The following is a 55304-nucleotide window of genomic DNA, read 5'->3' as shown; positions in this document are numbered from 1 at the left end:
GCCGCGGGCCAGCCGCCGGCGCAGCGCGGCACGCTGGGCGCGCTGTACGTGGGCACCATCGGCCACCAGACGATGCCCAACACCGACACGCTGTTCTGGTTCGACGGCACCGACAAGTGGTACCCCACCGGCCTGCATGCCGCGGTGCCCGCGCCGGTGCTGGCCATTGCCTGCCGCCCGGAATTTCCGATGGAGGTGTGGGCGGGCACCACGGTGGGCGTGTGGCAGGGCGTGCGCACCGACCATGGCGCCGATGCGCCGACCTGGGCCTGGACGCAGCGTGTCAACGGCCTGCCCGAAGCCGCGGTCGAAGACCTGGCGTTTCACAGCTTCAACGGCGTGACGCTGCTGCGTGCGGCCATCGCGGCCCGCGGCGTGTGGGAACTGCGGCTCGATCAGCCCACGGTGGCCGACCGGACCTACCTGCGCATCCACCAGGACGACCTGCGCTACGCCGCGCCTGCGCTGGAGACCCCGCAGCCGCCCACCGGCCCCAGGCGCGTGCTGAAGAAGCGCGACCTCGTCACCGACCGCTCCTGGCACGGCAGCCCGGACATACGCCCGCGCAAGGCGCCGGCAGCACTCGCTGCGCCATCCACCCTGCCGTGGCGGCGCACGCCCTTCCGCGGCACCAAGGAGCAGTTGCGGCGCTTCCAGGCGGCGATGCGCTCCAGCACCGGCGACCCGCGCATCGTGGCCAACGGCATCTGGGACGTGTACTTCAGCGAGGTGCTGCGCGACCATGGTGCGCCAACGCTGGCCGTGCCGGCCAAGGGGCCGCCGAATCCGATGCCGGCATTGAACGTGGCGCGCATCAACGCCGCCTTCTGGGACCAGCACATGCAGGCCCCGCATTCCACGCGCGAGCCCTGGGGCACCGGCACGCCCACCGAGGCCGACCTGTACGAGCTGACGCCGGAGATTCCGGAGGGCGACGCGGGCCGCACCTCGTTCGGCCTGCGGCGCGGCCCGCTGAAGGTCGACATCGTGGTGCACCACCGCGGCACGCCGAGAAACGGCGCCGACGTGCGCGTGACCCTGCTGCAGTGGCTCGACCCCAAGCCCAGCAACCGCGCCAGGATCAACAAGACCAGCACCTGGTTCACCGACCCGGTGCCATGGACCGCCGCCGTGAACGAGGTGCTGAACTCCGCCGCCGGTACCACCGCGCAGCCGCTGGGTCCGGGCTGGAGCTTCGTGGGCACCACCGATGCCACGCGCCGCCAGTCGCCCACCGGCACGCTCGACAACACGCGCGCGAGCGTCGTCACCTTCGACCTGGACACCAGCACCCTGGAGCACAACCGCGTGATCCTGCTGGTGGCGGTGGTTCGCGCCGGCGGCAACATCGCGCTCGCACCGCTCACGCTGCAGGAGATGGCGCTGACGCGGCACGAGGTGGCGGTGCGCTCCATGCACGTCACCCAGTTCTGATCTGAAGCCGTTGCAACAGGAAAAGGCAGGCCGCCATGCCCACGACCAGGAAGATCTGCTCCCCGTACCCGCCTCCGCATGCTGCGCATCCGCCCGCGGCCTCCACGCGCTCGAGCGACCAGGCCGCCACCGACGAGCGGGTGGACAACATCCGCATCCTGCCGCTGGCGCGCGGCGGCGGCGGCCCGGTGCGTGCCGCGGTCGAGCGCATGAAGCTGTGGGACAACGGCCGCACGCTGCGCGTGAAGTTCATCGACGGCCTGCCCGAGGTGCAGGCCAAGGTGCAGGCCATTGCCAGGGAATGGGAGGCCATCGCCAACCTGAAGCTGAAGTTCGTGACCACCGGCGCGGCCGAGATCCGCATCAGCTTCGCGGAAAAGGGCTTCTCGTGGTCGACGGTGGGCACCGATGCGCTCACCGTGGCGGCCACCGAGGCCACCATGAACTACGGCTGGCTGGAGCCTTCGACGTCGCTGCGCGAATACCAGCGCGTGGTGCGCCACGAATTCGGCCATGCGCTGGGCATGATCCACGAGCACCAGAACCCGGCCGCGCAGGGCCAGATCCCGTGGGACAAGGAGAAGGTCTATGCCCACTATGCGCAGCAGGGCTGGACGCGCGAAGACGTGGACTTCAACATCTTCCAGGTCTACACGGAAGACAGCACCAACCACACCGCCTTCGATCCGGCGTCGATCATGGAATACGCCATTCCGGATTCGCTCACGGTGGGCTCGTACGCCGTGGGCTGGAACACCGACTTCTCGCCGGCCGACATCGAGTTCATGCGCAAGCAGTACCCCATGGCATCGGCGGGCACCGTGGAGCTCGCGGTGGGCGGCCCGCGCACCAGCGCCGACCTGGCGACCGCGGGCGAGGTGGACACCTACCACTTCGACGTGCCGGCCGCGGCCACGCACATCATGACCACCGAAGGCCCGAGCGACACCGTGCTGACGCTGCACGGCCCCAACGACTCGGGCGCCGTGCTGGCCTGGGACGACGACCGCGGGCAGGGGCTGAACGCGCGCATCGTGCGCAAGCTGCAGCCGGGGTCGTACTGGCTCAGCGTGCGGCACAAGAATGCGCAGGCGACAGGGACTTACACGGTGGGGGTGAAGAAGTCGAGGTAGGCCATTTCGAGGCAGCGTCGGCGTGATCGTCGACGCCACGTTTCGGGCAGCAAATGTGTTGCAATTGCGGGCTCCGGTTTGTCCGCGCGCGCCTGTGCGCAGGCAAACCCGCACAAGACCCGAGAAACCCATCATTCGATGCCCGCGCCCGCCAAACTCACCCTTTCACGTCTCGAAAGCCTGCGACTCACCGCTGGCGATGACTTGCGCGGCAACTTGGATGCCAGCGAGTACAAGGAGGTCAACGAGCCGGAAGCAGCCGATGCCTGACAAGCTGCCCTTCCACCTCGACGACCTGCTGCGCCAGCGCACGGTGGAGGGTGAGCGCATCGAATACAAGGCCGGCTGGAATCCTGACCCGATCATTCGAACCTTGTGCGCCTTCGCCAACGACTTCGAGAACCTGGGTGGCGGCTATGTAGTGATCGGGCAAGACTGCGACGACAACGGCCGGCCCATTTTTCCTCCGGCAGGTCTGGCCGAGAACCAGCTCGACAAGATTCAGCGCGAGCTGCTGGCGGCTTGTCAGTCGATTCAGCCGCCGTATTTTCCGGCCCTGAGCATCCATGAGGTCGAAGGCCGGAAGGTCATCGTGCTGCAGGCACCCGGCGGCATGCATCGCCCCTACAAGGCGCCCGCGTCGGTCACCGCCAAGCACAAGACCTGGCACTACTACATCCGTCGCTACACCAGCACGGTGGAGGCCAAGGGCGAGGCGGAGCTGGAGCTGCTGAGCCTGACGGCACAGGTTCCTTGGGACGACCGTTACAACCAGCATGCACGGGTGAGCGACTTGTCCACGCCGTTGATGCTGGACTACCTGCGCGAGGTGGGTAGTGGGCTGGCGGAAGATGGCGCGGCGATGTCGATTGAAGAGCTGGGTCGGCAAATGAACCTGGTGGGCGGTCCGCAGGAGTCGCCCTGGCCCAAGAATGTGGGATTGCTGTTCTTCAACGAGGCGCCGGAACGCTTCTTTCCCTACACCCAGATCGACGTGGTGTGGTTTCCCGAAGGGGCGGGCGGCGACCGCTTCGACGAGAAGATTTTCAAGGGGCCGCTTGCGCGAATGACGCGCGATGCCCTGAGCTTCATTCAGCGCAACTACCTGATCGAGACTGTGGCCAAGCACCCGGATCGGGCCGAGGCTACGCGGGTGTGGAACTACCCCTATGCGGCAGTGGAAGAGGCGCTGGTCAACGCCGTCTACCACCGTTCGTATGAAGAGCGCGAGCCCATCGAGGTGCGCATCAGCCGGGATGAGCTGGCAATACTGAGTTTTCCGGGGCCCGATCGTTCGATTCGGATGGCCGACTTTGCAGCCGGCCGGGCGGTGAGCCGGCGTTACCGAAACCGCCGCATTGGCGAGTTCCTCAAGGAGCTGGACTTGACCGAAGGCCGCTCCACGGGTGTGCCGAAGATCCTCAAGGCCATGGCCGCCAATGGCTCGCCCCCGCCGCTATTCGAGACTGATGACGATCGCGCCGCCTACGTGATCCGGCTGCCGGCACATCCGCTGGCGCAAGTGCCGGATCTCCCCGCCGATGAAGTCACCGGGGAAGTCACCGGGGAAGTCGCCGGGGAAGTCACCGGGGAAGTCACTGGGGAAGTCGGACGTCTGCTGGAAGCCATGGTGGGCGAGATGTCCCGCCAGGAAATGCAAGAGGCACTGCGGCTCAAGCATGAGGACCACTTCCGCGCCGCCTACCTTCGGCCTGCCCTCGATGGCGGAGTCATCGAAATGACCTTGCCCGACAAGCCCCGCAGCAGCAAGCAGCGCTACCGCTTGACCGCTGCGGGCCGGCGGTGGCTGCAAGATCAACGCGCCAAGGGGGAGGTGGCATGAGCGAATACAGCGAAGCCGAAGGTGGGGGTTAAGAAGTCGAGGTAGGCCGCGGTCACATCGGCGCCAGGGTGTACCCCATGTTGCCCCACTCGACCTTGTAGGTATTGCATGCGCCGGCCGTGAAGTAGTGGGTATAGAAGGCCGATTCGTACGTCGTGGTCTTGTAGGCGCCGCCGGCGTCGACGCTTTGCGTCCGGTCGGTCACCCGGACCATGTAGTAGCCGCCGTTGGAGTTCGTCTGCGCAGGGCGGGGCAGCGTGAAGGTCACGCTCGGATTCGAGCAGTCGTTGCTCGCTGTACCGGCCCGGATCAGCGGCACCGATTTCCCGTCGATGGTGACGCCCTGGATCCCCGCGAGTCCGGTGGGCACGACCACCGTCAGCTTGGTGGGCGGGACGTTCTCCAGCGGCCCGCACTCGCCGGACCAGCTGCCCTTTTCGTACTCGGTCGGCAGCGAGCCGTTGATCCGGTAATCGAAGACGAGCTTGCCGTTCGAGAGCGAGAAATAGGTGTTGGGAAGGCCGTGTTCGGCGTCCCACTTCACCACGTTGTCGCTGGAAATGATGCCCTTGTAGAAGCCAGCGGCCGTCGAGCCCTTCTTCTCGCACATGTAGACCCGGTTGGCCGGCTCGTTCTTGATGCCGCCGATCGCGATCTCGGTGCGGTCACCGCTCGGCCCGGGCAACCTGACCCACACGGTGTCTTCAAGCGCCGTGCTTTCGCCCGAGGTGCCGCCACTGCTGCTGCCGGAACTGCTCTGGCTGCCGCCCGTCGCCGAACCTGCAGGCGATGCGAAACCCGAGTCATCACCACCCCCGCCGCCGCCCCCGCATGCGGCCAGGGACAACATCAGTGCGGCGGCAAGGCTCCATTTGTGCTTCGTGAATTGAATCATGGGATTTGTTACTGATTGAAAGCACGCGAGTAAATCCAAAAGCGCCGGATTGCGCAGCCCCTCATTCAGGGGGTGTGGGGCGGGCGCATTTCGCCTGGCATCATGCGTTTCACGCTACGCACCCGCATTGTGAGCAATGCAACGCTCTCCTACAGTCCACCCCAAGCCGCCGCACCCGGCGAGGACTGTTCAACCCCACACCCCCCGAGAGAGCCCGTTCACCATGAGCCAACTACCCGAGATCGTTCGCGACATCGAACGCGTGTCCGCCGACGTGGTCGCCAAGGCGCGTACCTACCAGGCCGCGATCCTGGCCGACGTCGCCGGTCGGCGCGGCACCATGCACGGCCGCATTGCGCCGGTCCACCACGGCATGGCCGTGGCCGGCCCGGCCTTCACGGTCGAGGTGCGCCCCGGCGACAACCTGATGATCCATGCCGCCATTGCGCTGGCCCGCCCCGGCGATGTGCTGGTGATCGACGGCAAGGGCGACCTGAACGCGGCGCTCATGGGCACGCTGATGCTCAGCGCCTGCAAGAAGCAGGGCCTGGCCGGTGTGGTCATCGACGGCGCGGTGCGCGACCGGCTCGAGCTGCTGGAGCTGGGCTTTCCGGTCTTCAGCGCCGGCTTCAACCCGGCCGGCCCGACCAAGTTCGTGCCCGGCCGCATCAACCACCCGGTGTCTGCCGGCGGCGCGATGGTGAACCCGGGCGACCTGGTGGTGGGCGATGCGGACGGCGTGGTCGTCATCGAGCGCGCCAAGGCGTCTGCCATGCTGGCGCTGGCCGACAAGAAGGTGGCCGACGAGGCCGCGCGGCTGGACGCCATCTCGCGCGGCGACACCGCATCGAAGTGGCTGCCTGCGGCACTGCGCGCGGCCGGCCTCTTGAAGGAAGGCGAGTCGCTGTGAGCGCCATCCTCGTCACCGGCGCCGACCTGGCGCCGCAGGCCCTGGCGCTGCTCGAGGGCTTCGAGATGGTCTACGCCGGCAAGACGCCCACGCAGGACGAACTCCTCGCCCTGTGCCGTACCCATGACCCGGTGGCCATCATCGTGCGCTACGGCAAGGTGGACGCGGCCATGATCGACGCGGCCCCCTCGCTGAAGGTGATCTCCAAGCACGGCAGCGGCACCGACACCATCGACAAGGCGGCCGCCCAGGCGCGCGGCATCGAGGTGGTGGCCGCCGCCGGCGCCAATGCCGCCGCGGTCGCCGAGCAGGCGCTGGCACTGATGCTGGCCTGCGCCAAGTCGGTGGTGACGCTGGATGCGCGCATGCGGGCCGGCCACTGGGACAAGGCCACGCACAAGAGCCTGGAGCTGCATGGCCGCACCGTGGGCCTGGTGGGCCTGGGCGCCATCGGCCAGCGCTTTGCCCGCATGGCCGACGCCATGGGCATGCAGGTGCTGGGCTTCGACCCCTTCGCCAAGGACCTGCCGCGCTGGATCCAGCCGGCAGCGCTGGAAGACATCTGGCGCGCGTCGGACGTCATCTCGCTGCACTGCCCGCTGACCGCGGAGAACCGCAACCTGCTCGATGCAGGGACGCTGGCGCGCTGCAAGAAGGGTGTGATCGTCGTGAACACCGCGCGCGGTGGCCTGATCGACGAAGGGGCCTTGCTCGCGGCCATCCAATCGGGGCAGGTGCGCAGCGCCGGCCTGGACAGCTTCGCGGTGGAGCCCATGAGCGCCGGCCACCCGTTCCAGAGCGAGCCGCGCATCGTGCTGAGCCCGCACATCGGCGGCGTGACCGGCGATGCCTACGTGAACATGGGCGTGGCCGCTGCCAGAAACCTGCTGGCGGTGCTGCAGCGCCGGGCCGCCGACACCAGCGCGCAGCAAGCGCGCTGAGCCCGACAGAAGAACGTTCGAGAGACCCCTGGAGACAAACCCAAATGCCTATTGCGAAGATCACACGGCGCCTGGCCCTGGCCGCCTGCGCATTCACCGTGGCCGCCGCCGCGCATGCCGCCGCCTTTCCGGAGCGGCCCATCACCATCGTCGTGCCCTACGCGCCCGGCGGCGCCGCGGATGCGGTGGCGCGCATGGTCGCTTCGCGCATGGGCACCAGGCTGGGCACCAGCGTCATCGTGGACAACAAGGCGGGCGCCAGCGGCACCATCGGCGCGGCCTACGTGGCCAAGGCCGCGCCCGACGGCTACACCGTGCTGTACGACGCCACGCCGTATTCCATCAACCCGCACCTCTTTCCCAAGCTGCCCTATGCGGCCGATGCGCTGCAGCCGCTGTCGCTGGTGCTGCTCGCGCCCAATGCGCTGATCGTGAAGGCCGACTCGCCCTTCAAGACAATCAACGACCTGGTGGCCAAGGCCAAGGCGCAGCCGGGCAAGATCAACTTCGCCTCGGGTGGCAGCGGCACCGTGCAGCGCCTGGCCGCCGAGCTGCTGCGCCAGCGCCTGCAGCTGGACATGGTGCACGTGCCCTACAAGAGCGGTGGCCCGGCCATCTCCGACGTCATGGGCGGCCAGGTCGACTTCATGTTCGGCACCGTGGCGGCCACCTATCCGTTGATCAGCTCGGGCAAGCTGCGTGCGCTGGCCGTGTCGTCGCCGCAGCGCTCGCCGCGGCTGCCCGACGTGCCCACCGTGGCCGAAACCGTGGCGCCCGGCTACGAGGCATTCGAATGGAACGGCATGCTGCTGCCCGCGAAGACGCCCAAGGACATTGCCGACAAGCTGCAGCGCGCTGTGGTCGATGCGCTCAAGGAAGACGAGGTGCAGCAGCGCCTGAAGGACCTGGGCGCGCAGCCGGTGGGCTCCACGCCGGCCGAATTCGCCGCCTTCCTGAAGAAGGAAGAAGCCAAGTGGGGCGAGGTGGTGCGCAAGGGCGACATCAAGGCCGACTGATTCCCGCTGGTGCAGCCGGCCCTTCGCGAATAAGCTGCGCCGACCCATCCGCCCGATCACCATGTTCCTCCTGCAGCCACCCCGGGTGCGCGAACTCGAACTCTTCAGTGCCATGCCCGATGCGCTGCGCCGCCCCGAGCGCAGCGCCTGGGCCGATGCCAACCGCGGCGGCGCGGTGACCGACTCCTTCCTGGAAGGGCCGGTGTTCGACGATGCGGGCAACCTCTACGTCAGCGACATCCCGTGGGGCCGCATCTTCCGCATCGATGCGCAAGGGGCCTGGACGCTGGTCGCCGAATACGACGGCGAGCCCAACGGCATGAAGTTCATGGATGCGGGCACGCTGCTCATCACCGACTACAAGAACGGCCTGATTCAGCTGGACGTCGCCACCGGCCGCGTGGCGCCGTTTCTCGCACGGCGCAACAGCGAGCGCTTCAAGGGCGTGAACGACCTGGTGTTCGATGCGGCCGGCAACCTCTACTTCACCGACCAGGGACAGACCGGGCTGCACGACCCCACCGGGCGGCTCTACCGCCTGGCCCCGGGCGGCAGGCTGGACCTGCTGCTGGACAACATCCCCAGCCCCAACGGCGTGGCGCTCTCGCCCGACGGCAAGCTGCTGTACCTGGCGGTGACGCGCGGCAACTGCGTGTGGCGGGTGCCGCTGCTCGCCGACGGCAGCGTGGCGAAGGTGAGCCAGTTCTTCACGTCCTACGGACCCAGCGGGCCGGACGGCCTGGCGGTTGATGCGCAAGGCCGCCTGCTGGTGGCCAACCCGGGCCTGGGTTATGTGTGGGTGCTCAATTCGCGCGCCGAGCCGGTGGAGGTGCTGCGCGGGCCCGCAGGCGCATCCACCACCAACCTGGCCTTCGGCGGGCCGCAGCGCAGCACGCTCTACGTGACCGACTCCACCCACGGCCACGTGCTGCGCCTGCAGATGGACGCGCCCGGATTGCCGCTCGCGCGCCGCTGAGCACGCGGCCCTTTGGTCAGGGGTGCCAACGCGAGACGACCGCCGGCGTGGCGGCGGTGCGTCCACCGGCCAGCGCATACGACAGCTGGTTGGCCGCCTGCACCACGGTCTTCGCCAGCTTCTCCAGCTTGGCCTTGGTGAGCCTGGAGCTGGGGCCCGAGATGCACATCGAACCGAGCAGGCTCCAGTTGGTGCGGAACACCGGTGCCGCCACGCTGGAGACCTCGGCCTCGCGCTCGCCCATCGAGATGTGAAAGCCCCGTGAGCGGATGCCTTCGTAGAGTTCGCCCTTGGCGCCGCTGAAGGCCAGGATCACGCGGCCCGGTGCGCCGCGGTCCAGCGGCAGCCGCTCGCCGATGCGCACGTTGTGCCGCACCGAATGCGGCCCCTCCACCCGCGCCACGCAGGAGCGGATGTCGCCCTCGCGAACATAGAAGGACGCGCTCTCGCCGCTCTGCCTGACGAGTTCGTGCAGCGCCGGCTCCACCACGTTGTTGACGTCGAAGCCCGCCTGGTAGCGCGCGCCCAGCCAGCCGGCCGCGGGGCCCAGGCGCCATTGGCCGTCTTCCATCTGCACCATGTAGTTCGACAAAGCCAGCGTGCGGGCCAGGCGCAGCACCGTGGTCTTGTGCATGCCAGCGCGGCGGCTGAGCTCGGCCAGCGAAAGCGACGACTCGCCGACCTCGAAGGCCTCCATCAGCGAGAGCGCGCGCGTGACGGCGATCACGCCGCCGCTGCTGCCGCCCGCGTCGACGGAAGCGTCTTCTTTGTTGCTTCTGCTGTTGTTGCGCATCTTGCACCCCTTTTCACGGTACGCAACGCCATTGTACGCATTGCAACTGCTCTCTACAGTCCTGTTCCATGGGCACGAAAAGGTGCGCCAGACATCCAATCCAGGAGACATACCGAAATGCAGCTTTCCCGTCGCGCCATGCTGGCCTTGGCCAGCGCCTCCCTGCTCAGCGTCGCCACCGCCCATGCGCAGGGCTGGCCCGCCAAGCCCATCCGCCTGATCGTTCCCTTTCCCGCTGGCGGGGGCACGGACATGATCACGCGCGAAGTCGCCAACAAGCTCGCCGGCTCGGGCTACACCTTCGTCGTGGAGAACAAGCCGGGCTCGGGCGGCAACCTCGGCGTCGACGCGGTGGCCAAGGCGCCGGCCGACGGCTACACGCTGGTCATGGGCCAGACCAGCAACGTGGCCATCAATGCCACGCTGTATGCCAAGCTGCCCTACGACCCGGTGAAGGACCTCACGCCGGTGGCGCTGGTGGCCACCTCGCCGCTGGTGATCGTCACCGGCGCGGGCTCGCCCTACAAGACGCTGGCCGACGTGGTGAAGGCGGCCAAGGAGAAGCCGGGCAGCATCAACTACGCGACTTCGGGCAACGGAACGGTCTCGCACCTGGCGGCCGAGTCCTTCCAGCGCGCCGCCGGCATCACGCTCACCCACATTCCCTACAAGGGCGCCGCGCAGGGCGCGACGGATGTCGTGAGCGGCCAGGTGCAGCTGTACCTGTCGACGGTTCCCACGCTTTTGGGCCACATCAAGTCCGGCAAGATGCGCCCGATCGCGGTCACCTCGCTGCAGCGGGTGGACGACCTCAAGGACGTGCCGACCGTTTCCGAATCCGGCTACAAGAATTTCGAGTCCATCACCTGGTTCGGCATCTTCGGGCCTGCGAACCTGCCCAAGGACATCGTGGCCAGGCTCAATGCCGACTTCAACAAGGCGCTGAAGGATCCCGAACTCGACAAGAAGCTGGGCGACCAGGGCGCGGACGTTGCCACCGCCACGCCCGAGCAGTTCGGCAAGCTCGTGCGCGACGACATTCCGCGCTGGGGCAAGCTGGTGCGCGATTCGGGCGCGAAAGTCGACTGATCGTGATGGGCGAGTGCGCCCGCGCACAGCAGGCCCGCCGCGCGATTTCGAAATAGTTTGCTTCGGCGCGCGCCTGCATTCGGGCCATCTGCAGGCTGTTCGCGACAGGAAGACAGTTGCGCGGCAGAAGAAATCGGTTTCTCGGTTTTGGGCATAACGCACATAACAAATCGGTCTTTGTGCCGGCACGGCTGAGCGACTAGAGTCCGCGAAATTTTTTTTGCCCACGTGCCAGCCAGGGCGCGTGCGGCGTTCCGGCTCCCGCCCCGCTTCGATGTCCAGCCTTCCCGCCTCTTCCCCTTCCTCCACCTTCCCCTCGATCAGCATTCCCGACCTCGCCCGGCAAGACGCGCTGCGCGCACTGCACGAAGACACCGGCAGCGGTGACCTCACCGCGGCGCTGGTGCCGGCCGATGCCAGGGCCCGTGCCCGGGTGCTGCTGCGAGAAGACGCCACGCTGTGCGGCACACCCTGGGTGGAGGCTGTCATCGGCCGGCTCGACCCGAAGGCGAGCATCCGCTGGCTGCGCGGCGAAGGCGAGCGCTGCAAGGCGGGCGACGTGGTGCTGGAGCTGCAGGGCCAGGCCCAGGCCCTGCTCACGGGCGAGCGCACCGCGCTCAACTTCTTGCAACTGCTCAGCGCGGTGGCCACGCGCACGGCCGCGTATGTGGAGGCCGTGAAAGGCACGCGCGCGCACATCGTCGACACGCGCAAGACGCTGCCGGGCCTGCGCCTGGCACAGAAGTACGCGGTGCGCACCGGCGGCGGCACCAACCACCGCATCGGCCTGTACGACGCCATCCTGATCAAGGAGAACCACATCGCGGCAGCCGGCGGCATTGCGCAGGCCCTGGCGGCCGCCAGCCGCGCCGGCGGCGAGGCCCGCTTCGTCGAGATCGAGGTCGAGACGCTGGCGCAACTGGAAGAAGCGCTGGCCCACGGCGCCCGCATGGTGCTGCTGGACAACATGGACCTGCCCACGCTGCGCGAGGCGGTGCGCATCAACGATGCGGCCGGCGACGGGCGTGCGGTGCTCGAGATCTCGGGCGGCGTCACGCTCGACTCGGTGCGCCAGCTGGCCGAAACCGGCGTGGACCGCATCTCGATCGGTGCGCTCACCAAGGACGTGAAGGCCATCGACTTCTCGATGCGCTTCGATGATGACCGCGCCCAAGGGGGAGCCTGAGCCATGAGCGAGCTGGTCAGCATCGACTTCGAGCAGCCCGTGTCCCGCGTGCCTGGCGGCGGCGCTGTGGCCGCATGCAGCACGCGCCAGGCCTGGGCGCGCGTGCCGCCAGAACCGTCGCGCGCCGAACGCGGCGTGCTCAAGGACCGCGTCCGCCAGCTGCTGCGCGAGCAGCAGGCCGTGCTGGTGGCTCACTACTACGTGCATCCCGACCTGCAGGACCTGGCCGAGGAGACCGGCGGCCTGGTGGCCGATTCGCTGGAGATGGCGCGCTTCGGCCGCGACCATGCCGCGCGCACGCTGGTGGTGGCGGGCGTGCGCTTCATGGGCGAGACGGCCAAGATCCTTTCGCCCGGCAAGCGTGTGCTCATGCCCGACCTGGACGCGACCTGCTCGCTCGACCTGGGCTGCCCCGCGGAAGAATTCAGCGCCTTCTGCGACCAGCATCCGGACCGCACCGTGCTCGTCTACGCCAACACCAGCGCGGCCGTGAAGGCCCGCGCCGACTGGATGGTGACCTCGGGCTGCGCGCTCGACGTGGTGCGCGCGCTCACCGCCCAGGGCAAGAAGATCCTGTGGGCGCCCGACCGCCACCTGGGCGACTACATCCGCCGCGAGACGGGCGCCGACCTGCTGAGCTGGCAAGGCGCGTGCATCGTGCACGACGAGTTCAAGGGCCTGGAGCTGGAACTGCTCAAGCAGCAGAACCCTGAGGCCAAGGTGCTGGTGCATCCGGAGTCGCCCGCCGACGTGATCGCGCTGGCCGATGCGGTGGGCTCCACCGCCGGCATCCTGGCCGCGGCCCAACGCATGGAGGCGCGCGAGTTCATCGTGGCCACCGACACCGGGCTCTTGCACAAGCTGCGCCTGCAGAACCCCGGCAAGACCTTCATCGAGGCGCCCACCGCGGGCAACAGCGCCACCTGCAAGAGCTGCGCGCATTGCCCCTGGATGGCGATGAACGACTTGGCGGGCGTGGTGCGCGTGCTGGAAACAGGCGAGAACGAGGTGCATGTCGACCCGGCCACGGGCGAGCGTGCACGCGTGCCGATCGCCCGCATGCTCGACTTCACCGCGGCGCTGAGGAACGGCCGCCCGCCCGTGGGCATCACCCCCGGCATCGGCGTGGCGTGATGATGGCAGCGCTCGCCTTCGATGTGCTGGTGGTGGGCAGCGGCCTCGCGGGCCTGACCGCGGCGCTGCACCTGGCGCCCACGCACCGCGTCGCGGTGCTCACCAAGAGGGCCGTGTCCGACGGCGCGAGCCAGTGGGCGCAGGGCGGCATCGCGGCGGTGCTCGATGCGGGGGACAGCATCGATGCCCACATCGACGACACGCTGGTGGCCGGCGCCGGCCTGTGCGACCTGCCGGCCACGCGCCTCGTGGTCGAAGGCGCGCCGGCCTGCATCGCGTGGCTGCGCGAACTCGGCGTGCCGTTCTCGCTGGAAGACGGCGAGCTGCATCTGACCCGCGAGGGCGGCCACAGCCAGCGCCGCATCGTGCATGCGGCAGATGCCACTGGCGCGGCGGTGCAGCGCACGCTCATCGACGCGGCGCGGCGCACGCCCAACATCCGCTTCTTCGAACATCACGCGCTGGTCGATCTCATTCCCGGCAGCGGTGTTGCCAATGGCAAGCCGGCCTGCGCAGGGGTGTATGCGCTGGACGAGCAAAGCGGCGAGGTGCTCGCCTTCACCGCGCCGGCGACCGTGCTCGCCACCGGCGGCGCGGGCCGGGTCTACCTGCACACGACGAACCCGGCCACCGCCACCGGCGACGGCATCGCGGCCGCGTGGCGGGCAGGCTGCCGGGTGTCGAACATGGAGTTCATCCAGTTCCACCCGACCTCGCTGGCGCACCCGGACGCCCAGTCCTTCCTCATCAGCGAAGCGGTGCGCGGCGAAGGCGGGCTGCTCAGGCTGCCCGCATCCGCCGGCGGCCAGCGCTTCATGCCCGCGCACGATGCGCGCGCCGAGCTTGCGCCGCGCGACGTGGTGGCGCGCGCCATCGATGCGGAGATGAAGAAGCACGGCCTGGCCTGCGTGCACCTGGACATCTCGCACCAGGGCGCGGAGTTCCTGCACCACCATTTCCCCAACATCCTCGCGCGCTGCGCGCAGCACGGCATCGACATCACGCGCGAGCCGATTCCGGTGGTGCCGGCTGCGCACTACACCTGCGGCGGCGTGGTCACGAACCTGGATGGGCGCACCGATGTGGCGGGCCTCTATGCCATCGGCGAGACCGCCTGCACCGGGCTGCACGGGGCCAACCGGCTGGCGAGCAACTCGCTGCTCGAATGCATGGTGTTCGCGCGCGCGGCGGCGCGGCAGATCGCGGTTGCGCCCAGCCGCCAGGGCGCGCCCGGCGCTGTACGTCCATGGCGCGCCAGCTCGGCGCAGGCGGCCGACGTGCGCGAGATCGAGCAGCGCGTCGACGACCTGCGGCGCCTCATGTGGCGCCACGTGGGCATCGTGCGATCGGGCGGCGAGCTGGACCGCGCGGCGCAGCGCATCGCCCAGCTGCGGCGCGACACCGAGGCGCTGTACGCACAGGCCAGGGTCACGCGCGAGCTCATCGAGCTGCGCAACCTGCTGCAGACCGCCGATCTCATCGTGCAGTCGGCGCGCTCGCGCCATGAAAGCCGGGGCCTGCATTACCGGCTCGACCACCCCGAACCGGCAGCCTACACCGCGCCGACCCTTCTGGCGCCCGTCGGCCACTGAGTCTCCCGATTCCCAACTTCGAGGACCTTCCCCATGTTCCGTACCCTGCTGAAGTCCAAGATCCATCGCGCGTCGGTGACCGACTGCGAGCTGCACTACGAAGGCTCGTGCGCCATCGACGAGAACCTGCTCGACGCCGCGGGCCTGGCCGACAACGAACAGATTCACATCTGGAACGTGACCAACGGCGAGCGCTTCGTGACCTATGCGATCCGCGCGCAGCGGGGCTCGGGAATCATCTCGGTCAACGGCTCGGCCGCCCGCCGCGCCTGCGTGGGCGACCTGCTCATCATCGCGGCCTTCGGCCTGGTGGCGGAAGAGCGCGTGGCCGCGCACCAGCCCAAGCTGGTGTTCGTGGACGCGGCCAACCGCATCAAGGACGTGCATTCGCAGGTGCCGGTCCAGACGGCCCAGACGCAGGCGCTGCTGCAGCCGGCCTGAACCGAAGGCACTGCCATGCCCACCCCCGCTGCCGACACCGCCGCGCCCTACGGCGCCGCTGCCGCGCCCGCGCCGCGCAAGGCCGTGAACCTCGCGCGCATTGCCGACATGCACGCGCGCGGCGAGAAGATCACCATGCTGACCGCCTACGACGCGACCTTCGCCGCCGTGGCCGACGCGGCCGGCGTGGACTGCCTGCTGGTGGGCGATTCGGTGGGCATGGTCTGCCAGGGCCTGGACAGCACCGTGGGCGTTTCGCTGGACGTGATGCGCCACTACACCGAAAGCGTGGCTCGCGGCCTGCGGCGCGTGCAGGGCGCCGCATGGCTCATTGCGGACCTGCCCTTCGGCAGCTACCAGGAGTCGCGCGAACAGGCGCTGCGCAGCGCCACGGCGCTGATGCAGGCCGGCGCGCAGATGGTCAAGCTCGAAGGCGGCGGCTGGACCGTCGACACAGTGCGCTTCATCACCGAGCGCGGCATTCCGGTGTGCGCGCACCTGGGGCTCACGCCGCAGACGGTGCACGCGCTCGGCGGCTACCGGGTGCAGGGGCGCGACGAGGCGAGCGCGGCACGCCTGTGCCAGGACGCCCGCGCGCTGCAGGATGCCGGCGCGGCGATGCTGGTGCTGGAGATGGTGCCGGCCCGGCTGGCGCGGGCGGTCACGGCCGAGCTGGCGCGCTGCGCCACCATCGGCATCGGCGCGGGCAGCGGCACCGCCGGCCAGGTGCTGGTGCTGCACGACATGCTGGGCATCCACCTGGGCAAGCCGGCGAAGTTCGTGCGCAACTTCATGGCCGGCGCCGATGGGATCGAAGCCGGCCTGCGCTCCTTCGTCCATGCGGTGAAGGACGGCAGCTTTCCCGAAGACGGCGTGCACGCCTGGTAGCAGAAGAAGCAAGAAAGCAAGCAAGAGAGGCCCACATGCAAATTGCAAGAACGATTCCTGAACTGCGCGAACTGCTCGGCGGCGCGCACCGCGCCGCCTTCGTGCCGACCATGGGCAACCTCCACGCGGGCCACCTGTCGCTGGTCGAGAAGGCCCGCACGCTGGGCGACGTGAGCGTGGCCAGCATCTTCGTCAACCGGCTGCAGTTCCTGCCGCACGAGGATTTCGACACCTACCCGCGCACCTGGGACAGCGACTGCGAGAAGCTGCAGTCGGTGGGCTGCGACGTGCTCTTCGCGCCCGACGAGAAGGCGCTGTACCCGCAGCCGCAGACCTGCAAGGTGCATCCGAATCCGCTGATCGCCGACACGCTCGAGGGCGAGTTCCGCCCCGGCTTCTTCATCGGCGTGTGCACCGTGGTGATGAAGCTCTTTGCCTGCGTGCAGCCGCGCTTTGCCGTCTTCGGCAAGAAGGACTACCAGCAGCTCATGGTGATCCGCCACATGGTGGAGCAGTTCGCGCTGCCGATCGAGGTGGTCGGCGCGGAAACGGAGCGCGCGGAAGATGGTCTTGCGCTGTCCTCGCGCAACGGCTACCTGGACAAGCAGGAGCGGATCCAGGCCAGCCAGCTCTCGGCTACGCTGCGCTCGGTGGCGCAGGCCGTGAAGGATGGCGAACGCGACTTCGCCGCCATCGAGGCGCGCGCCACCACCGCGCTGGCCGCACGCGGCTGGAAGCCGGACTATGTGGCGCTGCGCCGCCGAAGCGACCTGCAACGGCCCGCGAGCGGCGATGCGCTGGTGGTGCTGGCGGCGGCGCGCCTGGGCAATACGCGGCTGATCGACAACCTCGAGATCGGCGAGTAGCCGCGACCGTCTTCTAGCCTTCGGCAGGCCGCTTCCTGCGCGGCGCAGGGCGCCGCGGCAGCCCCGGCAACCGCTGCGCCGCCACCTCGGCCTTGACCGCGGCGAAATGCGCACGCAAGACCTGGAACGCCTGCTCCACCGCCGGTATCTGCGTGCGGCCCGCATGCCGCACGATGCCCAGCGTCAGCTCCAGGTCCAGCGCCGGCTGCACGTCCAGGCGCTGCAGGGTGCCGGCGCGCAGCGCGGAGATCATCGCCACATCGGTGGACGGCGCGATCGCATCGCTGGAGCCCAGCAGGGTCAGGACGGTGGCGACGTCGTTGGTGCTGGCGCTGAAATGCTCCTGCAGGGGCAGCGACAGCCCGTACAGCGCCGCCATGCGCCGCAGCAGCGACTCGTCCGCGTAGCCGGACATGATCAGGGGGTAGCGCTGGAGCTCGTCCATGACCAGCCCGGCGCGGCCGGCCAGCGGATGCCCGGCCCGGGCGAACCAGCCGAAAGTGCAGCGGTACAGCGGCTCCGCGCTCAGCTTGCCGTCCGCTTCGGCGGTGCGCACATCGCCCACGAAGAAGTCCAGCTGCTCGCGCTGGAGCGCGGCCAGCAGCACGTCGCTGCTTTGCACGAGCGTCTCCAGCCGCAGGCCGGGCGCGGCCGCCAGCAGCTGCAGCACCATCGGCCCCAGCAAGGTGTAGGCGATCGACGAGCCCATGCCGAAGGCCATGGATCCCAGGTCGCCGGAGCGCATGAGGGCCAGCGAACGCGCGCCCTCGCGTTCGTCGAACACGATGCGCCGTGCCCGCTGGACGTAGGCCAGCGCATAGGGCGTGGGGCGCAGGCGCCGCTCCTGCCGGTCGAACAAGGGAACGCGCAATTCATCTTCCAGCGCCCGCAGGCTGCGCGAGAGGGCCGGCTGGCTGAGGTGCACCTGCTCGGCAGCGGCGGCGATCGAGCCCAGGTCCATCACGGCGAGGAAGTGGCGCAGCTGGCGCGTGTTCATGGCGGTGTCTCCTTTGCTTGCGGAACGTGCAAGTGAACCGGAAAGAAGTTGCAATTTACGCAATCGTCCCCGATTCCTAGACTCACGGCAAACCCCCGATCCGCCCCCGTTTCCGATCATGTCCCAGACCCCGTTTTCCGCACGCGCCGGCCGCCCGCTGGTGGCCATCGCCTCCGACCGAATCGAGCGCCACGGCCATCCGGCGCATGCCCTGCTGCATGGCTACGTGCGCGCGGTTTCCGAACTGGCCGATGCGGTTCCGCTGGCGCTGCCGGCCGCTCCCGGCGCGGTCGACGCGGCCAGCCTGGTGCATGGCATCGACGGCATCGTGCTCACCGGAAGCCCGTCGAACGTGGCGCCCGAGCACTATGGGGCCGGTGCGCTGCCTGAGGGCGTGCTGCTGGACCGCGACCGCGACGCCACCGTGCTGCCGCTGCTGCCGCAACTGGTGTCGGCCGGCGTGCCGGTGCTGGCCGTGTGCCGCGGCTTCCAGGAGATGAACGTGGCCTGGGGCGGCACGCTCGATGCGGCGGTGCACAGCCGCAGCGGCCGACTGGACCACCGCGAAGGCGACCACGGCCGGCCCATCGAGCGCTGGTACGACGACAGCCACGACATCCACATTGCGCCGGGCGGCGTGCTGGCGGGCCTGGTTCCGCTGATGCGCCTGCCGGTCAATTCGCTGCATCACCAGGGCATCGATCGCCTGGGAGAAGGGCTGCGCCTGGAGGCCAGCGCGCCGGACGGCCTGGTCGAAGCCTTTTCGGTCCAGGGGGCGCCGTCCTTCGCGCTGGGCGTGCAGTGGCATCCGGAGATGCGCATCGACGACTGCCCGCTGGCGCAAGCCATCTTCAAGGCCTTCGGCGAGGCTTGCCGCGCGCGCCGCCGGTGGCGCACGGGCGGTGTGCAGCAGCCCGCGCCGGCCCATGCGCTCGCCGCCTGACAACGCGCCTTCTCCTGCCATGAACGACAACGCCATCCTCGAGCTGTTCAGCCCCAGCTATGCCACCGCACGCCGCAAATTCATGGATGCGGCGGCCGATCGCGGGCTGCGCATCGACAGCCGCGTGCTCGACCTGCCGGGCGCCGCCGGCGAGACCCTGGCCATCGACGTCGTGCTCGACGGTCCGGCCTTTGCGAGCAAGCTGCTGGTGGTGCTCAGCGGTGTGCACGGGGTCGAGGGCTTCTGCGGCTCGGCGATCCAGACCGGCATGCTGCGCCTGGGCGCGCGCGCGCATCCGGACACGGCCGTGCTGCATGTGCATGCGATCAATCCGCACGGCTTCTCACACCTGCGCCGGGTGACGCAGGAAAACGTGGACCTCAATCGCAACTTCGTGGATTTCAGCCAGCCCCTGCCGGTCAATGCCGGCTACGGCGAGATCCACGAGTGGCTGCTGCCGCCCAGCTGGCCGCCCGGCCGCGACGCCGAGTCGGCCCTGGCTGCCTACCGCGACAAGCACGGCGAGCGCGGACTGCAGCGCGCCATCGGCCTCGGGCAGCACGCGCATCCGGACGGCATGTTCTTCGGCGGCCGCGGGCCCACCTGGAGCAACCGCACCTTCCGCGCGATCCTGCAGCACTATGGCCAGCGGGCGCGCGAGATCGCTTCCATCGACATCCACACGGGCCTGGGCCCCTACGGCGTGGGCGAGCGCATCTTCGCCAGCTTCGACGGCGGCGTGCTGCCGCGCGCGCGCCAGTGGTGGGGCGAACTCACCGACGTGCATGCCGGCAGCTCGACCAGCATCCCCATGACCGGCCCGATCCAGACCGCGCTGTTCGAGGAGTGCCCGCAGGCCAGCCACATCGGCATCTGCCTGGAGTACGGCACCTGGCCGAACGAGCGCGTCATGCCCGCGCTGCGCGCCGACCACTGGATGCACCGGCACGGCGCCGACGACGGCGTGCAGGCCGTGCAGATCCGCCAGGCGCTCAAGGATGCCTTCTACCCCGACGCCGACGACTGGAAACGCGCCGTCTGGCAGCAGGGCCGCCAGGCCTGCGAGCAGGCCGTCGACGGACTGCAGGCGCCGCGGGCTTCGCAAAGCTGACTCTCCCATTCACACTACACCGACAGGCACGAGACATGAACGCCACCACCCTCGGCTGCGCCGCAGCGCAGACGGCCGACCGCTTATCCCAACCTGGCGCCCCTGCTGCCGCCGCTGCGCCGTCATCGCGCATCAGCCGCAAGGCGGTGGCCGCCGCTGTCGCCGGCAATGCGCTGGAGTTCTACGACTTCGTCATCTACGCCTATTTCGCGGTCTACATCGGCAAGACCTTCTTCCCGGTGGGCGGCGAGTTCGGCAGCCTGCTCGCGGCAGTGGCGACCTTCGGCGTGGGCTTCTTCACCCGTCCGCTGGGCGGGGTGCTGATCGGCGCCTTTGCCGACAAGGCGGGCCGCAAACCCGCCATGATCCTGACCGTGGCGCTGATCACCGTCGGCACGCTGGGCCTGGCGGCCATGCCCGGCTACGCCAGCATCGGCATCGCGGCGCCGATCATCGTGGTGTTCTGCCGGCTGCTGCAGGGCCTGGCCCTGGGCGGCGAAGTGGGGCCGGCCACCGCGCTGCTGATCGAGGCCGCGCCCAAGGGGCGCCGCGGCTTTTACTCCAGCTGGCAGATTGCCAGCCAGGGGCTGGCGGTGGCGGTGGGCGGCTGCCTGGGCGTGGCCCTGTCGCTGGCGCTTTCGCCGGAGCAGCTGGCCGCCTGGGGCTGGCGCGTTCCGTTCCTGTTGAGCCTGCTGCTGGTGCCCATTGCCATCTACATCCGCCGCAGCCTGCCCGAGACGCACGAGAGCGCTGTCGAACGCAGCGGCACGTCCATCGTCGCTTCGGTGTTCCGCGAGCATCGCAAGATCCTGCTGCTGGGCGTGCTGGCCACCGCCTCGACCGCCGTCGCTTCCCAGGTGGGCAACTACATGGTGACCTATGCGGTGCAGGTGCTGAAGCTGCCGGCCGCGGTGGCGCAGGGCAGTGTGCTCATGGGCGGGCTGATGACCTTCGCCTTTGCGCTGGTGGGCGGTGCGCTGTGCGACCGCTACGGCCGCCGCCTGGTCAACGCGCTGCCGCGTCTGGCGCTGCTGGTGCTGATCGTTCCGCTCTTCATGTGGCTGGCCGGTACGCCCAGCATCGGCACCCTGCTCATCGTGACGGCCATCCTGGCCGCGCTCACCGCCATGTTCGGCACCGCCGGCCTGGTGCAGGTGCCCGAGCTGCTGCCCATTGCGGTTCGCAGCACCGGGCTCTCGCTGGTCTATGCCATCGGCACCTCGATCTTCGGCGGCACCACGCAGTTCGTCGTCACCTGGCTGCTGGCCGTCACGAAGAACCCGATGGCGCCGGCCTGGTACGTGGTCGCCATGAGCGCCATCAGTATCTGGGCCATGTGGCTGCTGCCGGAGTCGCGCGACGTCGACGTGCAGCGCTAGTTCCTTCCCGGCTTCCCCCGGCGTATGCTTGCCGGCGCTTGCGGCGCCGCCGCCCGGGGAGCTTATGGCTGTTGTTGATGCGATAGGAGAGCAGGCGGGCGCGGCGCCCCGCGCCACGACCCGGTGCATCCGCAGTCCCGCCTGGGACCTGGTCTGGATCCTGAACCCGCTGTGGCTGGTGCCGCTGGTGCTGCTGCTGGCCCAGGGCCATGAGGATGTGCGCGGCAGCCCCGTCGATGGGCTGTTCTTCGTGCTGACCGTGCCGCTGTGGTTCGGCCACCGTGTGTCCTCGGCCTGGCTGGCCTATGCGACGCCGGCCTACAGGCCGCTGCTCGCCAGCCAGAAACTGCGCTTCGTCGTTGCTCCCCTAGTCATCACCGCCGCCTGTTTTGCCGCGATGCTGCTGCCCGAAAGCGTGCTGCCGATGCCGCTGGAAGAGCGCGTCGTGTGGCTGGTGGTGCTGGACTTCGTGCTGGTGAGCCACCATTTCGCGGCGCAGCACTTCGGGCTGCTGAGCCTGTACCGCGCGCGGGCCGGACGCGCCTCGGCGCCGAACGTGCGGCGGCTCGACCGGTGGTTCTCGCTGGTCGTGGGCGGCGGCCTGGTGGTGCTGGCCCAGGCGCTGACGGGGTCCATCGCCTTCCAGGAGCGCTGGATCGACCCGTGGCTGGGCGCGGCCGGGTCGGACCTGCTGGCGCGCATGCCGCACGACGGCGGCATCGCCCTGGTCGTGGCGCTGGCCGGGCTCGTGCTCGGCGTGGAGCTGCGCTCGGGCGCCCCCTCGCTGCCGCGCATGGCCTATGTGCTGGGCCTCGCGGCGATGGTGCTGGTGGCCTTTCTGGCACAGGCACCGTTCCTGTTCATCGTGCTGTGGAGCGTGCAGCACTGGAGCGCCGCCATGGGCCTGGCGTCGCTCGCGGCCTCCGGTGGAGACCAGACGGCGACCGGACGCTGGCAGCGCTTGCTGGCGCCGATCAATCGCCGAAGCTGGGCCGTGCTGCTCGTCCTCGCGCTCATTTCGGTCCTGCTGCTGCCCGTGCTGGAAGTGGAGGCCGTGCCCGACGACTACGTCTATGCCGACCGCATCTTCGGCGAGGCCGCCTGGTGGCTGCGCTCGTCGCCCTTCGTGCCGGCGCTGCTGGCCCTGGGCTTTGCGAGCGGCTTCATCCACTATCTGCTGGACCGCGCCGCCTTTCGCTTTTCTTCGCCCGAAGTGCGGCAGGCTGCGCGCGGCTTGCTGAAGTCCCCCGGCTAGCGTGCTGCCTTGGGCTATTCGACCCCGAGCAGGTCGTAGATCCGGCGCACATAGCCGCCGAACGCCGGGCTGGTCTTGACGTGCAGCCGCCGGGGACCGGGCAGCTCGATCGGGAAGAAGTCCGCCATGCGGGCCGGCCCCGCGGTCAGCACGGCGCAGTGCGAGCCGAGAAACACCGCCTCCTGGATCGAATGCGTGACCACGATGAAGGTCTTGCCCGTTTCTTCCCAGATCCGCAGCATCTCCAGGTTCATCTTCTCGCGGGTCAGGGCGTCCAGCGCCCCGAAGGGTTCGTCCATCAGCACCAGCTTCGGGTCGTGGATCAGGGCGCGGGCGATGGCCGCGCGCTGCTGCATGCCGCCCGAGAGTTCGTAGGGCAGGCTGTCCGCGAAGCCGGCCAGGCCGACCATCTCGAGCAGCTCGTGCGCGCGCGCCACGGCCGCCTTGCGCGGCAGGCCCAGGATGTCCGCCGGCAGCAGCACGTTGTCGAGGATGGTGCGCCACTTCAGCAGCACCGGCTGCTGGAACACCATGCCCACGTCCCGCCCGGGCTGGAAATCCTCGCCGCCGCCCACCTGCAGCAGACCGCCATCGTGCCCTTGCAGGTCCGCCAGGATCTTGAGCAGGGTGGACTTGCCGCAGCCCGACGGGCCCACCAGCGACACCATGTCGCCCGCGTGGATGTCCATCGACACGTCCGACACGGCCAGAAATTCCTCGTTCTTCTTGCGGTAGACCTTGCGCAGCTTGCGCATGCGAATGAGCGGCTGGTCGGCATCCGCATCATCGGCCAGCGTCCTGCGTTGTGCGGCGGCGTTCATGCCAGCCACCTTTGCAGATTGGCCTTGACGAAGCCGTCGTCGCTCAGGTCGCCGTGCAGGCGGTAGACGCGGTCGATCTCGCCGGCCTGGCCCTTGCCGAGTCCTTCTGCCGGGTCCAGGCACCAGATGCCTTCCAGCAGGCCCTGGCGGCGCAGCACCTCATGGCAGCCCGCGATGCAGCCGTGGAAGTTGTTCGCCACGTCGAAGAAGGCCGCATTGCAGTCGGTCACGCGCGAATCCAGGGCCAGCAGGTCCGCGCCCGGCACGCCGCCGTTGCGAGCCAGCTCTTCCTTGATGCGGGCCAGCTGGGCCACGGCGCTGGCCGTCCACACCGACCAGTGGCCCAGCAGCCCGCCGCGAAAGCGCACCTGCACGGGCGCGCCGTCGCGCATCGCGGAAAAGGGCAGCGCCAGGTCCAGCACGATGTGGTCATCGTTGCCCGTGTAGAGAAACACGCGGTCCTCCGCTCGGGCCTCGACGACGCCGCGCACCACGTCCACCGTGCGGTAGCGGTTGAACGGCGCCACCTTGATGGCCAGCACGTTGGGAATGAGAGCGAAGCGGCGCCAGAAGTCGCTGGAGAGCACCGGCCCGCCCACCACGGTCTGCAGGTAGAAGCCCACCAGGGGAATCTCGCGGCTCACGGCTTCGCAATGGGCGATTAACTCGTCCTCGGATGACGAGGCCACCGCTGCCAGGCTCAGCAGTCCGGCGTGGTAGCCGAGCGAGACGGCGGTCCGGGCCTCGGCCAGCGCCTGGCGGGTGGGGCCGCACAGGCCGGCGATCATGGCCATGGGGCGCTCGGTCCATGCGCGCTGGTCCTCGATGGCCGCGCGCAGCACGGTCTCGTACAGGCCGCGCTCGCGGATCGCGAACTGGGTGGTGTGCACGCCCACCGCCAGGCCGCCGGCGCCGGCATCGACGTAGTAGCGCGTCAGGGCGCGCTGGCGCCTCCTGTCGAACTGCCGCCCGGCGTCGAGGGCCAGGGGATGGGCCGGAATGACCGCGCCCTCGGCCAGCAGGCTGAGCACCGAGGCGGGAATGTCGGATCGTTGCAAGGGCATGGCGTCTTTCGATAAGGAGTAGGAGGGGGGCTAGCCGTATTCCGGCCCGGCGATGGCGTGGATGAAGGCGTTCTGGCCCGTTTGCACGTCGTCGCCCAAGGCCATGCGCGTGAAGGTGCGCACGCGCGAGAAGCCGCAGGCCTGCAGGTGCCGATGCATCAGCGGCCGCTCGTCCGGCACGTCGATGAAGAGCGCATGCGCGGTGCTGCCCGCGACGTCGGTGAGCAGTGCGGCCGCATGGGCTTCGTCCTGCGCGAGCATCGGCCCGATCTGCTGCGCCAGGCGGCCCGCCCGAACGAAGCAGAAAGCCTGTGCATGCCGCACGATGCGGCTGCCGGCGCGCGCGGCGATCTGCGAGAGCATGCGCTCGCGCAGCAGGCCCAGCGTCATCGCGTCCAGCGCCGCCAGTGCTTCCAGCGGCGCGGGGGTGTTGGCCAGGCCGCGCGCCGCGGCTTCCATGGCAGGCCGCTGCCAGCGCGAAAGGCGCCATAGCGGCGCAAAGCCAAACTGCGCGTAGAGCTTCTCGCCGGCGGGCGTGGCGTCGAGCATGGCGACGCGGCCGGCTGCCTGCACCGTGCGCAGGCAGGCCTCGAACACCTGGCGGCCCAGGCCCTGGCCGCGCAGCTGCGGGGCCACGAGGATCATGCTGATCCAGGCCGTGCCGGGGTCGAGTGGAAGAACCGCGCCGCTGGCGGCGATGCGCCCTTGCGGGTCGCGCAGGACAAGGACCGTGCCCTGGCGGACAAACAGTTCCCAGTCGTCGCGCGTCTGGTTCCATCCGCTGGCGGCGACCAGTGCATCGAGCATGCGGGCGCTGTCGGCATGCAGGCCCGGCAGCACCTCGATCTGGAACTCGCCGAGTTCAGTACTTCCCATCGCGCGACTCGAACTTGGTCGGCTTGCCGTACAGGCGCTGCTCGCGCGAGATCCAGTCCGCCACCCAGCCGATGAGCTGCGACAGCGGCACCTTCGGGTAGCCGAACAGGCGCTCGGCTTCCCCGGTGTTCATGAGCCAGGCGGTGGGCGCCTCTTCGCCGGTGATGCGCACCGGCTTGCGGAAGCGGCGGGCGAACTCCTCGGCCAGCCAGCGGATCGAGGTGGTCTCGGGGCCGCTCACGTTCAGCGGCGAGGTCGGCACGGTGGCCGCGGCCAGGCAGCGCAGCGCCTGCGCATTGGCATCGCCCTGCCAGATCACGTTGACGTGGCCCATGGTCACGTCGACCGCTTCGCCGCGCCAGACCTTGCTGGCGACGTCGGCCAGCACGCCGTAGCGCAGGTCGATGGCGTAGCTCAGGCGGAACAGGCGGCCCGGCGTGCCGTGCTCGCGCGAGAAGTACTCGAACATGCGCTCGCGGCCGACGCAGGAGTTGGCGTACTCGCCGGGCGGATCGGGCGGGGTGTCCTCGGCGGCGCCCTGGCCGTTCACCGGCACGAAGGGGTACACGCAGGCGGTGGAGAAGGCCACGATGCGCGAGGACTTGAAGGTCTGCGCGACCAGCGCCGGCACGTGCGCGTTCATGGCCCAGGTCAGGGGGAAATCGCTGCTGCCACCGAACTTGCGGCCGGCCATGAAGATCACGTTGGGGCACTGCGGCAGGCGTGCCAGCGCGGCCGCGTCGAGCAGGTCGCAGGCGATGGTCTCGATGCCGTGCGCCTGAAGCATCTCGCGCGTGCCGGCTTCGCTGAAGCGCGCCACCGCGATCACGCGGCGGCCCGGCGCCATGGCGTTGCGCGCCAGGCGGGCCAGGGTCGGCCCCATCTTGCCGCCCACGCCGAGAATGAGCAGGTCGCCCTCGACACGGGCGAGGTCGTCGATGAGGTCCTGCGAGGGCGTGGCGAGGAAGTCTTCCAGTGCCTCTTCGGTCTCGAAGGCCGTGGGAAAACTGCGCGGGTCGAGCACGCGCGATGCGGTGAATGTGGTCATTGGATTCTTGCGTCCTGGGTGATGAAGTGCCGCTCCAGCCACAGGACCAGCAGGTAGAGCAGCACGCCGAGACCGGTGATGAGCAGCACGGCCATGAAGACGGCGGGGGTGTCCAGCGAGGCCTGCACCTGGATCATCAGGTAGCCCAGGCCCTTGTCGGATGCGATGAACTCGCCCACCACCGCGCCGGCCACCGCCAGGATGGTGGCGACCTTCATGCCGGAGAAGACGTAGGGCAGGGAGCCGGGCAGCTGGATGTAGCGGAACAGCTGCCAGCGCGAGCCCTTGAGCGCCCGCACCAGGTTCAGCAGGTCGGCTTCGGTTTCATTGAGGCCGCGGATGGTGGTGAGCAGGATCGGGAAGAAGCACAGGCTGAAGGTGATCAGGATGTTGGGCCCGATGCCGTAGCTGAACCACACGATGATCAGCGGCCCGAGCGCCACCTTCGGAATCATGTTGAGGGTGACCAGCAGCGGAAACACGAGCAGCATCAGCCGGCGGCTGGTGATGAAGAGCAGGGCGCACAAGATGCCCAGTACCAGCCCGAGCGCATAGCCGCCGAACACCTCGACGGCGGTGACGCCGGTGTTGCTCAGCCAGTGGTAGCTGGGGTTGCCCAGCGTGGCCAGCACTTTCGACGGCGCCGGCAGGATGAAAGGCTGGATCGAGAACACGCGCACCGCGGCTTCCCACAGGAAGATGCATGCCACGTGGACCGCAATGATCGCGCCCCAGCGGTGCCACGAGGGCTGGTCGCCCGAGGCGGCGGACCGCGTGCTGGGCGCCGGCAGGGTGGTGTCGGAGGCCGTCATATGAAGTTCTTCCTTGCCCGGCCATGCGGCCGCTCACGGAAATCATAGGAGTCGCTCCGGTGCGTGTCAACCAAACAGTTGATTAATTGCGCGGACCCGGGCCGGCCGGCTCGGCGCGAGCCTGCGGCTCAAGGCCTCAAGGCGTTCAGCGCGAACTCGATGACGTGCCGCCGGCGCTGCGCCAGCGCGGCGCGCGACCCCAGCCGCTTGCCGAAGATCGCCGAGAGTGTGAAGTTGTTCGAGAAGAAGAAGTACGAGATGCCGGCGATCGAGATGTAGAGGTTGATCGCGTCGAAGTCGGGGCGGAAGACGCCGGATTTCACGCCGCGCTCCAGCGTGGCCTCGAGCATGTCGATGAAGGGCGAGTGCATCTTCTGAAGCCGCTCCGACTCGAGGATGTGCTGGCCCTGGTTGCGGTTCTCGTCGGCCAGCAGGGCGATGAACTCGGGATGCTCTGCGAGGTAGTCGAAGGAGAAGCCCACGAGCTGGGCCATGGCCTCTTCCGGGGCGAGTTCTCCCAGCGACAGGCGCTGCTCCTTCTCGCGGATCTCGGCATACACCGACTCCAGCGCCACCAGGTAGAGCCCCTGCTTGCTCTCGAAGTAGTGATAGACCAGCTGCTTGTTCACCCCCGCGGTGCTGGCGATCTCATCGACGCGCGCGCCAGCGAATCCGTTGCGCGAGAACTCGGCCACCGCGGCAGCGATGAGCGCTTCGCGGGTCGCCGCGGCGTCGCGCCGGGCGGGCCCGGCCGTGTCCTTGGCGCTCCTGGCGCTCTTCGCGCTGTGGGGCGCGGGCTTCGATGCGGGGCTTTGCGAACGTGACTTGGAAGCAATGGAGGCCATGCGTTATCTCGTTTTCCGGCAATTGCTAATCAACCAAACAGTTGGTAATATAAATTCTACCGTTGACCCAACCATTCTGGAGTGAACTTCATGCGAGCGCGACTTTCCTTCGTCCTTGGCGCTGTCGGCGCCACCTTGCTCGCGGCAGCGGGTGTGGCCCGGGCCGCCGAGCCGATGAACCTGATGCTCAACTGGACGCCCACCGCCGACCACTCCCCCATCTACTTCGCCAAGGCCAAGGGCTGGTACGCGGAAGCGGGCATCGACCTGACGATCGAGGCGGGCAAGGGTTCGACGGTGTCGGCGCAGCGCGTGGGCTCGGGCGGCGCCAACCTGGGCATCGCCGACCTGCCCACGGCCATCCAGGCGGTGGGCAAGGGCGCCGACCTGAAGGCCATCATGGTCATCTACGCCAACAGCCCGCAGGGCTTCTACTGGCTCAAGTCTTCCGGCATTGCGGGGCCCAAGGACTTTGCCGGCCGCAAGATCGGCAACCCGCCCGGCGATGCCGCCCGCCTGATGTGGCCGGCCTTCGCCAAGAAGGTCGGGCTCGATCCGGTGTCGGTGAACTTCGTGAACCTGAGCCCGCAGGCCAAGGTCGGTGCGCTCAAGACCAAGTCGGTCGACATCATCAGCGACTTCTACAACGAGCACGACCTGAAGGTTCGCGAGTTCGGGCAAGACCTGGGCTTTGTCGCATGGCGCGACATCGGGGTCAACGTGTATGGCAACTCGCTCATGGTCAACGGCGCCTATCTCGCGGCCAACGGAGATCGGGTGAAGAAGTTCGCCGCCGTGACGCAGCGCGCCTACGGCGCCTGCGTCAAGGACTTCCAGCCATGCCTCGATGCGCTCATGGCCAGCGTGAGCGGCCTGAACGCAGACAACCAGAAGGACCAGTGGGGTCGCATCAAGCAGCTGATGCGCGACGAGACCACGACCAAGGTCGCGCTGGGCGGCTTCGACGGCGCGCGGGTGGCTTCCGACTACGAGCTGGTGAAGTCGCTCATCGGCATCGACAAGTCGTTCGATCCGGCGGTGCTGTTCACCAACGACTACCTCGACAAGTCGATCCGCATGCCCGCGCAGTAGCGCGCGCCACCTACTCCGACAGCGCGTTCAGCACATACGTCGCCTCCACCAGCGACGATGGCCGTGCCCCCTGGGGGAAGGACTGGCGGAACACCTCGATGATCTCGCCGCTTCGGTAGACCTGCGACAGGCCGCGGTTGACGGCCAGGCGCAGGTCGGCGTCGCGGCGCATCATCAGCGCATAGGGCTCGATGGACAGGTAGTCGTCGCTGAGCTTGAGGGCCACGTCGGAAGGCCGGCCGAGCACCTCGCCCACCAGGATCAGCCGGTCGGTGGCGTAGGCGTCGACCTTGCCCGAGCGCACGGCGGCGACGCCTTCGGTGTGCGTCTGGATCGGCACGAACACTGGTTTGATGTTGCGTGCCGCCATGCCCTTGAGCACGGTGTCGGTGGTGGTGCCGGCAATCACGCCCACGCGCTTGCCATTGAGGTCGGCCGCGCGGTTGATCGAGGCCGAGGCCAGGGTGGCGAAGGAGGCGCCTTCCACCCAGATGGCGTTGCTGAAGTCCACCTGCTGCTCGCGCCCGAGCGTGCGCGTGGTGGTGCCGCATTCGACGTCCACGCTGCCGTCCGTCACGGCCTGCACGCGCGAGCTGGCGGTCACCGGCACCCACTGCACGTCCAGCTTGGCGAGCTGGAGCTGCGACTGGATCGAGGCCGCCACCTTCTGGCACAGGCTCACCGAGTAGCCCGCGGGCTTGCCGTCGGGGCCCTTGAAGGAAAAGGGCTGGGCATCTTCACGGTAGCCGAGCTTGAGCGTCTGGGTCTGGGCGACCCGTGCCAGCGCACTGCCGGGCGACGCGGCCGGCCCGGTGGCGCAAGCGCCCAGCAGACCCACGACAGGAACGAGCGCGCACAGCGCCAGGAAGCGAGCTTTCATCAATCCCTCCAGCCCCAACGTCAGGGCGGGCGGATTGTGCTCGGGCGGGGTAGGCCCCGGCAAGCTTCATCTGGGGCATGGACGCGCTCCTGTGGTCCGCGTGCGACGGCAGCCTCAGGCCGCCTGGTGGCTCAGCCGCAGCGCATCCATGAAGGTCGTCGTCAGCCGCGCCGGCGTGGACGACCTGCGCGAAATCGCGACGAACTGCACTTCATAGGTACAGGGCGGGCTCTCCACTTTCCGGATCAGCCCGCTGGCGACGAAGCTGGCCGCATAGTGGTCCGGCAGGAAGCCCAGGTAGCAGCCCGACAGGATCAGCGTGGCCACCGCCTCCTGGTCGCTGACGGTGGCAGTGCGGCGCAGGCGGAAGCGGTGCGTGGCCTCCATGTTGGGCGAGTGGAAGGCCAGGCCGGCGTAGTCGTAGTCCTGCAGCTCCTCCGAAGAAAGGTTCTTGTGGCCCGACTCGAACAGCGGATGCAGGCGCCCGCAGTACAGGTGCATGGTCTCGCGGAACAGGGGTTCGTAGTCCAGGCTGTCGGAGCGGCGGTGGTCGGGCACCACGGCCACATGCAGCCGCCCGTCCATCACGCGCGACTCGATGTCGATCAGCGTGCCGACGGTCACGTCGACCAGCACGTCCGGGGCGCGGCGGCGGAAGTGCCGGATGGCTTCGCCGATGCGGGCAGCGGGGTTGGTCACCGTCTTGTCGAACAGGCCGATGGACAGCGTGCCGACCAGACCGGCGTGCATGTCGCGCACACCCGAGCGGAAGGCCTCCATGGCGCCCAGCAGCTGCACCGCGCCGTCGTAGACGCGCTGGCCGTCGGGCGTCAGGGCGAAGCCGGCCCGGCCGCGCCGGCACAGCACCAGGCCCAGGCGTTCCTCCAGTTCCTTCACATGCCGGCTCACGGTGGAGCGGCCGATGTTCAGCTCCAGCTCGGCGGCCGAGAGCCCGCCGCACTGCACCACCGCCTGGAAGATGCGCAGCAGCCGGATCTCGGTGTCGCTGACCTGGCCAAGCAGGGCTTTCTTGACCATGAAAGTTTCAATCCTTTGAAAGTGAACTGGCAAAGAAGGCAGTTTACTGAGACTAACGCCGTCTCCAGAATCGGCCCCCATCCTCAACCCCGCCAGTGCCTCGCCATGGACCTCAGCGACATCTCCCGCGCCCATTCGCAACCCACCCCAGCGCAGCTCGACGCGTACTGGATGCCCTTCACCGGCAACCGGCAATTCAAGAAGGACCCGCGGCTGCTGGTGGAGGCCGACGGCTGCCACTACCGGGATGCCCGCGGCCGCCAGGTCTTCGACGGCCTCTCGGGCCTGTGGACCTGCGGCCTGGGCCATGCGCGCCCCGAGATCGTGCAGGCCGTGGGCGCCCAGGTGGCGAAGCTGGACTACGCGCCGCCCTTCCAGTTCGCGCACCCGCTGGCCTTCGAGCTGGCGCAGCGCATCACGGCCAAGATGCCGGCCGGGCTGGAGCATGTGTTCTTCGTCGGCTCCGGCTCGGAAGCGGCCGACACCTCGCTGAAGATGGCCCGGGCCTACTGGCGCCTGAAGGGCCAGCCCTCGAAGATGCGCCTCATCGGCCGCGCCAAGGGCTATCACGGCGTGAACTTCGGCGGCATCAGCGTGGGCGGCATCGGCGGCAATCGCAAGCTCTTCGGCGAAGGCCTGAGCGCCGATCATTTGCCGCACACCCTGCTGGCGAGCAATGCCTTCAGCAAGGGCATGCCGCCCAACGGCCGCGAGCTGGCCGACGAACTGCTGGAGCTGATTGCGCTGCATGACGCATCGAACATCGCCGCGGTGATCGTCGAGCCCTTTGCCGGCTCGGCCGGCGTGCTGGTGCCGCCCGTGGGCTACCTGCAGCGGCTGCGCGAGATCTGCACGCAGAACAACATCCTGCTGATCTTCGACGAAGTCATCACCGGCTTCGGCCGGGCCGGCGCGTGGACCGGCTCGGAGGCCTTCGGCGTGGTGCCGGACATGATCAACTTCGCCAAGCAGGTGACCAACGGCGTGATCCCGATGGGCGGCGTGGTGGCCACGGCCGAGATCCACGACGCCTTCATGGCCGCGGCCGGCGCGGAACACAACATCGAGTTTCCGCACGGCTACACCTATTCCGCGCATCCGGTCGCATGCGCGGCCGCGCTCGCCACGCTGGATGTGCTGGAGAAGGAAGATGCGCCCGCGCGGGTGCGGGAACTCGCGCCGGTGTTCGAGGCCGCGGTGCACGGGCTCAAGGGCGCGAAGCATGTGCTGGACATCCGCAACTACGGCCTGGCGGCGGGGCTGACCATTGCGCCGTATCCGGGCGAGCCGACGCGCCGCCCCTACGAGATCGCCATGCGCTGCTGGGAGAAGGGCTTCTACGTGCGCTTCGGCGGCGACACCATCCAGCTGGCGCCGCCTTTTGTCTCGAGCGCCGCGCAACTCGAGTCGCTCATCGGCGCCTTGTCCGACGCACTGGGCGAGCAGCCCTGAGCGTCCGGCCTTTTCAAAACCCAGTCAGAGCCAGAGATTCACCATGAGCATTGCAAATATCGAGCACTACATCGGCGGCTGCGTGGCAGCCAACACCTCGGGCCGCACGCAGGACGTGACCAACCCCGCCTCGGGCCGCGTCACCGGCAAGGTGGCGCTGGGCTCGGCCGAGGACGTCAGCGCCGCCGTGGCCGCCGCCCAGGCCGCCTTCCCCGCCTGGGCCGACACGCCCCCGGTGCGCCGCGCCCGCGTGATGTTCAAGTTCCTGGAGCTCTTGAACCAGCACCGCGACGCGCTGGCCCACCTCATTACCGCCGAGCACGGCAAGGTCTTCACCGACGCCCAGGGCGAAGTCACCCGCGGCATCGAGATCGTGGAGTTCGCCTGCGGCATCCCCCAGCTGCTCAAGGGCGACTACACCGAGCAGGTGTCCACCGGCATCGACAACTGGACGCTGCGCCAGCCCCTGGGCGTGGTGGCGGGCATCACGCCCTTCAACTTCCCGGTGATGGTGCCCATGTGGATGTTCCCGGTGGCCATCGCCGCGGGCAACACCTTCGTGCTCAAGCCCAGCCCCACCGACCCCAGCCCGTCTCTGCTCATGGCCGAGCTGCTCAGGCAGGCGGGCCTGCCCGACGGCGTGTTCAACGTGGTGCAGGGCGACAAGGTGGCCGTCGATGCCCTCCTGGAGCACCCCGACGTGAAGGCCATCAGCTTCGTGGGCTCCACGCCCATTGCCAACTACATCTACGAGACCGGCGCGCGCCACGGCAAGCGGGTGCAGGCGCTGGGCGGGGCCAAGAACCACATGGTGGTGATGCCCGATGCGGACGTGGACCAGGCGGTGGATGCGCTCATCGGCGCGGGCTACGGCTCGGCGGGCGAGCGCTGCATGGCCATCAGCGTGGCGGTGCTGGTGGGCCATGCGGCCGAGGCGGTGCTGCCCAAGCTGGTGGAGCGGGCCAAGGCGCTGAAGGTGCTCGATGGCGAGAACCTGGCGGCCGAGATGGGCCCGATCGTCACGCGCGCGGCGCACGAGCGCATCAGTGGCTACATCGAGCAGGGCGTCAAGGAAGGCGCCCAGCTGCTGGTGGACGGGCGCGGCTTCGACGGCAAGCAGGCGGGCCCCGGCTGCGCGGACGGCTTCTGGATGGGCGGCACGCTCTTCGACCACGTCACGCCCGAAATGCGCATCTACAAGGAAGAGATCTTCGGGCCGGTGCTCTCGTGCGTGCGGGTGCATGACTTGAAGGAAGCGGTGGCGCTGATCAACGCGCACGAGTTCGGCAACGGGGTCTCCTGCTTCACGCGCGACGGCAATGTGGCGCGCGAGTTTGCGCGGCGCATCCAGGTGGGCATGGTGGGCATCAACGTGCCCATTCCGGTGCCCATGGCCTGGCATGGCTTCGGCGGGTGGAAGCGCTCGCTGTTCGGGGACATGCACGCGTACGGCGAAGAGGGCGTGCGCTTCTACACCAAGCAAAAGAGCGTGATGCAGCGCTGGCCGGAGAGCATTGGCAAGGGGGCCGAGTTCACCATGCCGGTGGCGAAGTAACGGCCCTGGCAGCGAGACGCTGCGGCCGGGCACGCGGCCTGCCGAATGCCTCCATCCATCGGCGAAAAGGAGGTTCATGATGGTCATGAAGCGTTCCAGAGAAGACGAGGCGGTTGGCTCGCAGCCGCCGCAAGCGCCGCTGCCGACCGAGGCGCAGAACCGCGCTGCGGACCTGCAGTCGCAGGATCAGCGGCCGGCGAATCTCTCCATTTCGCCCGTGGGATCGTCGTCATTGAGCGCAAGGATCTCGATGCCCCATTGCGCAAGCACAGCCTGCTGCACATCATTGGCATCCGGCGTGACAAGGTATGACGGGGGTTGCGACGCATCGGGCACCGACGATCTCCACAGGCGCGCGAGCTTGTAGAAGAGATAGCGGATGTTCATGTCGCTCAGGCTGTAGCCCAGGAACACCACGGAGCGGCCGAGGATGTCCGCGCGCAGCTTGATGTCCAGTGGCGACTCGAATTCGAGCCGGCGAAAGTAGCTGCTTTCGTCCAGCACGATGGTGGCGTCATCGTCCAGGTCGCCATGGAACTTGATGATCTGGGTGGCACCCGGCTGGATGCGTGCCAGGTCGGCCACGCTGACGATCTTCGTGAAGGGGATGCCGTGGTGCTGGAAGGCACATTCCAGCCAGCGGTCGTAGTTCGTGGTGTAGATCAGCGGAAAGCGCCCCTTGGCCAGGAGCGCATGCACGCGGGAGCGGGCGATGTCGATGTCGCCGCGGTGCCACTGCCGGTCCATCCAGCTGCGCAGGGGGCCGATGCTGCCGTGCACGATCCGGAAATACTCCGCCAGCGTCAGGTAGCTGCCCTTTGCGCGGAATTCCTCGGGCGCGACTCCGAGTTCATGCGCCATGTGCTCCACTAGCGTGCCCCATGCCGGGAGCCCCAGGCCGGCCGAGATGCCCGAGCCCACGAACAGCACAAGCCTGGAGCGGCTGTGCGCCTCGCGCAACTCTTCCATCCGCTCGCTGATCGCCAGCTGCGCCGTCCTCTGATTGGCGACTCGGCGGGCCGACTTGCGCTTTGCAAGGGGCGCCGTGCCCGGCGCAGTGGGCGAGTCATCTTTTCGCTGGCGGCGGCTCATGGTGCGGCACCGGCCCCTCGATCTGGAATACCTCGCCGTGGCGCCACGCGTCGGCGGCAGGATCCACCTCGGGGCGTGGGAGCGCCTGTCGGTCCGCCCGTTTTTCCGCGCTGTCGATGCCCAGCCTCGCGTCGCGCTCGCGCACCAGGCGCTCGTCGATCTGCCCGTCGGCGGTGAAGCCCATCATGAGCTGAGGCACCCCGATAGGCAGCGCGTGGCCTTCATCGGTGTGCCAGGTATGCCACGTCTTGCCATAGGTGCCGACCAGCTTGGCCATGAGCGCCTTCTCGGCAACAGCCGGCAGACCCGGGCCCACCAGCTGGCCCGAATGCACCTCGTGCACATGGCTGTGCCAGAGCAGTTTCTCCGCGGGCGGCAGCGTCTGGAACAGCCGGGCACTCAGCACGTACTCGATGCCCATGAGCTTGGCGTCGCGGCGGCTGCCGTCGTAGATCACGCACTGGATCAGGTCCTCGCTGAGCACGTTGCAGTAGTGGTGCGCCTCCATCTGCGCTTGCGGGCGGCCGTTGTAGAAGTGGAAGCCGTCCAGGTAGGTGTCATGCGCGGCGATGGGCGTCTGCGACTGCAGCGCGGCGGCGCCGGCGGCGAGTGCTCGCGTCTTCGCCGTGGTCGGCTCGCCGGGCGCAGCGACGGGTGAAGGGGTTCCACCGTCGTGGCAGGCAGCGGCCAGGGCGCAGGCCAGCAACCCGATGGAGCGAAGAAGCGGGGAAGTGTTGTTCATGCGTTGGAGCATCCGTCGAAGCGTGGCTTCGCCATGCTCCGCGATGGCGCGTGGCAGGCCCATCGGAGGGCACTGCTTGTCGCAGTAGGAGGGCATGTCGAAACGTCGTCGCAGCCGGGCAGCCAAATGGGAGCTAGGGATTGCACGCATGGAAGCTCGCTTGGCTTCGTGAAATTATCCTATTTATCATCATAAATAGACTTCACGGATGCCACCCAGTCCCACACCGCGCATCTCGCGCACCAAGCGCCTGACGCGCTCCGCGCAGGTTGCCAATGACATCAAGCGCTGGATCGTCCAGTCGCACAAGAAGGTGGGCGACAAGCTGCCGCAGGAAGCGGCGTTGATCGAGCAGATGGGCGTGGCCCGCGGCACGGTGCGCGAGGCGCTGGCGGCGCTGCAGGCGCAGGGGCTCATCACCACCAGCACGGGCCCGAACGGCGGGGCCACGCTGACGCAGCCGCCCTACGAGCGCTGCCTGGAGGCGGTCTCCAACTTCATGTACTTCGAGCCGGTGGACATCGCGACGCTCTATGCGCTGCGGCGCGCGGTGGAGCCGGAGCTGGCCGCCAACGTCGCCACGCGGCTGACCGAGGCCAACCTGGCCGAACTCGACAAGCTCATCGGCGCCAGCCACCCGGCCCACGGCGGCAGCGGCGACTGGAACGAGCGGCGCGAAGCCGACCTGGTCTTTCACGACCGGCTCGCCGATGCGTGCAGCAGCCCCATGCTGGCGCTGTTCTGCCGGCTGCTCAACGACATCATTCGCCGCGTCATCGTCGTGCGCAATGCGCAGAAGGGCTTCCAGGCCTTCGACGACGACGTGTTCCACAGCCACTCCGCCTTGATGGACGCCTTCCGGGCGCGCGATGCCGAACGCGCGCGCGCCGTGATGCGCGAGCACATCGAGCAGACCGAAGCCCTTGCCCTGGAGGCCGAGACGCGGGTGCAGCGCGAGCGCCTGCTGATGGACTCGTAGCGCCCAGCCCCCACCCCTTTTTCGCGATCGCTTTTTTTCCTCGTCGATGGACGGGGCGGGCATCGCTTTGCCTCGTCAAACCAAGAAACAACCTGGAGATCCATCCGAATGAAGACAGACAAGCCCTTGTGGCAATGGCAGGCCACGGACATCGCAGCGGCCGTGCGGCGGCGCGAGATCTCGTGCCGCGAGGTGACGGCCAGCGTGCTGGCGCGCGCCCAGGCCGTCAACCCGCGCATCAACGCGCTGACGGAAGTGCTGGCGAGCGAAGCACTGGCCAGCGCCGATGCGGCCGACCAGCTGGCCGCCAGCGGCGCGGCGCTGGGCGCCTTGCATGGCGTGCCGGTCACCATCAAGGTCAACGTCGACCAGGCCGGCCATGCCACCACCAATGGCGCGCTGCCGTTTCGCGATCACGTGGCCCGTGAAGACGCGCCCGTGGTGGCGCACCTGCGCCAGGCCGGCGCCATCATCATTGGCCGCAGCAACACCGCCACCTATTCGTCCCGCTGGTTCACCGACAACGCGGTGCATGGCCGCACGCTGAACCCGTGGAATGCGCAGGTGACGCCCGGCGGCTCCAGCGGCGGCGCTGCGGCGGCGGTGGCTTCGGGCATGGGCGCGCTGGCCCATGGCAACGACATCGGCGGCTCGATCCGCTACCCGGCCTATGCCTGCGGCGTGGCCGGCCTGCGGCCCACGAGCGGGCGCATTCCGGCCTTCAACCCGAGTTCCACGGCCGAGCGCAGCATCACGCCCCAGCTCATGTCGGTGCAGGGGCCGCTGGCCCGCACCATGGCCGACCTGCGCCTGGGCTTTCACGCCATGGCGCAGGCCGATGCGCGAGACCCGAACTGGGTGCCGGTGCCGCTCGAGCTGCCCGCGCCGCCGGCGCCCATCCGCGTGGCGCTGTTCAGGCAGTGCGAGGGCGTGCCGGTCCACCCGGCGGTGCGCCAGGCGCTGGACGATGCCGCGCGCTGGCTCGAGCAGGCGGGCTACGTGGTGGAAGAAGCGCAGCTTCCGCACTTCCTCGAAGCGGCGGCGCTGTGGCGCACGCTGATCAACGACGACAGCCGCCGCAGCATCATCGCCGGCGTCGAGGCGCATGGCGACGAGGCCATGCGCCGCAGCCAGGCCTACATGCTCGCGGGCATTCCGGAAACCGGCCGCGACGCCTTCCTCGACGCGCTGGCGCGGCGCCAGACGCTGGCGCGCAGCTGGTCGGTGTTCATGGAACGCCATCCGCTGGTGCTGATGCCCGTGTCATGGCAGCCGCCGGCGCCGCAGGACGAGGACATCGCCAGCGCGCAGCGGGCCGAAGCGCTCATCGCCGCGCAAAGCCCGCTGCTGGCCACCGCCATGCTGGGCATGCCGGGCCTGTCCGTGCCCACCGGCGTGGCCAACGGCCTGCCCATGGGCGTGCAACTCATGTCATGGCGCTGGCGCGAAGACCTGCTGCTGCAGGCCGGGGCCGTCATCGAGCAGGCCGCTGGCTTCACCGCATTGCCCGAGCAACCGCTTTTCCAACACCACCACTGAAAGAGAGAGGGACTCCACCATGCATGAACGAGATTCCAGCGCACCGCGGCTGTCGCGCCGCACCTTCGTGGCCGCCGCTGCCGGCGCCGTCGCATTGCCGCAGGCCGCGATGGCGCAGCAGAACGTCAGCCGCATCCTCGTGCCGTTCCCGCCGGGCGGCCCGGCCGACTACATGGGCCGACTGCTGGCCGAGAAGATGAAGGACGCCATGGGCGGGCGCACGCTGCTCGTGGACAACCGCCCCGGCGCCGGCACGCGCCTGGCCACCGAGGTGCTGAAGAATTCGCCCGCGGACGGCACGGTGGCGCTCTTGACGCCGGTGGACCCGATGTTCATCGCGCCGCTCATCTACAGCAACCTGCGCTACGACCCGCAGGCCGACTTCAAGGCGCTCACCGATGTGGCGGGCGTGCAGTTCGGGCTGGTGGTCAACGCCTCGTCGCCGATCAGGAACGTGGCCGACCTCGTCAAGGCGGCCAAGGCCAGCGCGAAGGACTATCCGATTGCCATCAGCAGCCTGGGCACGCTGCTGCACTTCCTGGCGGCCGAGTTCGTCGCGCAGGCGCGCATCGACAGCACCATTGCGCCGTACCGCGGCGGCGCGGCGATCGTGACTGAACTGCTGGGCAACCAGATCGCCGCCGGCATGGATGCGACCACCTCCTTCGTCGAGCACCACCGCGCCGGCAAGCTGCGCGTGATCGCGGTGGCGGGCGAGAAGCGGGCCGATGCGCTGCCCGACGTGCCCACTTTCGCCGAGCAGGGCTTTCCCAGCCTAGTGGCCTCGTCGCGCTACCTGCTCTACGTGCGCGCCAACACTTCGGCGGAATCGCAGGCCCAGTGGGCGCAGGCCACGCGCCAGGCGCTGGCCATGCCCGATGTGCGCGAGAAGCTGGCCCGCGCCGGCTACGACCTGGTGGCCGGCGCCAGCGCGCAGGAGGTGGCGAAATACGCCAGCGATCTGGCGGCGCGCTGGACGCCCGTCATCAAGGCGTCCGGCTTCAAGGGCGAGTGAACGCGGGGCGCCTACTAACCCTCGGTCTGGATCGTCTCGCCCTGCAACCGGCCCATGTCGCGGATCGCGACATGGTGCCGGCGCCAGCCGCGCCAGGTGCGCCGCGGGTTGAACCAGGAGATGAGGTAGTACACCAGCTTGAAGCGGCGCAGGCCCCACCAGAAGGGCGTGTTGCCGTAGATGTCGCCGGCCAGCAGCGACAGCACCGCTTCCTTGATCCGCATGATGTTGTTCTGGTTCATGAACATGTCGCGGATGGTCGGGTTGGTGGCGCGGTAGATGAACCAGGTGTATTCGCGCGGTGCGCGCCGCACCATGGCCTCGTAGGCGCGCCGCGCCTTGGGGTACTGGGCGGGGCGTTCCAGCGCGGTGGCGATCAGCTCGGCGCCGTCGAAGGCGTTGTGCATGGCCAGCAGCACGCCGGTGGAGAACATCGGGTCGACGAAGGAAAAGGCGTCGCCCAGCATCAGGTAGCGTTCGCCCGTGGCATGCGTGCCGTCGTAGGCGAAGTTGCCGGTGGCATGCACCGCGTCGTCCACCAGCTCGGCGTTCTTCAGGCGGTCGGCCAGCTCGGGGGCCATGGCCAGGGTGTCGAAGAAGAACTCCTTCATCGGCTTGTCGCGCGACTTGAGGTAGTAGGGCCAGCACACCGCGCCCACGCTGGTGGTGCCGTCGGCCAGCGGAATGAACCAGATCCAGCCGTGCGGAAACCAGCAGATGCTGACGTTGCCCTCCAGCTTGCCCTCCAGGCGGCGCGCGTTGCGAAAGTGCGCGAACACGGCGGTGCTGTTGTGCTTGGGGTTCTTCTTCTTGCTCTTGAACTTGTTGGCCAGCACGGTGTCGCGGCCGCTGGCGTCCACCACGAAGCGGGCGCGCCAGCTGCGGCTGGCGCCGTCTTCCATGCGGGCCTGGATGGTGGCGCCGTCGCCATCGAACTGGACGTCTCGCACCTTGCAGCCTTCGACGGTGCGCGCGCCGCGCGCGGCGGCATTGCGGAACAGCACCTCGTCCATTTCGGAGCGGCGCACCTGCCAGGCCATCGGCATGCTCTTGTCCCAGGCGTCGCCGAACTCCACATAGCTGCGATGCTCATGCTCGAGCGAGACGAACTCGATGCCCCACTTCTCCATGCCGATGGCGTTGATCTGGTCGAGCACGCCCAGCTTGCGGAACAGATCCACATTGGCCGGCAGCAGCGACTCGCCGATGTGAAAGCGCGGGTGATGCTCCTTGTCCACCAGCACCACGTCGCGGCCTTGCTGCGCCAGCAGCGTGGCAATGGTGGCGCCGGCCGGCCCGCCGCCGATGACGAAGACGTCGCAGCCTTCGGTCATCGGCTGCGTTTCTGTGGAGGCAGTGGCGGTGGATGCGTCCGGCATGGCGAGGTTGGGTAATGTTTTTTAACAAACCTCGCAGCATAGCGCTTGCCCGTGCAGCGCCCGGGGCGCCGATTCCGCTACGTCTGGATCGTCTCGCCCTGCAGCTTGCCCATGTCGCGCACGTTGAAGCGGTGGCGCTTCCAGCCGCGCCAGGTGCGCAGGGGGTGGGTGATGGCGATCACGTAATACAGGATCTTGAAGCGGCGCAGCCCCCACCACATGGGCGTCTTGCCGAAGATGTCGCCGGCCAGCAGCGACATCAGCGCCTCCTTCACCCGCAGGAAGTTGTTCGGGTGCATGAACATGTCGCGGATGGTGGGGTTGGTCGATCGGTAGATGAACCAGGAGTACTCGCGCGGGCCGTCGCGCATCATGCCCTCGAAGTCGGCGCGCACGCGTGCCAGGGCCTGCGGCGCATCCAGCGCGGTGGCCACCAGCTCGGCGCCGTCGAAGGCGCTGTGCATGGCCAGGTACACGCCCGAGGAGAACATCGGGTCGACGAAGGCGAAGGCATCGCCCAGCATCAGGTAGCGGTCGCCCGTGGCATGGGTGCCGTTGTACGAGAAGTTGCCGGTGGCATGGATGCGGTCGTCGATCAGCTCGGCATGCTTCAGGCGGTCGAACAGCTCGGGACACAGGGCCAGGGTGTCGAAGAAGTAGTCCTTGAGCGGCTTGTCGCCGCGCGCCTTCAGGTAGTAGGGCCAGCACACCGCGCCCACGCTGGTGGTGCCGTCGGCCAGCGGAATGAACCAGAACCAGCCGTGCGGAAACCAGCAGATGCTGATGTTGCCCTCGCGCTTGCCTTCCAGCCGCCGCACGTTGCGGAAGTGGCCGAAGAGCGCGGTGCTGTTGTGGTCCGGGTTCTTGTTCTTGCTCTTGAACTTGTTGGCCAGGAAGGTGTCGCGCCCGCTGGCGTCCACCACGAAGCGGGCATGCCAGGTGCGGCGGCTGCCGTCGTCCAGCTGGGCCTGCACGATGGCGCCGTTGTCGTCGAACTGCACGTCCTGCACCTTGCAGCCTTCCAGCGTGCGCGCACCGCGCGTGGCGGCATTGCGGAACAGCACTTCGTCCAGCTCGGAGCGGCGCACCTGCCAGGCCGAGGGCATGCTCTTGTCCCAGGCGTCGGCAAACTCCACGTAGCTCTGGTACTCGTGCTCGATGGAGACGAACTCGATGCCCCACTTCTTCATGCCGATGGCGTCGACCTGCTCGTACACCCCCAGCTTGCGGAACAGCTCCACGTTGGCCGGCAGCAGCGACTCGCCGATGTGAAAGCGCGGGTGGTGCTCCTTGTCCACCAGCACCACGTCGCGGCCCTGCTGGGCCAGCAGCGCGGCAATGGTGGAGCCGGCGGGCCCGCCGCCGATGACGAAGACGTCGCAGCCCTCGATGGGCTGGCTTTCAGGAAGGGCGGTGGCGGAGGGCGCTGCTTGCATGGCTTGTGGGCAGGAATTCTTGGACAGAGAAGACAACCCGGCAGGATAGCGCGGCGCGCGGCCCATTTCTGTCAGCCGATCCGCCGCGTTGGCGGGGACCGGCCCCCGTGTCAGAACTTCGCGCGCAGTGTGAGCTGCACTTCGCGCCCCGGGCCCGGCAGGATCAGGTTGTCCATCGAGCCATGGCCCGAGATGTAGTAGTTCCTGTCCGCGATGTTCTTCAGGTTCAGCTGGATCTCGTAGCGCTCGGCCTTGTAGCCGGCGGCCAGGTCGGCCGTCAGGTACGAGGGCAGCACCACCCGGTTGGTGAGCGAGGCGTAGCGCTCGCCCACGTAGTTCAGGCCGCCGCCGGCGGAAAAGCCGTGGCCCAGGTCCTTCATGGCCCAGAGGAAGGCCGAGTTGCGCGGCGTCAGCGCGGCCGTCTGCCCCTGCACCGGAATGGGCGCGCCGACGGGCAGCTGCTGCTGGCTCACCGTGGCCAGCGACTTGGTCATCTCCGCATCCAGGAAGGCATAGCCGGCGCTCACGTCCCAGCGGCCGGGCAGGCGGCCGTTCAGCGCCAGCTCCAGGCCGTTGGTGCGCTGGGTGCCCACGTTGATCTGGCGGCGCGGGTTGTTCGGGTCGGTGTTCTTCATGCCCGAGCGCTCGAGGTTGAACAGCGCGGTGGTGAAGTTGAGCTGGCCGTCCAGCAGGTCGAACTTGGCGCCGATTTCCTGGTTGACCGTGATCTCGGGGTCGGCGTCCACCGTGCTGGTGGACAGCGCGAAGTTCTCGCCCGAGGGCTGGAATGAGCGGCTGTACGAGACGTAGTAGGACTGCGTGGGCGTGGGCTGCCACACCACGCCGGCACGCGGGCTGAACTTGCGGTCGGTGCGCTCCAGCGTGCTGAGCTTGCGATCGAAGCTGGTCTCCTGCTGGTAGTCGTCATAGCGCAGGCCCACCAGCGCCTTCCATTCCTTGGCCAGCGTGATCTGGTCCTGGAAGTACAGGGCGGCCGTCTGGAACTTGCTGTTGCTCGGAATCGCGCTGTCGGCGGTGAAGGCCGAGGCGGGAATGGGCAGCGGGTCCTGCACCGGATTGAAGATGTTCACGCGCTGGTAGCCCACGGCGGACGACACGGTGTAGGCGCGCTTGCGCTGCACGCCCAGCTCGGCGCCCATGAGCCATTCCTGCGCGAAGCCGCCCAGCTCGTTGCGCCAGGTGACGTCGGTCTGGTTGAACCAGCCGCTCTCGTCGCGGTCGACGAAGCCGCGCGTGCGGCCCACCGTCAGCGCCACCGGGTCGGTGGTGCCGCTGGGCAGGGTGTTGTTGCGGTCCAGCTGGTAGTCGGACCAGCGCGTGGTGTTGCGCAGGTTCAGGCTGTCGCTGAAGCGGTGGTTGAGCGTGGCGGTGAAGCTCTGCACCTTGCTGGTGACCGTGTCGTCGCGCCTGGCATGGGCCGAGCCGTAGTAGGTGCTGCGCGGCACGTTCACCGGCCGGCCGTTCAGGGCCGGCACGCCGAAGTCGGTCAGGCGCTCGTCGCGCAGGTTGGTGTATTGCAGCAGCAGGTCGGTCTGCGGGCTGAACTTGATGGCCAGCGAGGGCGCGACGTTGTAGCGCTGGGTGAACTGCTGGTCGCGGTAGCTGTCCGAATCCTCGCCCGCCACGTTCAGGCGGAAGGCCATCGATTCGCCGATGGCGGTGTTCAGGTCGGCCGTGGCGCGCCTGTAGCCGTCGTTGCCCACGCCCAGCGACACCTCGCCGCCGAAGGGGCTGCCGAAGATCGGCTTCTTGGTCACGCGGTTGATGATGCCGCCCGACGAGCCGCGCCCATACAGCACGGCAGCCGGGCCCTTGAGCACCTCCACGCGCTCGGTGTCCGAGAGGTCGCGGAAGTACAGCGCGTCGTCGCGCACGCCGTCCACGAACCAGTCCGAGATGGCGCTGAAGCCGCGGATCAGCACCTGGTCGCGCTGGCCGTCGCCGTGGTTGAAGCTCACGCCCGGCACGTTGCGCAGCGCCGCTTCCATGCTGGTGGCGTTCTGGTCCTCGATGAGCTTCTCGGTGACCACGTTCACGCTCTGCGGTACGTCGCGCAGCGGCGCGCTGGTCTTGGTGGCGCTGCGCGCGGTGGCGGGCGCGTAGCCCGGGTCTTCGTCGGCGCTCACGGTCACCTCGCGCAGGCTGGTGCCGCCGCCAGCCTGCGCGCCGGCGGCCAGGGGCAGGGCGGCCAGCACGGCGCTGGCCAGGATGGAAAGGCGAAGGCGGGTGCGAGCCTGGCGTGTGCAGATCTTCATGTTGTGCATTGCGTTTGCGGCGGTGGATGAAAAAGGTGAATCCACGCACAAGCGAGGCCGCGCATGCCGCTGCTGCTGCGCCGGAAAACGACGCGGCCTTGCGGCATGCCCTGCCTGGAAATGAAGATCTGGGTGGGCTGGACGGGCGCTCCGGGCGGGCAAGCCGCTGGAACACCTCGAAAAAGACGGCCGCGCTGGGCGGCGGCGCGGATTGTAAACGGCGTGTAAAGCGCGGCGCGGCAGCGGCCGCCGCTCAGCGCTCGAACAGTCCCCGCAGCCGACCGCCCAATCCCTCGCTCTTGCGCGAAGACGGCTGCGTCGCCGCGGTGGTCCTGGCGCTGCCGTTGTAGGCCGAGTCGCAGGGATGGGCGTCGTTCACCCGGCCCAGCAGCCGCTCGCCGATGATCGTGGCGCCGCTGGTGGCCACGGCCGCGCCGATGGTGACCGCCTCGCGCGCGGTGCCGGCCACGTTCACCTGCACCTGCGGCGCGGCGAGCGGGCCGGCGACCTTCACCACGCCGGCGAAGGCGCTCGGGTCCAGGCCCGTTCCCTTCTTGACCGTGGGCCGCATGCCCAGGTCCACGCGTTCGCCGGCCAGGTCGATCAGGCCGGACATGACCACGTCGACCCGTTCGCCCTCGATGGCGATGGAGCGGTCGATGTCGATGCGGCCGGCCTTGATCGGCAGGCGCGCGGCGGCGCACCGCAGCTTGAAGCTGTCGCCCTCGCTGCGCAGCGGCGTCAGGGCATGCAGCAGGGCGGAGACCAGCTCGCCCGGCACGCTGCTGCTGCTGCGCCGCCCGGCCGACGACGCTTCACCGACGCGAATGCGCACTTCGCCGTCGAGCGAGGAAGCCAGCCGGCGCGGCGAGTGGCCGCTGGCGGACAGCCGCGCGTCGACCTCTGTGCGGCCGCCCGAAATGACGGCTTCGCGCCGCATCAGGGCCAGCAGCGCGTCCAGGGCCACGCCGCGCGCCTTGACCTGGGCCGTGACGCGCGGTGCCGCGCTGCCCACACCCTGCTGCCAGCCGCCTGCCAGGTTGAAGTGCCCGCGCGCCAGGCCGAAGTCCAGCTGGGCGACGTCGATGCGCTCGGCATTGCTGCTGCCGCGCAGTTGCACCGCGCCCAGCTCCAGGCCATTGGGCAGCACCAGGCGCTCGGCGCGCAGGTCGGCCCGGATTGCCAGGCCGGGCAGTTTCACGGGCGGAAAGGGCGTGTCGGGAAACACCCTGGCGTCGCCCTTCACATCCGGCGCGCTCGGGCCGGCGCGATGGGCCGGATAGAGGCGTGCCAGGTCGAGGCTGTCGGAATGCAGCGCCAGCTGCAGCGCGGGCGGCACGGCGGCCCGGTCCCACACGATGCCGCCGGCCACCGTCTGACCCTGGCTCTCGATCTCGAAGTTGTCGATCTGCATCTGGCGCGGGCGCCAGGCCAGGTCGCCGCTGAGCCTGGCGGGCACCGGCAGCGGCAGCTTCACCCGCAGCATGTCGGACAGTGCCCGGGCGCTCTGGATCTCTGCCTCCACCTTCAGCTGCGCCTGTCCGGCGGCTTCGCCCAGGCCCAGCTGGCCGTCGACACTGGCGGTGGCGCCTTCGGTGCGCAGGTCCAGGTCCAGCGGGATCGAGCGGGCGCCGGTGCGCTCGTCGCGCTGCACGCCCACGCCGCCCTCGGCATGGATCTTCTGCGCGTGCCAGGCGCCGTCCACGGCGATGTGCCAGGCGCCGGGCGCACGGGCGGGGTCGGGGTGGCGCTGCAGCAGGAGCGACTCGACGTCCAGCGTCTCGGTATGGCCGCTGCGGCCGCTGCGCCAGTTGAGCTTGGCGTCCTGCGCGGCGAGCTGGGCCAGCGTCACGCGGATGGGGCTGGTCTTGCGGGGCGCGGCCGGCGCTTCTTCTTCGGCGGGCCCAGTTCGCTTGAAGTTCCAGTTGCCCTGGCCGTCTTCATTGGTTTCCAGCAGCAGGTCGGCGCCGCTGATCTCGATGCTGCCGATTTCCACGCGGCGTTCCAGCAGCGGCGCCAGGGCGATGTCGAAGCGCAGCTGCGCGATGCGTGCCATGTCCGGCCGCGAGCCCCAGGGCGCATTGCCCAGCCGCACCCCTTCGGCCACCAGCGCCAGGCTGGGGTAGAGCGACAGATGGACCGGCCCCTCGATGGCGAAGTCGCGCCCGGTGGCGGACTTCACTTCCTGCACCGCGCGCGCCATGACCGCGCCGCGGTCGACGCTCTGCAGCAGCAGCCACAGGCCGCCGGCCAGCAGCACAACAAGCAATGCAGCGGCCAGCAACAGGCCGCGCAGCCATTTCCATCTCATCGGGGGGACTCCTTCCGGAGCCCTGATTTTTACGCTTTCTTTATGGCCGCGCCTTGGGTATCTGCCCTGTTTTTACGCACGAAGCCGAACACTCCCGGGCATGCATCTCAGCTTTGCATCGAGGAGCTTTTGAAATGGACATCGTGTGGATTGCCGCCCTGGCCGTGTTCTGGGTGGCGTTGATCGTGGGCGTCGACGGCCTGCTGCGGCTGGTGGGCCAGAAGAAGGGAGGCCGCTCATGATCGGCATGGAGGTCCTGTACGGGCTGGGCGGGTTGATCGCGGTGCTGCTGCTGGCCTACCTGGTATTCGCGCTGATCTGCGCCGAGGAGTTCTGACATGACCTCTTCGGCCTGGACCTTGCTCTCGGTCTTCCTTGTCGTGCTGGGCCTGCTGGCCTGGCCGCTGGGCAAGGCGCTGGCGGCGCTGTGCGAAGGGCGCGTCGCGTCCTGGATGCGGCGCGTCGAATCGCCCCTGCTGCGCCTGGCAGGCGTGCGCGCGCATGAGTCGATGCACTGGCGCAGCTACGCACTGGCGCTGGTGGCCTTCAATGCGGTCGGCGTCTTCTTCGTCTTTGCGCTGCAGCGCCTGCAGGGTTGGCTGCCGTTCAACGCAGCGGGGCAGGGGGCCGTCTCCCCCGACTCGGCCTTCAACACGGCCGTGAGCTTCGTCACCAACACCAACTGGCAAGGCTACGCGGGCGAGGCGACCATGAGCCATCTCACCCAGATGCTGGGCCTGGCGGGGCAGAACTTCCTGTCGGCGGCCACTGGCATCGCGGTAGCTTTCGCGCTGGCGCGCGGCTTCGCATCGCGCGGGGCGGAAGAAGGTGAGGAGGGCGGCCACGTCGGCAACTTCTGGGTCGACGTGACCCGCATCACGCTGTGGCTGCTGCTGCCGCTCTCTTTCGTGGTGGCGATCTTCTTCGTGAGCCAGGGCGTGATCCAGAACTTCTCGCCCAACCTGGAACTGGGCACGCTCGAAGGCGCGCGCCAGTCCATCGGCATGGGGCCGGTGGCCTCGCAGGAGGCGATCAAGCTGCTGGGCACCAACGGCGGCGGCTTCTTCAATGCCAACTCGGCGCATCCGTTCGAGAACCCGACGGCGCTGGCCAACCTGGTGCAGATGCTGGCCATCTTCGCCATCCCGGCCGCGCTGTGCTTCGCCTTCGGCCGCATCGTGGGCGATGCGCGCCAGGGCTGGGCGATCCTGGCGGCCATGACGTTGATGTTCGTGCTGGCGGTGGTCGCCGGGATTCCGGCCGAGTACGCCGGCAACCCGGCCCTGGCCTCGCTGGGGGTGGACCCGTCGGCGGCCAGCATGGAAGGCAAGGAGGTGCGCTTCGGCATCGATGCCTCCGCGCTGTTCGCGGCCGTCACCACCGCCGCGTCGTGCGGCGCGGTCAACGCCATGCACGACTCGTTCACGCCGCTGGGCGGCATGGTGCCGATGGTGCTCATGCAGCTGGGCGAGGTGGTGTTTGGCGGCGTGGGCACGGGCCTGTACGGCATGCTCATCTTCGCCATCCTGGCGGTGTTCATCGCCGGCCTGATGATCGGCCGCACGCCCGAGTACCTGGGCAAGAAGATCGAGGTGCGCGAGATGAAGCTCATGTCCATCGCCATCCTGGTCACGCCGGTGCTGGTGCTGCTGGGCACGGCGGTGGCGGTGATCGCGGTGCAGGGCAAGGCGGGCATCGCCAACCCCGGGGCGCACGGTTTTTCCGAGATCCTCTACGCGCTGACCTCGGCCGGCAACAACAACGGCAGCGCCTTCGCGGGCCTCGCGGCCAACACGCCCTTCTACAACGCGCTGCTGGCCATCGCCATGTGGTTCGGCCGCTTCGGGGTGATCCTGCCGGTGCTGGCCGTGGCCGGTGCGCTGGCGGCCAGGAAGCGGCTGCCGGAAAGCGGCGGAACCATGCCCACGCACGGGCCGCTGTTCGCCGTCCTGCTGATCGGCACCGTGCTGCTGGTGGGCTTGCTCAACTACGTCCCGGCGCTGGCCCTGGGCCCCGTCGTCGAACACCTGATGCTCTGGAAGTAAGCCATGTCATCCCGCAACAAGAACAAGAACCTCTCGCTGTTCGACACCGCGCTGCTGCTGCCCGCGCTGCGCGCCGCCATCGCCAAGCTGAGCCCGCGCGTCCAGTGGCGCAACCCGGTGATGTTCGTGGTGTACGTCGGCTCGATCATGACCACCGTGCTGTGGGCGCATTCGCTGCGCTATCCGGGCGACACCGCCATGCCCGGAAGCTTCATCGGCGCAGTGGCGCTGTGGCTGTGGTTCACCGTGCTCTTCGCCAACTTCGCCGAAGCCCTGGCCGAGGGCCGCAGCAAGGCGCAGGCCGCCACGCTGCGCGGCATGCGCAAGGACACCTGGGCCAAGAAGCTGGAGCAGCCCAGGCATGGCGCCGCATTCTCGCCCGCAAGGGCGATGGAACTGCGCAAGGGCGATGTGGTGCTGGTGGAAGCCGGCGACTTCGTCCCGCTGGACGGCGAGGTGATCGAAGGCGTGGCCTCGGTGGATGAAAGCGCCATCACCGGCGAATCGGCGCCGGTGGTGCGCGAATCCGGCGGCGACTTCTCGGCCGTGACCGGCGGCACCCGTGTGCTGTCCGACTGGCTGGTGGTGCGCATCGCGGTGAACCCGGGCGAGTCCTTCCTCGACCGCATGATCGGCATGGTGGAAGGCGCCAAGCGCCAGAAGACGCTCAACGAGGTGGCGCTGACCATCCTGCTGGTGGCGCTCACCATCGTGTTCCTGGTGGTCACCGTCACGCTGCTGCCGTTTTCCATCTTCAGCGTGGAGGCGGCGGGCGCGGGCACGGTGGTGTCGCTCACCGCGCTGGTGGCGCTGCTGGTGTGCCTCATCCCCACCACCATCGGCGGCCTGCTGTCGGCCGTGGGCGTGGCGGGCATGAGCCGCATGATGCAGGCCAACGTCATCGCCACCTCCGGCCGCGCGGTGGAGGCGGCCGGCGACATCGACGTGCTGCTGCTGGACAAGACCGGCACCATCACCCACGGCAACCGCCAGGCCAGCGCCTGGTTCACCGCGCCGGGCGTGTCGCGTGCGCGGCTGGCGCGCGCCGCCCTGCTGGCGTCGCTGGCCGACGAAACGCCCGAGGGCCGCAGCATCGTGGAGCTGGCGCGGCAGGAAGGCATCGACACCGCGCCGGTGGAAGGCGCGCACTTCGTGGCCTTCACTGCGCAGACGCGCATGAGCGGCGCCGACCTGCCCGCCGGGCCGGACACGCATGAAGCCGGCCCGGTGCCGCTGCGCAAGGGCGCGGTGGATGCGGTGCGCCGCCATGTGGAGGCGCTGCACGGCACGATGCCGGCCGAGGTGCTGCGCAGCGCCGAGGACATCGCCCGCCGCGGCAGCACGCCGCTGGCCGTGGCCCAGGGGGCGCGGGTGCTGGGGCTGGTGGAGCTCAAGGACATCGTCAAGGCCGGCATCGGCGAGCGCTTCGTGCAGCTGCGCCGCATGGGCATCCGCACGGTGATGATCACCGGCGACAACCAGCTCACGGCCGCCGCCATTGCGGCCGAGGCCGGCGTGGACGACTTCCTGGCCGAGGCCACGCCCGAGGACAAGCTGGCGCTCATCCGCAAGTACCAGTCGCAGGGCCGCCTGGTGGCCATGACCGGCGACGGCACCAACGACGCGCCCGCGCTGGCCCAGGCCGACGTGGCGGTGGCCATGGGCAGCGGCACGCAGGCCGCCAAGGAGGCCGGCAACATGGTCGACCTGGATTCCAACCCCACCAAGCTGCTGGAAGTGGTGGAAACGGGCAAGGCACTGCTCATGACGCGCGGCTCGCTCACCACCTTCTCCATCGCCAACGACGTGGCGAAGTACTTCGCCATCATCCCGGCGATCTTCGTGTCGACCTATCCGCAGCTGTCGGCGCTGAACGTGATGCGGCTGGCCAGCCCGTCGTCGGCCATCTTGTCGGCGGTGATCTTCAACGCGCTGATCATCGTGGCGCTCATTCCACTGGCGCTCAAGGGCGTGCGCTACCGGCCGGTGGGTGCGGCCGCGCTGCTGCGGCGCAACCTGGCCATCTACGGCCTGGGCGGACTGCTGGTGCCCTTCGTGGGCATCAAGATCATCGACATGCTGCTGACGGCAGCGGGCCTGGCCTGAAAGGAACAACGACCATGAAGAACATCCTTCGTCCCGCGCTCGTGCTGTTCATCGCATTGAGCATCGTTATCGGCCTCGCGTATCCGCTGGCCGTCACCGGGCTGGCGCAGGCCGTGTTTCCGCGCCAGGCCAACGGCAGCCTGGTCGTGGGGGCCGATGGCAAGCCGGTCGGCTCCGAGCTGATCGGGCAGCTGTACGCCGATCCGAAGAACTTCTGGGGCCGGCCTTCGGCCACGGGCGACAAGCCCTACAACGGACTGGCCTCGGGCGGCTCCAACCTGGGCCCATTGAATCCCGCGCTGCGCGATGCCGTGGCCGAGCGCGTGAAGGCGCTGCGCGAGGCAAACCCGCAGCAGCAGGTGCCGGTGCCCATCGACCTGGTCACCGCCTCGGGCAGCGGCCTCGATCCGCACATCTCGCCGGCCGCAGCGCGCTACCAGGTTGCGCGCGTGGCCAAGGCGCGCAACATGCCGCCCGAGGCCTTGGAGGCGCTCATCGCCGCGCACACCGAGCAACCCTGGCTCGGCTTCCTGGGCGAGGCGCGCGTGAACGTGCTGGAACTCAACATGGCGCTGAACGGACCGCCGTTGCTTTAGGCGTGGATTCGACTTGGGACTCGACCTGTATCGGATGTCCAAGAGCACTTTCATCGGAGGCCCAACCGGTAGGCGCAACGCCCTGTGATGAAATCGCGAGACAAAACAGGGAGTGAATCAAATGAGCCAGGAACATGCCGCCAGGACATGGCGGGCAGGCACGGGCCTGCTTCCCATCTGGGAGGCGAACCACGGTTGCCGGTGCGAAATCGAGGGCCTCGGCCTGTCCATGGCCAAGCCGCCGCCGACACCCGCCTTTCCCCCGCCGCCCCCTTCCGCACCCGCGCCTGTGGCGGCACGGTTGACCCGGGAGCAGAAGCAAGCGGCCAGGGATGCGCAGACCAAGAAGGACATCCTGGCCGTGATGGATGGGGTCGCCGCCTTTCACGCCTGGCTGAAACGGCCCGCGCCGCCAAAGGCAGCAACGACGACAGCGACGGCGACAACCTCACCCGCTCCTGCGCCGCAGCCGGCCGCGAAGGTGAAGCCATTTGATATCCAGGACATTCCGGCCACGATGCGCAAGCTGGGCATGCCCGTGTCGGCGGCGATGATGGAGAGGTGGTTCCAAGGGCAGTTGAACTACTCGCCAACTGAAAATGACGAATTCGAAGGGCTGAACCAGCACGGCCAACCCTATCCGCCGAGCATGATCGACAAGTCCATCGTCACCATGGACTGGGTGCTGAAGCACAAACGGGGGCGGATTGCGTTCGAGAACCTGACGGAGCAGAGCTACCACACCAAGGATCGCTGGAATGGCAAGCTGGAGGCATCGCCTCAACTCCATACGCACAGCGTGCTGCGGACCCGGAACGCACACGCAGAGTTGAGAAGGTTGCTCCTGCCCTATTGGCAACGTCAAGGAACCATCATCACCTGGCTGCTGTGCAACAGCGATATCGAGAAGCTGCATCGGGAGTTTCAGTTCCAGCGCATTCGGGTGGATGGAACCCTTCACCAAAAGATTGCCGAACAGCTTCGGGTGGAACTGACAAATCAAGGAATCCCGGATGACCTCACCGGCGCCCTGGGGGCTTTCAACCTCTATGCGGCCGTTTCCGAATTTCACATCGAACGGAGCTCAACGCGCATCACTGCGGTGATCACCGGGATTGCGGTGTACGTCAAGGACAGCTACACCTTCGCCACCGACCCCGACAAGCCGTCTCAGTATCTCGGACATTGGAACAAGAGATCCGTGGTGATCAGTCCGTCCGCTTCGATATTGAGCAAGCACCTGGACGCAGACTATCCGCTCGTGGTCGACAAGAAGCCCGTTCGCCCCGCGACGTTCCTGGAGGACATGATCTACTACCCCGTGCGAAATCGCTCGTTCAGAGACTGGCAGATGAAGCATCGGCAAGGTGGTGACTTCATTGCCTATTCCAACGTTCGCTGGGTGAATCTAAACACCCCAATCCGAGTGCAGCTATGAAGACCAGCACGTTCGTCGGTGGTGTACTGGCAGTGATAGCCGGACTTTGGACCGCGTTCTTCTATGTGGACGGTGTCTTGGATCGCCGTTGGATCATTCAGCACAACGCCTTCAAGACATTCACCTCGCCCGATGGGCGATATCGCCTCGAGCACGCAGTCACTTCGCCGGATTTCCACTGGATGCGTCTGTACCGCAACGGCGACAGCGAGGTCATCGCGGACCGCCGCTTCCGGGATGACCCTCCATTTCGAATCAACTGGTACGAGGACAGCGTCAACGTTGGTGGGGCCGACGAGTCGACCATCTCGCTTCCCCCCCATTGGTGGGAACGTTGGACCGCCAAACTGCCTTAGAAGTGATCGACTACCCGTGCGAAATCGCTCCTTCAGAGACTGGCAGATCAAGCACCAGCAAGGCGGCGACTTCATCGCCAATTCCGACGTTCGCTGGGTGAATTTGAACACCCCGATCCGAGTGCAGCTATGAAGACCAGCACGCTCATCGGCGGTGTGCTAGCGGCAATCGCTGTGCTTTGTGCAGTGTTCTTCTATGCGGACGGCGTATCGAACCGCCGTTGGATCATTGAGCACAACGCCTTCAGAACATTTGTGTCCCCAGACGGGCAATATCGAATCGAGTACGCCGCAACATCAACCGACTTCAACTGGATGCGCCTGTACCACACCAGCGACAACGAAGTCATCGCAGACCGACGCTTCTGGGGCGAACCCCCATACAAGATCAACTGGTACGAAATGAGAGTCAACGTGGGTGGAGACGATGAGGCGACCATCTCCCTTCCCCCGCATTGGTGGGAGCGCTGGACAGCCAAACTGCCTTAGCCTTCGCAGCCTGATGCCCGAAATCACCCGACCCGACCCCGACGAGCTGCTTGCCCGGATGCGCGCGCAGGAAGCGCGCGCGCAGCGGGGCAAGCTGCGCATCTACTTCGGGGCCAATGCGGGCGTCGGCAAGACCTGGGCCATGCTCAGCGCCGCGCAGCGCGAGCGGCAGGCGGGGCGTGACGTGGTCATCGGCGTGGTCGAGACGCACGGGCGCGCCGACACCGCGGCGCTGGTCGCCGGCCTGGAGCAGCTGCCGCGCCGGGCCATGCCCTATCGCGGCCGGATGCTGTACGAGTTCGACCTCGACGCCGCGCTCGCGCGCAAGCCCGAGGTCATCCTGGTCGACGAGCTGGCGCATTCCAATGTGGAGGGCTCGCGCCATGCCAAGCGCTGGCAGGACATCGAGGAGCTGCGCGCCGCGGGCGTGGAGGTATGGACGGCGCTGAATGTGCAGCACCTCGAAAGCCTCAACGGCACCGTCGGCGCCATCACCGGCGTGCGCGTGCACGAGACCGTGCCCGACGCCGTGCTCGACGAGGCAGAAGAGGTCGTGCTGGTCGATGCCACGCCCGACGAGATCACCGCGCGGCTGGCGGCCGGCAAGGTCTACCTGCCGCAGCAGGCGCAGCAGGCCGCGCAGAACTTCTTTCGCAAGGGCAACCTCATCGCGCTGCGCGAGATCGCCCTGCGCCGCACCGCCGAGCATGTGGAAGACGACGTGCGCGGCTGGCGGGTGGAGCAGTCCGTCAGCCGCAGCGGCGGCGCGGCCGGCGAGCCCATGGCGGCCTGGCACACCTCGGGCGCGATCCTGGCCTGCGTCGGACCGCATCCGGAGGCCGCCGCACAGACGGTGCGCACCGCCGCGCGCCTGGCCGGGCAGCTCAATGTGGACTGGCACGCGGCCTATGTGGAAACGCCGCTGCTGCAGCGCCTGCCGGCTGCCGAGCGCGACCGCATCCTGGCCGTGCTGGCGCTGGCTGAGGAACTGGGCGCATCAACCAGCGTGCTCACGGGCGACCAGGTTGCGCCGGCGCTCGCCGCGCAGGCTCGGCGGCTGAACTGCGCGACCGTGGTGCTCGGTCGCCCGCGCGAGCGGCAGGGCTGGCGCCGCTGGCGGCCGTCGGCCCATGGGCATGTTGCGCAGCAGCTGGCGCGGCTGTCGCCCTCGCTGGACATCGTCAGCGCCGGCGCGGCGGG

General features: G+C 68.5%; 51 protein-coding genes. 34 read left to right on the top strand and 17 right to left on the bottom strand.

The window, feature by feature from the left end; translation table 11 throughout:
- The 4 genes from VSO01S_RS27530 to VSO01S_RS10630 all read left to right on the top strand — a co-directional run.
- A partial coding sequence (locus tag VSO01S_RS27530) for a hypothetical protein (protein ID WP_161944435.1) occupies positions 1-1434 on the top strand: 1434 nt, incomplete at its 5' end.
- Positions 1435-1469: 35 nt separating this feature from the next.
- Positions 1470-2567 (top strand): M12 family metallopeptidase, encoded by a 1098-nt coding sequence (locus VSO01S_RS10635; RefSeq protein ID WP_068642113.1) that lies wholly within the window; start codon positions 1470-1472, stop codon positions 2565-2567.
- Positions 2568-2705: 138 nt separating this feature from the next.
- Entirely contained in the window at positions 2706-2837 is a 132-nt protein-coding gene (locus tag VSO01S_RS28160) for a hypothetical protein (RefSeq protein WP_281179831.1), read from the top strand.
- Positions 2830-4410 (top strand): RNA/DNA-binding domain-containing protein, encoded by a 1581-nt coding sequence (locus VSO01S_RS10630; RefSeq protein ID WP_068642111.1) that lies wholly within the window; start codon positions 2830-2832, stop codon positions 4408-4410. Before VSO01S_RS28160 ends, VSO01S_RS10630 begins: the two co-directional genes overlap by 8 nt.
- Positions 4411-4462: 52 nt before the next feature.
- Here the strand turns inward: VSO01S_RS10630 and VSO01S_RS10625 are convergent, their stop codons facing one another.
- Complete coding sequence (locus tag VSO01S_RS10625) at positions 4463-5305, bottom strand: hypothetical protein (RefSeq protein ID WP_068642109.1); 843 nt, start codon at positions 5303-5305, stop codon at positions 4463-4465.
- Between the two features lie 223 nt (positions 5306-5528).
- Here VSO01S_RS10625 and VSO01S_RS10620 point away from each other — a divergent pair, with 223 nt between their 5' ends.
- The 4 genes from VSO01S_RS10620 to VSO01S_RS10605 all read left to right on the top strand — a co-directional run bounded on the left by VSO01S_RS10620 (position 5529) and on the right by VSO01S_RS10605 (position 9148).
- The gene (locus tag VSO01S_RS10620) at positions 5529-6215 is read left to right on the top strand and encodes an RraA family protein (protein ID WP_068642107.1); all 687 of its coding nucleotides are present in this window, start codon (positions 5529-5531) and stop codon (positions 6213-6215) included.
- A complete protein-coding gene (locus tag VSO01S_RS10615; protein ID WP_068642105.1) occupies positions 6212-7156 on the top strand; it encodes a hydroxyacid dehydrogenase in 945 nt (314 codons plus the stop codon). The genes VSO01S_RS10620 and VSO01S_RS10615 overlap by 4 nt, the downstream gene beginning before the upstream one ends.
- A gap of 44 nt (positions 7157-7200) precedes the next feature.
- Positions 7201-8172, top strand: coding sequence for a tripartite tricarboxylate transporter substrate binding protein (locus VSO01S_RS10610; RefSeq protein WP_068642103.1), 972 nt, complete (start codon positions 7201-7203; stop codon positions 8170-8172).
- 61 nt (positions 8173-8233) lie between these two features.
- Complete coding sequence (locus VSO01S_RS10605; protein WP_068642102.1) at positions 8234-9148, top strand: SMP-30/gluconolactonase/LRE family protein; 915 nt, start codon at positions 8234-8236, stop codon at positions 9146-9148.
- Between the two features lie 16 nt (positions 9149-9164).
- Here VSO01S_RS10605 and VSO01S_RS10600 read toward each other — a convergent pair whose 3' ends face one another.
- Entirely contained in the window at positions 9165-9941 is a 777-nt protein-coding gene (locus VSO01S_RS10600; RefSeq protein WP_068642100.1) for an IclR family transcriptional regulator, read from the bottom strand.
- Positions 9942-10058: 117 nt separating this feature from the next.
- Here VSO01S_RS10600 and VSO01S_RS10595 point away from each other — a divergent pair, with 117 nt between their 5' ends.
- From VSO01S_RS10595 to panC, 7 genes are all read left to right on the top strand, one after another.
- Positions 10059-11030, top strand: coding sequence for a Bug family tripartite tricarboxylate transporter substrate binding protein (locus VSO01S_RS10595; protein WP_068642098.1), 972 nt, complete (start codon positions 10059-10061; stop codon positions 11028-11030).
- Between the two features lie 274 nt (positions 11031-11304).
- Positions 11305-12216 carry a carboxylating nicotinate-nucleotide diphosphorylase gene (gene nadC / locus VSO01S_RS10590; RefSeq protein WP_068642096.1) on the top strand — a complete coding sequence of 304 codons (912 nt, stop codon included), beginning with the start codon at positions 11305-11307 and terminating at the stop codon, positions 12214-12216.
- A 3-nt stretch (positions 12217-12219) separates the two neighbouring features.
- A complete protein-coding gene (gene nadA, locus VSO01S_RS10585; RefSeq protein ID WP_068642094.1) occupies positions 12220-13350 on the top strand; it encodes a quinolinate synthase NadA in 1131 nt (376 codons plus the stop codon).
- 2 nt (positions 13351-13352) lie between these two features.
- The gene (nadB, locus tag VSO01S_RS10580) at positions 13353-14942 is read left to right on the top strand and encodes an L-aspartate oxidase (RefSeq protein ID WP_068642123.1); all 1590 of its coding nucleotides are present in this window, start codon (positions 13353-13355) and stop codon (positions 14940-14942) included.
- Positions 14943-14975: 33 nt separating this feature from the next.
- A complete protein-coding gene (gene panD, locus VSO01S_RS10575) occupies positions 14976-15383 on the top strand; it encodes an aspartate 1-decarboxylase (protein WP_068642093.1) in 408 nt (135 codons plus the stop codon).
- Between the two features lie 15 nt (positions 15384-15398).
- A complete protein-coding gene (panB, locus tag VSO01S_RS10570; protein ID WP_068642091.1) occupies positions 15399-16271 on the top strand; it encodes a 3-methyl-2-oxobutanoate hydroxymethyltransferase in 873 nt (290 codons plus the stop codon).
- A gap of 35 nt (positions 16272-16306) precedes the next feature.
- Positions 16307-17137 (top strand): pantoate--beta-alanine ligase, encoded by an 831-nt coding sequence (gene panC / locus VSO01S_RS10565; protein ID WP_068642089.1) that lies wholly within the window; start codon positions 16307-16309, stop codon positions 17135-17137.
- A 13-nt stretch (positions 17138-17150) separates the two neighbouring features.
- On the opposite strand, the gene VSO01S_RS10560 is transcribed toward panC, so the two are convergent.
- Entirely contained in the window at positions 17151-18134 is a 984-nt protein-coding gene (locus VSO01S_RS10560; protein WP_084241805.1) for a LysR family transcriptional regulator, read from the bottom strand.
- 118 nt (positions 18135-18252) lie between these two features.
- Between VSO01S_RS10560 and VSO01S_RS10555 the strand changes: the two genes are divergently transcribed.
- The 4 genes from VSO01S_RS10555 to VSO01S_RS10540 all read left to right on the top strand — a co-directional run bounded on the left by VSO01S_RS10555 (position 18253) and on the right by VSO01S_RS10540 (position 22822).
- Positions 18253-19077: a gamma-glutamyl-gamma-aminobutyrate hydrolase family protein gene (locus VSO01S_RS10555; RefSeq protein ID WP_068642087.1), complete on the top strand. Its 825-nt coding sequence runs from the start codon at positions 18253-18255 to the stop codon at positions 19075-19077.
- Positions 19078-19096: 19 nt separating this feature from the next.
- Positions 19097-20188 (top strand): M14 family metallopeptidase, encoded by a 1092-nt coding sequence (locus VSO01S_RS10550; protein WP_068642121.1) that lies wholly within the window; start codon positions 19097-19099, stop codon positions 20186-20188.
- A gap of 35 nt (positions 20189-20223) precedes the next feature.
- Entirely contained in the window at positions 20224-21567 is a 1344-nt protein-coding gene (locus VSO01S_RS10545; RefSeq protein WP_068642084.1) for an MFS transporter, read from the top strand.
- Between the two features lie 64 nt (positions 21568-21631).
- The gene (locus VSO01S_RS10540; protein WP_068642082.1) at positions 21632-22822 is read left to right on the top strand and encodes a hypothetical protein; all 1191 of its coding nucleotides are present in this window, start codon (positions 21632-21634) and stop codon (positions 22820-22822) included.
- Positions 22823-22836: 14 nt separating this feature from the next.
- On the opposite strand, the gene VSO01S_RS10535 is transcribed toward VSO01S_RS10540, so the two are convergent.
- The 6 genes from VSO01S_RS10535 to VSO01S_RS10510 form a co-directional block, all read right to left on the bottom strand.
- Entirely contained in the window at positions 22837-23643 is an 807-nt protein-coding gene (locus tag VSO01S_RS10535) for an ABC transporter ATP-binding protein (RefSeq protein WP_068642080.1), read from the bottom strand.
- On the bottom strand, positions 23640-24707 hold the full coding sequence (locus tag VSO01S_RS10530; RefSeq protein ID WP_068642078.1) for a dihydrodipicolinate synthase family protein: 1068 nt from the start codon (positions 24705-24707) through the stop codon (positions 23640-23642). The genes VSO01S_RS10535 and VSO01S_RS10530 overlap by 4 nt, the downstream gene beginning before the upstream one ends.
- Before the next feature lie 30 nt (positions 24708-24737).
- The gene (locus tag VSO01S_RS10525) at positions 24738-25583 is read right to left on the bottom strand and encodes a GNAT family N-acetyltransferase (RefSeq protein WP_068642076.1); all 846 of its coding nucleotides are present in this window, start codon (positions 25581-25583) and stop codon (positions 24738-24740) included.
- Positions 25570-26631 carry an NAD-dependent epimerase/dehydratase family protein gene (locus VSO01S_RS10520; RefSeq protein ID WP_084241804.1) on the bottom strand — a complete coding sequence of 354 codons (1062 nt, stop codon included), beginning with the start codon at positions 26629-26631 and terminating at the stop codon, positions 25570-25572. Before VSO01S_RS10520 ends, VSO01S_RS10525 begins: the two co-directional genes overlap by 14 nt.
- Entirely contained in the window at positions 26628-27443 is an 816-nt protein-coding gene (locus tag VSO01S_RS10515) for an ABC transporter permease (RefSeq protein WP_084241803.1), read from the bottom strand. Before VSO01S_RS10515 ends, VSO01S_RS10520 begins: the two co-directional genes overlap by 4 nt.
- A 128-nt stretch (positions 27444-27571) precedes the next feature.
- Positions 27572-28288 carry a TetR/AcrR family transcriptional regulator gene (locus VSO01S_RS10510; protein WP_068642074.1) on the bottom strand — a complete coding sequence of 239 codons (717 nt, stop codon included), beginning with the start codon at positions 28286-28288 and terminating at the stop codon, positions 27572-27574.
- A 90-nt stretch (positions 28289-28378) separates the two neighbouring features.
- Here VSO01S_RS10510 and VSO01S_RS10505 point away from each other — a divergent pair, with 90 nt between their 5' ends.
- Positions 28379-29380, top strand: a complete 1002-nt coding sequence (locus tag VSO01S_RS10505; protein ID WP_068642072.1) for an ABC transporter substrate-binding protein — start codon at positions 28379-28381, stop codon at positions 29378-29380.
- 10 nt (positions 29381-29390) lie between these two features.
- On the opposite strand, the gene VSO01S_RS10500 is transcribed toward VSO01S_RS10505, so the two are convergent.
- Positions 29391-30260, bottom strand: coding sequence for an amino acid ABC transporter substrate-binding protein (locus tag VSO01S_RS10500; RefSeq protein WP_068642070.1), 870 nt, complete (start codon positions 30258-30260; stop codon positions 29391-29393).
- Positions 30261-30374: 114 nt separating this feature from the next.
- The gene (locus VSO01S_RS10495; protein ID WP_068642068.1) at positions 30375-31298 is read right to left on the bottom strand and encodes a LysR family transcriptional regulator; all 924 of its coding nucleotides are present in this window, start codon (positions 31296-31298) and stop codon (positions 30375-30377) included.
- A 105-nt stretch (positions 31299-31403) separates the two neighbouring features.
- Between VSO01S_RS10495 and aptA the strand changes: the two genes are divergently transcribed.
- Complete coding sequence (aptA, locus tag VSO01S_RS10490; protein ID WP_068642066.1) at positions 31404-32750, top strand: omega-aminotransferase AptA; 1347 nt, start codon at positions 31404-31406, stop codon at positions 32748-32750.
- 43 nt (positions 32751-32793) lie between these two features.
- The gene (locus VSO01S_RS10485) at positions 32794-34305 is read left to right on the top strand and encodes a CoA-acylating methylmalonate-semialdehyde dehydrogenase (protein WP_068642064.1); all 1512 of its coding nucleotides are present in this window, start codon (positions 32794-32796) and stop codon (positions 34303-34305) included.
- Positions 34306-34491: 186 nt separating this feature from the next.
- Here VSO01S_RS10485 and VSO01S_RS10480 read toward each other — a convergent pair whose 3' ends face one another.
- Positions 34492-35397 carry an SIR2 family protein gene (locus VSO01S_RS10480; RefSeq protein WP_245684177.1) on the bottom strand — a complete coding sequence of 302 codons (906 nt, stop codon included), beginning with the start codon at positions 35395-35397 and terminating at the stop codon, positions 34492-34494.
- A complete protein-coding gene (locus VSO01S_RS10475; protein WP_153305213.1) occupies positions 35372-36139 on the bottom strand; it encodes an OBAP family protein in 768 nt (255 codons plus the stop codon). Before VSO01S_RS10475 ends, VSO01S_RS10480 begins: the two co-directional genes overlap by 26 nt.
- A gap of 208 nt (positions 36140-36347) precedes the next feature.
- Between VSO01S_RS10475 and VSO01S_RS10470 the strand changes: the two genes are divergently transcribed.
- The 3 genes from VSO01S_RS10470 (at position 36348) to VSO01S_RS10460 (ending at position 39672) form a co-directional block, all read left to right on the top strand.
- Positions 36348-37118, top strand: a complete 771-nt coding sequence (locus VSO01S_RS10470) for a FadR/GntR family transcriptional regulator (protein ID WP_068642060.1) — start codon at positions 36348-36350, stop codon at positions 37116-37118.
- Positions 37119-37226: 108 nt separating this feature from the next.
- Positions 37227-38657, top strand: coding sequence for an amidase family protein (locus tag VSO01S_RS10465; RefSeq protein WP_068642058.1), 1431 nt, complete (start codon positions 37227-37229; stop codon positions 38655-38657).
- Between the two features lie 19 nt (positions 38658-38676).
- Entirely contained in the window at positions 38677-39672 is a 996-nt protein-coding gene (locus VSO01S_RS10460) for a tripartite tricarboxylate transporter substrate-binding protein (RefSeq protein WP_068642056.1), read from the top strand.
- A 14-nt stretch (positions 39673-39686) separates the two neighbouring features.
- On the opposite strand, the gene VSO01S_RS10455 is transcribed toward VSO01S_RS10460, so the two are convergent.
- The 4 genes from VSO01S_RS10455 to VSO01S_RS10440 all read right to left on the bottom strand — a co-directional run bounded on the left by VSO01S_RS10455 (position 39687) and on the right by VSO01S_RS10440 (position 47074).
- Entirely contained in the window at positions 39687-41051 is a 1365-nt protein-coding gene (locus VSO01S_RS10455) for an NAD(P)/FAD-dependent oxidoreductase (protein WP_068642054.1), read from the bottom strand.
- A gap of 77 nt (positions 41052-41128) precedes the next feature.
- On the bottom strand, positions 41129-42487 hold the full coding sequence (locus VSO01S_RS10450; RefSeq protein WP_068642052.1) for an NAD(P)/FAD-dependent oxidoreductase: 1359 nt from the start codon (positions 42485-42487) through the stop codon (positions 41129-41131).
- 110 nt (positions 42488-42597) lie between these two features.
- Positions 42598-44763 (bottom strand): TonB-dependent receptor, encoded by a 2166-nt coding sequence (locus VSO01S_RS10445; protein ID WP_068642115.1) that lies wholly within the window; start codon positions 44761-44763, stop codon positions 42598-42600.
- 253 nt (positions 44764-45016) lie between these two features.
- Positions 45017-47074 (bottom strand): AsmA family protein, encoded by a 2058-nt coding sequence (locus VSO01S_RS10440; RefSeq protein ID WP_068642050.1) that lies wholly within the window; start codon positions 47072-47074, stop codon positions 45017-45019.
- Between the two features lie 238 nt (positions 47075-47312).
- Between VSO01S_RS10440 and kdpF the strand changes: the two genes are divergently transcribed.
- The 9 genes from kdpF to VSO01S_RS10400 form a co-directional block, all read left to right on the top strand.
- Positions 47313-47411 carry a K(+)-transporting ATPase subunit F gene (kdpF, locus tag VSO01S_RS10435; protein ID WP_068642048.1) on the top strand — a complete coding sequence of 33 codons (99 nt, stop codon included), beginning with the start codon at positions 47313-47315 and terminating at the stop codon, positions 47409-47411.
- 1 nt (position 47412) lies between these two features.
- Entirely contained in the window at positions 47413-49119 is a 1707-nt protein-coding gene (kdpA, locus tag VSO01S_RS10430) for a potassium-transporting ATPase subunit KdpA (protein WP_068642047.1), read from the top strand.
- Between the two features lie 3 nt (positions 49120-49122).
- A complete protein-coding gene (gene kdpB, locus VSO01S_RS10425; protein ID WP_068642044.1) occupies positions 49123-51225 on the top strand; it encodes a potassium-transporting ATPase subunit KdpB in 2103 nt (700 codons plus the stop codon).
- 14 nt (positions 51226-51239) lie between these two features.
- On the top strand, positions 51240-51821 hold the full coding sequence (gene kdpC / locus VSO01S_RS10420; RefSeq protein ID WP_068642043.1) for a potassium-transporting ATPase subunit KdpC: 582 nt from the start codon (positions 51240-51242) through the stop codon (positions 51819-51821).
- A gap of 121 nt (positions 51822-51942) precedes the next feature.
- Entirely contained in the window at positions 51943-53259 is a 1317-nt protein-coding gene (locus VSO01S_RS10415; RefSeq protein ID WP_068642041.1) for a DUF6402 family protein, read from the top strand.
- Positions 53256-53615, top strand: a complete 360-nt coding sequence (locus tag VSO01S_RS27100) for a hypothetical protein (RefSeq protein ID WP_068642039.1) — start codon at positions 53256-53258, stop codon at positions 53613-53615. The genes VSO01S_RS10415 and VSO01S_RS27100 overlap by 4 nt, the downstream gene beginning before the upstream one ends.
- Complete coding sequence (locus tag VSO01S_RS28155) at positions 53497-53748, top strand: DUF6402 family protein (protein ID WP_084241802.1); 252 nt, start codon at positions 53497-53499, stop codon at positions 53746-53748. The genes VSO01S_RS27100 and VSO01S_RS28155 overlap by 119 nt, the downstream gene beginning before the upstream one ends.
- Positions 53745-54104, top strand: a complete 360-nt coding sequence (locus VSO01S_RS10405) for a hypothetical protein (protein WP_068642037.1) — start codon at positions 53745-53747, stop codon at positions 54102-54104. The genes VSO01S_RS28155 and VSO01S_RS10405 overlap by 4 nt, the downstream gene beginning before the upstream one ends.
- A gap of 13 nt (positions 54105-54117) precedes the next feature.
- A partial coding sequence (locus VSO01S_RS10400; protein WP_506016899.1) for a KdpD family sensor histidine kinase occupies positions 54118-55304 on the top strand: 1187 nt, incomplete at its 3' end.

It is taken from the genome of Variovorax soli NBRC 106424 (genome assembly GCF_001591385.1).
Lineage (GTDB): Bacteria > Pseudomonadota > Gammaproteobacteria > Burkholderiales > Burkholderiaceae_C > Variovorax > Variovorax soli.
Note: the sequence above shows the minus strand (reverse complement) of the source record. Positions and strands in the feature narration are given on the sequence as shown.

Excerpts from the sequence above, each read along its gene's own strand:
- VSO01S_RS10635 (WP_068642113.1), top strand. The coding sequence starts at position 1,470 with ATGCCCACGACCAGGAAGATCTGCTCCCCGTACCCGCCTCCGCATGCT.
- VSO01S_RS28160 (WP_281179831.1), top strand. The coding sequence starts at position 2,706 with ATGCCCGCGCCCGCCAAACTCACCCTTTCACGTCTCGAAAGCCTGCGA.
- VSO01S_RS10630 (WP_068642111.1), top strand. The coding sequence starts at position 2,830 with ATGCCTGACAAGCTGCCCTTCCACCTCGACGACCTGCTGCGCCAGCGC.
- VSO01S_RS10625 (WP_068642109.1), bottom strand. The coding sequence starts at position 5,305 with ATGATTCAATTCACGAAGCACAAATGGAGCCTTGCCGCCGCACTGATG.
- VSO01S_RS10620 (WP_068642107.1), top strand. The coding sequence starts at position 5,529 with ATGAGCCAACTACCCGAGATCGTTCGCGACATCGAACGCGTGTCCGCC.
- VSO01S_RS10610 (WP_068642103.1), top strand. The coding sequence starts at position 7,201 with ATGCCTATTGCGAAGATCACACGGCGCCTGGCCCTGGCCGCCTGCGCA.
- VSO01S_RS10605 (WP_068642102.1), top strand. The coding sequence starts at position 8,234 with ATGTTCCTCCTGCAGCCACCCCGGGTGCGCGAACTCGAACTCTTCAGT.
- VSO01S_RS10600 (WP_068642100.1), bottom strand. The coding sequence starts at position 9,941 with ATGCGCAACAACAGCAGAAGCAACAAAGAAGACGCTTCCGTCGACGCG.
- VSO01S_RS10595 (WP_068642098.1), top strand. The coding sequence starts at position 10,059 with ATGCAGCTTTCCCGTCGCGCCATGCTGGCCTTGGCCAGCGCCTCCCTG.
- nadC (WP_068642096.1), top strand. The coding sequence starts at position 11,305 with ATGTCCAGCCTTCCCGCCTCTTCCCCTTCCTCCACCTTCCCCTCGATC.
- nadA (WP_068642094.1), top strand. The coding sequence starts at position 12,220 with ATGAGCGAGCTGGTCAGCATCGACTTCGAGCAGCCCGTGTCCCGCGTG.
- nadB (WP_068642123.1), top strand. The coding sequence starts at position 13,353 with ATGGCAGCGCTCGCCTTCGATGTGCTGGTGGTGGGCAGCGGCCTCGCG.
- panD (WP_068642093.1), top strand. The coding sequence starts at position 14,976 with ATGTTCCGTACCCTGCTGAAGTCCAAGATCCATCGCGCGTCGGTGACC.
- panB (WP_068642091.1), top strand. The coding sequence starts at position 15,399 with ATGCCCACCCCCGCTGCCGACACCGCCGCGCCCTACGGCGCCGCTGCC.
- panC (WP_068642089.1), top strand. The coding sequence starts at position 16,307 with ATGCAAATTGCAAGAACGATTCCTGAACTGCGCGAACTGCTCGGCGGC.
- VSO01S_RS10560 (WP_084241805.1), bottom strand. The coding sequence starts at position 18,134 with ATGAACACGCGCCAGCTGCGCCACTTCCTCGCCGTGATGGACCTGGGC.
- VSO01S_RS10555 (WP_068642087.1), top strand. The coding sequence starts at position 18,253 with ATGTCCCAGACCCCGTTTTCCGCACGCGCCGGCCGCCCGCTGGTGGCC.
- VSO01S_RS10550 (WP_068642121.1), top strand. The coding sequence starts at position 19,097 with ATGAACGACAACGCCATCCTCGAGCTGTTCAGCCCCAGCTATGCCACC.
- VSO01S_RS10545 (WP_068642084.1), top strand. The coding sequence starts at position 20,224 with ATGAACGCCACCACCCTCGGCTGCGCCGCAGCGCAGACGGCCGACCGC.
- VSO01S_RS10540 (WP_068642082.1), top strand. The coding sequence starts at position 21,632 with ATGGCTGTTGTTGATGCGATAGGAGAGCAGGCGGGCGCGGCGCCCCGC.
- VSO01S_RS10535 (WP_068642080.1), bottom strand. The coding sequence starts at position 23,643 with ATGAACGCCGCCGCACAACGCAGGACGCTGGCCGATGATGCGGATGCC.
- VSO01S_RS10530 (WP_068642078.1), bottom strand. The coding sequence starts at position 24,707 with ATGCCCTTGCAACGATCCGACATTCCCGCCTCGGTGCTCAGCCTGCTG.
- VSO01S_RS10525 (WP_068642076.1), bottom strand. The coding sequence starts at position 25,583 with ATGGGAAGTACTGAACTCGGCGAGTTCCAGATCGAGGTGCTGCCGGGC.
- VSO01S_RS10520 (WP_084241804.1), bottom strand. The coding sequence starts at position 26,631 with ATGACCACATTCACCGCATCGCGCGTGCTCGACCCGCGCAGTTTTCCC.
- VSO01S_RS10515 (WP_084241803.1), bottom strand. The coding sequence starts at position 27,443 with ATGACGGCCTCCGACACCACCCTGCCGGCGCCCAGCACGCGGTCCGCC.
- VSO01S_RS10510 (WP_068642074.1), bottom strand. The coding sequence starts at position 28,288 with ATGGCCTCCATTGCTTCCAAGTCACGTTCGCAAAGCCCCGCATCGAAG.
- VSO01S_RS10505 (WP_068642072.1), top strand. The coding sequence starts at position 28,379 with ATGCGAGCGCGACTTTCCTTCGTCCTTGGCGCTGTCGGCGCCACCTTG.
- VSO01S_RS10500 (WP_068642070.1), bottom strand. The coding sequence starts at position 30,260 with ATGAAAGCTCGCTTCCTGGCGCTGTGCGCGCTCGTTCCTGTCGTGGGT.
- VSO01S_RS10495 (WP_068642068.1), bottom strand. The coding sequence starts at position 31,298 with ATGGTCAAGAAAGCCCTGCTTGGCCAGGTCAGCGACACCGAGATCCGG.
- aptA (WP_068642066.1), top strand. The coding sequence starts at position 31,404 with ATGGACCTCAGCGACATCTCCCGCGCCCATTCGCAACCCACCCCAGCG.
- VSO01S_RS10485 (WP_068642064.1), top strand. The coding sequence starts at position 32,794 with ATGAGCATTGCAAATATCGAGCACTACATCGGCGGCTGCGTGGCAGCC.
- VSO01S_RS10480 (WP_245684177.1), bottom strand. The coding sequence starts at position 35,397 with ATGAGCCGCCGCCAGCGAAAAGATGACTCGCCCACTGCGCCGGGCACG.
- VSO01S_RS10475 (WP_153305213.1), bottom strand. The coding sequence starts at position 36,139 with ATGAACAACACTTCCCCGCTTCTTCGCTCCATCGGGTTGCTGGCCTGC.
- VSO01S_RS10470 (WP_068642060.1), top strand. The coding sequence starts at position 36,348 with ATGCCACCCAGTCCCACACCGCGCATCTCGCGCACCAAGCGCCTGACG.
- VSO01S_RS10465 (WP_068642058.1), top strand. The coding sequence starts at position 37,227 with ATGAAGACAGACAAGCCCTTGTGGCAATGGCAGGCCACGGACATCGCA.
- VSO01S_RS10460 (WP_068642056.1), top strand. The coding sequence starts at position 38,677 with ATGCATGAACGAGATTCCAGCGCACCGCGGCTGTCGCGCCGCACCTTC.
- VSO01S_RS10455 (WP_068642054.1), bottom strand. The coding sequence starts at position 41,051 with ATGCCGGACGCATCCACCGCCACTGCCTCCACAGAAACGCAGCCGATG.
- VSO01S_RS10450 (WP_068642052.1), bottom strand. The coding sequence starts at position 42,487 with ATGCAAGCAGCGCCCTCCGCCACCGCCCTTCCTGAAAGCCAGCCCATC.
- VSO01S_RS10445 (WP_068642115.1), bottom strand. The coding sequence starts at position 44,763 with ATGAAGATCTGCACACGCCAGGCTCGCACCCGCCTTCGCCTTTCCATC.
- VSO01S_RS10440 (WP_068642050.1), bottom strand. The coding sequence starts at position 47,074 with ATGAGATGGAAATGGCTGCGCGGCCTGTTGCTGGCCGCTGCATTGCTT.
- kdpF (WP_068642048.1), top strand. The coding sequence starts at position 47,313 with ATGATCGGCATGGAGGTCCTGTACGGGCTGGGCGGGTTGATCGCGGTG.
- kdpA (WP_068642047.1), top strand. The coding sequence starts at position 47,413 with ATGACCTCTTCGGCCTGGACCTTGCTCTCGGTCTTCCTTGTCGTGCTG.
- kdpB (WP_068642044.1), top strand. The coding sequence starts at position 49,123 with ATGTCATCCCGCAACAAGAACAAGAACCTCTCGCTGTTCGACACCGCG.
- kdpC (WP_068642043.1), top strand. The coding sequence starts at position 51,240 with ATGAAGAACATCCTTCGTCCCGCGCTCGTGCTGTTCATCGCATTGAGC.
- VSO01S_RS10415 (WP_068642041.1), top strand. The coding sequence starts at position 51,943 with ATGAGCCAGGAACATGCCGCCAGGACATGGCGGGCAGGCACGGGCCTG.
- VSO01S_RS27100 (WP_068642039.1), top strand. The coding sequence starts at position 53,256 with ATGAAGACCAGCACGTTCGTCGGTGGTGTACTGGCAGTGATAGCCGGA.
- VSO01S_RS28155 (WP_084241802.1), top strand. The coding sequence starts at position 53,497 with ATGACCCTCCATTTCGAATCAACTGGTACGAGGACAGCGTCAACGTTG.
- VSO01S_RS10405 (WP_068642037.1), top strand. The coding sequence starts at position 53,745 with ATGAAGACCAGCACGCTCATCGGCGGTGTGCTAGCGGCAATCGCTGTG.